Below are 57,671 nucleotides of genomic sequence, written 5' to 3'. Positions count from 1 at the left end.
TGCCGTACCCCACCGCTGCTTCGCTTTTATTGGAGGTATTCAGCAGGATGTAACCCAGCTTATTGGAAAAAGCCATCAGCAGTGTACCCCGGATGCGGGCCTGGATGTTTTCTTCCGTAATGTCGGGTGCCAAGCCGTCAAATGCGGATCCCAGGCTGTCTCCAAAGGCATCGGCCATGGATTGTATGGGAATGATCTCATGGCGGCAGCCCGTGTTGCGCACCAGATCCAGCGCGTCGGCGATGGAATGGTCGCTCGAATATACCGAAGGCATCAGCACCGCCATGACATTTTCTGGCCCCAGCGCTTCGCAGGCAAGTGCCGCGACCACAGCCGAGTCGATACCGCCCGATAATCCGACGACGGCTTTGGTGAAACCCGATTTATGGAAATAGTCGCGTATACCAAGTAGCAATGCCCGATGGATCAAAGGAGTGTCCAGGGGTTGGTGGGTGTTATCTGCTTGCTGCAACGGGGTAATAGGTCCGTCGTTGACTTCGTAGTAGCTGACCACTTCGTCAAAGGATGCCATCATGTCAACCAATTCACCCGTGGGTGAAAGGACGATTGACCGGCCATCAAAAATGATGTCGGTATGTGCCCCCACCTGGTTCAGGTATAGAAGCGGTATTCCATTGTTTTTAGCATGGGTGCGCAACACTTCCAACCGTGCGTTGAGGTGATTGTATGAAAAGGGAGAAGCAGCGATGTTGATGATGAGCTCCGGATGTTCATCCGCTAGTACGTCCATCGGGCTTCGGCGATACAATTGCGGCGACGCGATATTCCAGAGGTCTTCGCAAATGGTTAGGGCAATTTTTTTGCCTTGGTAGGTGATGCAACCAAATGCGTCGGCCGGTTGGAAATAGCGGTATTCATCAAACACATCGTAGTCGGGAAGCAATCCCTTATGTATCACTTGCCGCACGCCACCCGATTCGATGAAAAGCGCAGCGTTATGCAGCGGCTTGCCTTTCCCGGTCGTGTTGCGGATAGGCGCACCGACAATGCAGGCTATCCCGGTGCAATGGTTGGCAATTTCGGAGGCAGCAGCCTCACAGCGGTCCAGAAAAGCGGGTGACCGCAATAAATCTTTGGCGGGATACCCGCCGATGGCGAGTTCGGCGAATACAATAAGATCGGCGCCTTTGGCCTTCGCGGCAAGGATGGCATCAATGATGGCGGCCGTGTTGCGGTCGAAGTTGCCGATATGGTAGTTGAGCTGGGCTAACGCGATGATCATGGCGTGTTGCGGTTGTGGGTATTAGGTTAGAAGAAGATGCCGAAATTGAAAGCGACGTACGAATTGCGGGGCTCGCCGTCCTGGATGGAGCGGGTAAATCCGTTGTTGAAACTCAATCCGGTTACCATGACCATGTTATGGTCGAGTTGCCATTCCACCCCACCCCCGATGAGCAATGCCAACCGGAAGAAGTCGGCGTCGTCGCCCATCGACGTGCGCGTGGTGTTGCCCGCCCCTTTTTCTTTGGCATTGAGTTTCACACCGCCCGTAAAGCCGAATTGCCCGTAATAGCTGCGGAAATACCGCATGGTACTTTTCAGCTTAACCGCGAGGGGGATTTCGGCATATTGCAACCGGTAGTTTTTGGTCAGATCGGTTCCGGCTACGGCGTTGATGGTGGGGTCTGCATATTCCACGTCGCTATTCAGGGTATTGATAAGCAATCCCGTAGCGAAATAATAATTTTCCGTAAATGCAAAGTCGGCCAATAAGCCATATGCAAAGCCCAGTTTCGGTGTGTTTTGGTAGCCTCCCGCATCGCCATGCCGCATCCAAGCCATGTTCGGTGCGAAGGTGATGCCCAACGAAACCGGTTTATATTGGTAGGTAGAGCTATAATAGTCCTGTGCAATGGCGCGATGGCCGCTGACCGTGACGAATAGAAAAACCAATAGATAGTAGGGTGCCGTTTTGTTTCGCATATCCATAAGTCCGTGTAAATCTGCTTAACCCGTCTAATCCGGGTTCCATCAAAATCGTTAACTTCGCTGCCAGCTAATGAACAAAAATGATGCTCAAAACGCGTGCGCAGCAAATTTATTGCTTTTTTTTAATTATTGGCCTGTTTTCCTGTGATCGGACGGAACGGGTGGATGTGAGCCACGTGGATGTGGATATCACCATCGAGCGCTTCGACCGGGCGCTGGATAGTCTTACATCGGCCAACATCCTCGCCAAAAACCAATCCTGGCTTCAACACTATGGGTTTTTCTATGCCGATTACATGCAGCACATGCTGGAGGCGGGAAACCCACTGGATAGCACCCGCACGGCAGCGGTATTGGAAACGGTCATTGCCACTCCGGACTTCAAGGCGTTGAAAACAAGCGTTTATGAAACGTTTCCGGATATGGAGGTGCAGGAAGCGGGATTGACTGACGCATTCAGGTATTTGAAATATTATTTTCCAGCAATCGGCATTCCAAGGATGATCGCTTTTTTTTCCGGATTTGCCGTACAAACCCCCGTAGGCAAAGACTACCTGGGCATCGGGCTGGATATGTTCCTTGGTGCGGATTCGAAGTTTTACCCGGCGTTGCGTGGCAGTATCCCGCAGTACCTTTCCCGGCGTTTTACACCGGAGAATATCGTGCCCCGGGTGGTTGAGAGTTATGTTCGTGAAGAATTGTATCCACAGAACGCATTGGATGTCAGCCTGCTGCAGCACATGGTTTACCAAGGAAAGGTGATGTATGTCATGGAGCGGGCGATGCCCGATGTGGCGGATTCCCTCCTGATTGGCTATACAACCGCACAATGGGAGTGGGCCAACCGCTTTGAACGCGATATATGGGCTTGGTTTTTACAGGAAAACCTGCTTTATGAGGCCGACTACAACCGTATACAGAAGTACCTGGGCGAGGCCCCGTTCACCCCCGAATTGGGCGAACAGAACGAGTCCGCTCCCAAACTCGGTGTGTTCATTGGCTGGAAAATGGTACGGGCCTATATGGAGCGGAATCCCGCAGTAAGCCTTACGGAACTACTGGACATGAAAGATGCCCAGCAGCTATTGGATGGATCGCGGTATAGGGGCAAGTAAGGCTGTTGCTTTACTCGTCTTTGACCTCCACTTCAAAATCGAGCGAAAGAAACGGTGCAATGTTCGTATTCCCTGTCTTTCCATAGGCATAGTCGCTCGGAGTGAAAAAGCGGATTTTCCCGCCCTTATTGATCAAAGGTACAATCTTCGGCCATGCTGAAATGACGCCGCCAGCTAAATTGAATTCGCTGTCAGTGCCCGAGTCAAGTACATTGCCTTTGGGGTCTTTCAAGGTATAGTCTACCGTAACCGTCGAGTCGGCCGTGATGGCGGCGCCAGTACCCTGTTCGATGATTTGGTAGTATATGCGGTCTTCGCTTTTGGTAAAGTCATCGATATCCAGCGATGCGTTTGCGATCATGCGTTGAATCACCGCCTCTTCGTAGTCGGCGAAATTGTCGTGAATGGTGACCACATAGTCGAGTGATGCATTGGGAGGGATACCGAGACGGGGTAGACCTTTCCTACCATACATAATCCGCGATGGAACGATGATACGAAGTTTGCCGTTCGTTTTTTGCAGCACTTCGCGGATCACTTCTTTGAAATCACCGGTACGTTCCACGGTAGGGGTGCCGGCATAAGCGGATCCGAACGGGAAATAGCCAAAGTAATCGGCGTAGCGGTTGGCGCTGCTCAGGGTATCCACCGCGTTATAGACGCCGTCCAGGCTTTTTACCGTATAGACGATGGGGTACGTCTTGGTATAATCGATCGGATTGCCCGTTCCCTCTTCCAGTATTTGGTAAAATAAATCGGTCTCCTTGTATTGGTGTACCGTTAGGTTATTTCTCTGGATGTATTCGCGGATGTTGGCGTTGTCCAGTTCTTCAAACGATTGGTATGTTTTTTTCTCGCAACCCATCAATGACACGATAGCCATGATGCCGATAGCCGCAATACAAGGAGTCGATTTAACCATTTTAATCTTTCGTGATTCTAGTTGTTGGTTATGCTAGTTGGAGTAATCATAATCGTTGAGTTCCGAAACTGTAATCTCAAAATATAAGGGCGAGTTCGCAGGTATATCATTGCCCTGAGGTACATTTTGATATGCTAAATAAGACGGAGTCACTATACGAATTACTGAGCCTACTTGAAGTCCCTCCACTGTCAATCCGCCGAACTCGATTGGGTCGCTAAGTAATTCGCCGTCTTCATCGTAACGAAGTTGATTAGGCAGAAAAGCTAGTTGCCAAGCAGGGATTACATTATGGGGAACGATGAATTTCTGGTCATCCTTCGACTGAAAGACGGAATTGTCTCTCACCAGTCGGCCTTCATATGAAGCAATCACTTCGGCAGGAATAAGTGCAAGATTGCCTGCGCTTTCGGTAACCTTGTACTTGTAGGAGCTTGGGGTTCCCTGCTCTATGATTTCAAAATAAACGCGGTAGCCTTGAATATCTTTGTATTGCGGGTTTATCAGATGTTCTGACACATACTCTTCAATAATAGGTTTTTCCAATTGGTATTGTGCGTTGGGATCATATGTTTCGCCATCCTTGATACACGACGATAACCCCATGGCCACCAAAACACCCAACACCAGTACGTTTACTTTCTTCATCATTTTGTTGTTTCAACCTTGCAGTGCGCAAAGTTATTTAAATAATCCGATTAATTGACCTGTTAACACTATTTAACAAACATGAACAACAAGTATGCCGCGCATCGTGTTTTCCCTTCTGCATGGGATTGCTCATCCATACCTGTTTTTGTTGCTTGTTGACAACACAGACGTATCGGTTCGTCGTTCCGCTACAGAAGCGACTAAAAAAAGAGCCGGAAATGCCGGAGGGCGGTAGGCGAAAACTAGTGGCGGGTAGCCCCGAAAACCTGTACCCAATAGTTGCCGTCGTGTGCGATGGCCATTTCCCGATAAGAGTCGCGCATCAAATTAGCGCAATGGCTTGGGCTGTCCAACCATTTCCGCACGGCGGTTTTCAGATCGAAATCGCCGAAAGCGATGTTTTCGCCGTACGTAAGGATGGTCCGGCCGTCGTCGATGTAGCCCGATTGCACAAGCCGGTTGTAGACGTTCCCCCCTGAAGGGCTGGTGTGGCTGAAGTAGTTGTTAACACGCATGTCTTTGGCATGTGCCAGTGCAGCGGCATAGAGTTTGCCGTTCCAGGTTACCTTGCTGGCAGGGGGGAGCGACACATCGCCGCATTGGCAGCCTTTTTGACGCCATGCATTCACTTCAGACAACGCGAGGATGGCACCCGAATCCAAGTCGGCAATATCGTCTTGCGGTGACGCGTTGTCTTTGGCTGATGGAGCATTGGGTTCTTGGTGCGGTACGGGCTCCATCGACTCGCTGCCGTTCGGCTCGCATGCAGACAGCAAGGCGAATACGCAAAAAGCAAAAGCAGCCACGTACTTTAACATAGGTAGTCGTTAATTTTTTTGCAATAAACGTAAAAAAGTTTAGTTATTGCAATTTTTTTGTCAAGTTCCCCCTATTTTATTTGGGTGTCGAGTGCCGAGGTATCGTTTCCAATAGCTGGGACAATTCGCCTGCCTTTATTACGCCGGGGAATTTGAAGATGATTTCGAAATTTTCATTGAGCAATACCCACGTGGGGAAAGCTAAGCGATTGCCGGTTTCGCCCAATACATAAGCGAGTTCATGACTTCCGGTACCATGGCCTGTGGCCTTGAATGAATAGGTGGTTCCGTTAAAGGAAATGTCTTCGTTGTGCCCGGCATCCAATTCAGCGAAATAGAGGTAGGGTACTGCTTTCTTGAAATCGTCGTTTTTCCTGAGCTGTGCTTTCTGCATGCGGCAAAAAGTGCACCAATCGGTAGAAATCAGGATGAGCGCATGTTTAGGGTGGAGGCGCATGCTGTCCGTTAGTTCACCGATGGGCACCGAATGGGGTTGTGCTGTCGCCCCGTTCCATGCAAATACGGCAAAGATTATGGAAGATATTCCTACTAATCGATTCATCAGACTGAACATGCGCGCTCCTCCTAAACTACATACTACTGGCAATGATCTTAATAAAAACTGTATCGTATCCCCAAAAACCCTCGGGCGCCCTGGTTGGGCCCGTATACGTAGGACGGGTCGAACGTTAAGCCATATGGGTTTTCAGCGGTAATAAGTGCCTGTCCGCCCCCGTCAAATTCAACCAGCTTATCAAACGGGTCATGCGGCCGGGCGATGATGAACGGCGTACCGCGGTTAGGTGTCCAGTTCAGCAGATTTTTAACACCTCCATATACTTCGAGGCCATTCCTGAATGCTTTCGTGAGCTGGATATTCTGGATGCTCCACCACGGCGATTTCTCCGATCGGGGATCCGCGTCGCTGAGCAGCGGTAGCCGCATGGGGCCGTAGAGGTTGCCGGTATAGTCGATGGTGATTCCTAGTCGCTTTAGCGTGTACCCCGCATTCCATACCGCCGTAAACTTCTCAGTAAACAGTTGTTGGACCTTTTGGCCCTCTTCTTCGCTGTAGACATCCATTGCCGTAGCTCCTGCCATCAATTTCAATCCATTCATCAAGGCGAGGTCAATATTGAGCGAGATACCTTGGGAAACGGCATGGCCGTCCAGATTTCCGTATAGGATTTTTTGGGCGTCGGTGTCGTAGTCGGCAATGATTTTATTGTTGAAATACGTGTAGAACGCGGTGGCATCAAAGCCGACGATGCCCCCGCTGCCCAGCGGGATCTTTTTCACGAAGTTGACGTTCCCGTTCCATGAAGTCTCGGGGTCCAGTTCCGATTCAAAGACGACCTCTCGCGCGCCCGTAAGCGCCGAATGGTCTTCGGTGAACACGTTGGCCACGCGGTAACCGTTGCCGAAGCTCAATCGGAGCACGTTGTTTTTATCGAGAGAGTTCCACTTGTAGTTAATGCGGGGCGTGATGATGCTTCCATGGATGGAATTGTAGTCGTAGCGCGCCCCCAATAACAGCTTATTGCGTTCATCGAACGTGATCTCATCCTGCACAAACATGCCGGGTAACCGTGTATGCGTGGGCCTGTTGATGCCCAAGTTAGCTGCATCGGCAGTGGCTGGGGTGTTGTCATCGTAGTAGGTATATCGGTATGTTAATCCCGAGAGCAGGTCGTGGTTACCCAGCACCTTGTTCCACGTAAGCTGGCCGAAGCCGATGTACTGGTCGGCCATGAATGGCGTGTTGCCGTACACGCTGTTTTGGTCGTGCCCGTTGGCGCTAAACTGGAATAGGATGTTTTCTTTTGCCGGCAATTGATAGGTGCCGAAAAGCTCCCAACGGCTGGTGTAGATGCTTTCGCCGTATACTTCGTCGCCACCGCGGTATGGTGGCGCCCAGTTCATTTCACCCCCCCATCGATCTTCATATACATAACGCGCGGCAAAAGAAAATACCCGGTTTTCCGGCCGCTCCACATTCCACTTGTTGAAAAACGAAATGCGGTGCTGCAACGTAACATCAGTGAAATTGTCGTTGTTTTTGTCCAATGGGTTTTGATAGTTGAAGTAACTGACACCAACGAGGGATTGTACTTTTTGTCCTATCTTCAGTTTGGCAGCCACGTCCGCACTCAATTCGCCCCAGCTGGTTCCAAAAGCGTCCACAGCCAATAGCGGGGTCGTTTTTGGGTTTTTGGTAATTACATTGATCAGTCCGCCCACTGCTTCGCTGCCGTAGAGGGTAGATGCCGGGCCTTTCACCACTTCTACCCGTTCGATCAGTGATTGGGGGATGCCGCTCAGCCCGTACACGGTAGATAAGCCACTAACGATCGGCATGCCGTCGATCAAGACCATTGTATAGGGGCCTTCAAGGCCATTGATGTGGATGTCGCCCGTGTTGCAGATGTTGCAATTGAGTTGGGGGCGTACGCCATTGATGTTTTGCAGGGCATCGAAGACGGTGGGTGCCGGATTCGATTTGAAGAACTTGGCGGTATAGACCTCCACCGGCACCGGGCTATCCAGTTTAGATACTTCTTTCATGGTGCCCGATACCACCACCTCGTCCAAGGACGTGCCTGCGTCTAGTAGCACAATGTCTTTGTGGGCCGGTGTGGTACCATTGGTGCGGATACGCACGGTGTACGGCTGGTAGCCGACGTATTTTACTTCCAATTCCCAGTTTCCCGCTGGAACATCTGCCAGCAGGAAGCGACCGGCGCTATCGGCGGTGGTGCCTATTTTAATTGAAGGGATGGCTATCGTAGCCCAAGGAACGGCGTTGCCAGCCCTGTCGGTGATGGCACCGTTGATGGAAGAAGCGGATTGGGTATAGCCCTGTAGGGCATAAAGCATCAAAATGAAACTCGCTATAATATATTTTGTGTTCATAAAAACCAACTAGATGAAATGTGACATAGGCGACGCCCCGAACGGTGTCTGCAAGCCAATAACTACGTGAAAAAGAGGTAATCTAGTTGGAATATGGGGGAGCACGGGGGGAGCGGCGGTTGGCTGATGCCAGTTGTACGTCGCGAAGACGGTAAGGCAGGTAAGCTACAGTGAATGGCTCGGCAGCCGGTTGCTCATACGTGATGAAATCGGTTTGCAGGAAGCGGCCCTGGAAAAGCGCGTCAAGCAAATAGATTTCAGATTCGGATTCGTGGTGCGGATTGGCATCGGGGTCGGCTTTGAGGTTGTACGGGTGCGTGTGGATAATGATTCGCCCGTCACGCGTCTTGTGCTTGTGCATAAAGACCGTACCGCTGGCCACGATCAAGCAGAATAATACCGCTTGGAACAGTGCGAGCCGTTGACGTATGGACTTATTTCTTCCCACAGCCGACTTAACTAAAAGAACCTTTAAATGCCATGTAGCAAATGTAATGATAAAAGTTAGATTAATCTAACAAAACCATTAATAAAGCGTTAATTTTTTGTAAAACATACTGGTTATTAGTCGATTAACCGGTTGTTTTCGTTAGGAAATACCAGCAGTGGTTCATATTCCTTCGCTTTTTCCTGTTCCATCAAGGCGTAGGAAATGATGATTACGATGTCACCTACCTGTACCAGTCGTGCGGCCGCGCCGTTCAGGCAAACCACACCCGAGCCCCGTTCGCCTTTGATGACATACGTTTCGAAGCGCGCTCCGTTGTTGTTGTTTACGATTTGCACCTTTTCGTTGGCAATGATGTTTGCCGCGTCCATCAAGTCTTCGTCAATGGTAATGCTACCCACATAATTGAGTTCGGCTTGCGTCACACGTACCCGATGGATTTTGGATTTCAGTACCTCGATAACCATGGCGCAAAGATACGAAAAATAAAAACAAAGCTATAAAAGCAGGTTGTCGATAAGCCGCACGCCGTCGACCCAGATGGCCGCCAACGCCACCAATTGCTCGTTGCGGGCCGATTCGTCGGCCGCCGTGAAGGTGTCCGCACGGAAGATGGCGAAATACTCCACCTCTATACCCGGGCTTCCCTCCAGCGCCTTGATGGCGTCCGTACAGAGGCTATCAAGCGTTTTCCGGTGCAGGTCGGCCTTGGTCTGTTGCAGTGTTTTGTGCAGTTGCTGCGCCTGTTCGCGCCCGGTGGCCGAAAGCCGCACGTTGCGTGAGCTCATGGCCAATCCGCCCGATTCCCTGACGGTAGGGCAGAGCTCCAGGGTAAGCGGCAGCTCCAGTTGGTTAACCATATGCTCCACCACTTTATACTGTTGGAAATCCTTTTGGCCAAAACAGGCTATGTGGGGTTGCACGGCGTCGAAGAGCTTGTGTAGTATCTGCGTAACCCCTTGGAAGTGTCCCGGCCGGTGTAATCCCTCCAATACGCGTTCCAAATGGCCAAGATCCAGGTACCATTGCTCATTTGCCTCATACATTTCATCCACCGTGGGATGGAAAAGGATGTCGCAGTGTGCTTGTTGCAGTAGTTTGGTGTCGTGCTCGAGGGGCCGGGGATATTTTTCGAGGTCTTTCGGGTCATTGAACTGGGTCGGGTTGACGAAGATACTGCATACCACCACGTCTGCCAGTTGCCTGGCATGGTCAACAAGTGCCAGATGGCCATCGTGCAATGCCCCCATGGTGGGTACAAAGGCGATGTGCCGCCCACGGCGGCGATGCGGCTCCAGGAGCCGTTGTAACGAAACTTTGGTATAAGCTATTTCCAACAAGCGATCTCTTTTTTTGTTTGGCAAAAGTGGTGATTTTTTGCCAGATATCCGCGGGCGGCCAGTTAACTGATTGGTATATTGACAAAAAATGCTTATCTTTGCCAATCGATTTTACTTTGCTAATAAAATTAAAAACAAATAATTGGAGATGGCAAAAACGAAGATTCTGTTTGTTACCCACGAGATGTCGCCTTTCCTCGAATTAAGTAAAATTTCCGAAATCACCCGACAACTGCCTCAGGCGATGCAGGAGCGGGGCTATGAAATCCGTATCCTGATGCCGCGATTCGGCAACATCAATGAGCGCCGCAACCGGCTGCACGAAGTGATCAGGCTCTCCGGAATGAACATTGTTGTGGATAACAACGACAACCCGTTGATCATCAAGGTTGCCTCAATCCCGGCGGCCCGTATGCAGGTGTATTTCCTGGATAATGAGGAATACTTCCAGCGCAAGCAGGTATTCTGCGACGACTGCGGCAAATTTTTTGAAGATAATAACGAGCGGACCGTGTTTTTCTGCAAAGGCGCATTGGAAACCGTGAAGAAATTGGGTTGGGCGCCGGATGTGGTGCATTGCCACGGCTGGATGAGTGCGTTAATACCGGCCTATATCAAGACGGCTTATAAGGACGATCCTACCTTTAAGGATGCCAAAGTGGTTTACTCCCTCTACAATGAGGAGATTGATTTTTCGTTTGGCGAGGCCTTTTCGGAAATCGCCCGTACAGGCGACATGACCGCTGAGGACGTGGCGCCCTATGGCGATGGTGATTATGCGGGGCTGTATAAGGGGGCGCTCACCTATTCCGATGGGGTTGTTTTGACGGGGGACGAGGTGGACGAACAACTGTTAAATATTGTTAAAAAGAGCGAGATTCCAGTATTCGAACTGGAGAACCACCAGGAATTCGAAAATTATTGCAACCTTTACGAACAATTTTCAAGTGTAGAGCTTGAAACGGAAGTGGAGGCATAAAGATTGAATTTAATTCTTTGCGAATGAAACCTGTCATGTCAGCGCCTTCTGAGAAAAAAGGCGATGAAAATATAGGTTCCATTAGGCAGTTAAAAAACAAATTATTTCTGATGAATTATCATACCAAAGACTTATTGACCCTGTTGATAAGTCTTTTTGTTTTGGGAGGTTGCACCAATCCATCGGGTATCGGGTTGGATGTTGATCCGGGGGATGAGTTAGTGGGTGTTATGACGGATACCCTCACCTTGCAGGCGGTGACAGTGGCGGACGACAGCGCGCGTTCTTCGTCTTTTGCACAAACCACCTTTGGTTGGCTTAATGATCCGGTAATCGGGAAAACCGTAGCTGACCTGGCATTGGCCATAGGCAAACCTAGCAGCGTGCCACGTTTACGTGCCGATGCGACGGTCGATTCGGTGATCCTCGTATTGCCATACGGAACGGAGTATTTCGGCGATACGCTTCGCCCCGGCTTTTCCATCCAGGTAAGGCAACTGGATGAGGCGTATACCGATGGTGAATATGCAACCAAGCAGTGGAAAGTGAAGGACGAAGCCATCGCAACCAGAATCTTGGGCCGTTTCGCATATAAGCCTACAGACAGTGTCAGCATCCTCACCCATGTTGATGATAAGGATTCCTTGGTGAAAGACATTCCCCAGTTGCGTATCGCACTATCACCCGAATTTTTCAAGGAATTGCTTAGCGAGGAGGTCGATTCGGCATTATTATCCACCGAAGCCGGATTCAATAGCCACGTGAAAGGGCTGTACCTAAGCATCGTGGAAAGCGAGATGACGGGTGTGGGTGGTTTGGTGACCTTTCAGGGCATCCCAAACAAAACAGGCATAGAGCTCACCTACCGGCAGTCGAATGGCAAAGAAGGTGATGACGCAGGCATCGATACCGTGCGTGCATTTTTGCCGACCACCGTATCGGATAGCTACAGCGGGACATACCGCCGACTGACATCAAGCATCAGGCGCACGTATGCCGATGCGGTGCAAGCACAGTTGGATAATCCCAACGGCCATTACGATGTGTTGTACCTGCAAGCACCGGCGGGCCTCCGTACCCGCTTGTACATACCTTACATCGACGCATTGAAAGACCGTAAAATTGCAGTAAATAAAGCGGAATTGGTGCTATACACATCGGCCGATGGCACGGATGAATTTGGTATGCATGCCCCCCGGCTTACGTTGTACCGCGAAGACATCGCCGGGCAGCGCCAGCCGGTGCCAGACGGCGACTCACGCACCAGCAGTAGCAGCTACGGAGGGGATACCCGTAGTCTTTGGTATCGATACGGGAACTGGCGGGCTTTTGGTGGCAATATCGATGAAGGTGAAAAGCGTTACATCTTCCACGTGACGTCTTATATCCAAGACTTGCTCCAAGGAAAGATAAACAGTAGCGAGTTCTTTATCGCGCCCGTTGCGGCTTCTGACAGCTCCATTCCATATTATCCTGTGATGAATGCCGGTAGTCGTACGGTAATTACCAACGACCCGGAGTCGGGATTGAGGATGAAGCTCAATATCTATTATACGCAGTCGGCAGACTGACCTGATACGGATTAACTCCCCATTCTCATGGGCAAATAATAAAAGCGCCCGCTCTCATAGACAGAGCGGGCGCTTTTTTCATTATCGTCGGAAATATAGCGGATGTACCGTGTTTAAAAAATGCCTAGGATTTTTCGACCTCCCTGGGCCTTTGCCCGGTTGGCGGGGAAAGAAGGCTTCGATTGCGTATTGACCTCGGGCGAACCGACCAGCGTCATCGCGCAGCGGAAGCCCGTCATGGCATTCGATTCATTCTGTTGCATATAGCGGCGCGTAGCAGGGTTGAGCCAATAGGCGCGGTCGTTCCACGACCCCCCTTTGTATACCCGCGACTTATCATTCACCAGCGTAGTGACCCCGTAAAGTTCATGGTTGGTTTCATCGGCATACCCGCGCACGTCATAATCGAACGGGGCCTTCGCGGAATCGGCGGCAGCGGCCGATTGGAGTTCTTCCCAGGTTTGTTTCCGCGGCGCCTTGGCAGCGACCTTGATGGGGCGGCCGTATTTGTCCTTAGCGATGATGCCTTTTTCGGGGTCTTCGTACTGCTTATCCATGTACACATTGCCTCGGAATGGGTTGAAATCTTCAAAATCCTCAAACGACAACTGCCGGTAAACATCCCGCACCCATTCATTCACATTGCCCGCCATGTTGTAAAGCCCGTAATCATTGGGCAGGTAGCTGGTCACCGACACGGTGATGTCGCCACCGTCGTTGAGATAACCGGCTATGCCCATGTTATCGCCTCCGGTGGGCTTGAAATTGGCCATCATCAATCCTTGCGTACGGCGTTTCCCGGAGCGGACACCCAACCCATCCCATGGGTATATTTTGCTGCTCTCGATATTGCCGTATTCGGTATTGCCCACCAGGCCAAGGGCGGCATACTCCCACTCCGCTTCGGTGGGGAGGCGGTAGGGCTGTTTGAGCACGCCATCTTCCATCCGCACCGGCCTGCGCGCGCCTTCCTCCGTGCCGGGCGTATTGTCGTTTGGCATTTTCTCGCCATCAATCCCCTCGCCGCGATACTGCCCATTGAGGTAAATGTCCGTATTGAAGGGTTCTGCCGGCCGGGCCTGCGACTCTGCCAGGGTTCGGTAATCTACCAATGCGCCCTTCTGTCGGAGGATATGCTCGTTTACGCGGTCGGTACGCCAGATGCAATAATCGTTGGCCTGCTCCCACGTTATACCCACTACCGGGTAATCTTGGTAGGCCGGATGGCGCAGGTACAGATCTACATAGGGTTCGTTGTAGGAAAGCGGATGGCGCCAAACAAGCGTGTCTGGCAACGCATTGTAATAAAGTTCCTTATCCTCCGGGAAATTCTGGTTCAGCCAATGCAGGTATTCCAGCCAGTCGGCATTAGATACCTCCGTTTCGTCCATGTAAAAAGAGGCTACCGTTACGCGCCGCCGCAGATTGTCGTGTGCGTAGGTGATGTCTTCGTTCAGGCTGCCGCCCATTACGAACGTGCCGCCTTCGATAATAATCAGCCCTGGCCCCGGTCCCTCCTTGACCTTCCTGTTGATCTGTAGGCCACCATTATAAGGATCGTTATAGGCAACCCCGGTTTTTGGGGAAACACCGCTCTGGTTTTTGCAAGAGACGAATAAGCTGCCACAGAAAAACAATAAAAGACCGGGAATAAAATACGTACTCGTTGTTCTCATCTGGTATATCGGAAAGACACGTTTCTTTTCTAAAGAATCAAAATTAAGTAAATTATTGGAGTTACCTGCAACTAAAATAACTTTTCAGCCAGCGTGTAATCACCCGAATCGCACAAATTCCATACCATTTCCTCTACAAAAGTTGCCTGCTTTTTTATTTAATGCTGCCTATTATTGTATAAAAAGCAATCTTATCTAAGTTTGAGAATATCGGGGTATTTGCCTATGTTTGGTGGTTTGCGATTTGCACGTTGCGATTTGCACGTTGCTGGTCGCATTGACAAACGGTAGGCAAAAAAGCAAAAAGCAAAAAGCAAAAAGCACCCAGCAAAAGGCAAAAAGCATGAAAATAAAAGTCGGTTTCGGGTTTGATGTGCATCAGGTGAAGGAGGGCCATCCGTTCATCCTGGGGGGCGTACGCCTGGAGCACCATTCGGGCGCATTCGGACATTCGGATGCCGATGTGCTGGTACACGCCATATGCGATGCCATACTCGGCGCGGCCAACATGGAGGACATTGGCTACCATTTCCCCAACACCGATGAGCGTTGGCGGGGTGTAAGCAGCCTGTTGCTATTGGAGGAATGCGTGAAATTGTTGGCTGCGAAGGGGTGGGCGCTAGGCAATATCGATGCGATGCTATGTTTGGAAGCCCCTAAAATAAAGCCTTATATTCCTGCCATGAAGCAGCACATCGCAGCGTCAGCGGGCATTTCTGAAGAAGATGTGTCTATAAAGGCCACCACTAACGAGACGATGGGCTTCATTGGCCGGCAGGAGGGCGTAGTGGCCTACGCGGTGTGCCTTATTGAGCGGCCGTGAGGGCTTCAGTATTGCCGTTTTTTATTTCTTGGGAGGTAGGGGTGCACCGGAATGGATATTTTGATACTGTAGACTTTGCCTGTATTTGAGCGGTGTAGTGGCGAATAACTCCTTGAACTGTTTGTTAAAGTTCGACATGCTTTCATAGCCACAATGGTAACCAACTTGATGGATATTCAGATCGCTCTCCTGTAATAGTTTACAGGCATGCCCGATGCGTATTTCTTTCAGGAAGTCGAAATAGGTCTTCCCGGTACTCTTCCGGAAAAATCGGCAGAACGCCGTTTTGCTCATGTGTGCTAATCCGGCAACTGTTTCTAAGTCGACAGGTTTCTTGAAATTTTCCAGTGTATGCTCAAACACTTTGTTGATGCGCTCTGACTGGTTTTCAATGAACGAACTGTTAAAGCCCGGACTGGATATCTGAACCCATTCGTCTGATTTCGCCAGCAGATTCAGCAACCCCAACAGATTCATGACGCGGTCAAAGTCTGTGGTTTCAAATATCTGCATGATTTTCCAGATGGCAAGTTGTTCGATTTCCGGAAGGAAGCGCAAACCAAGCTGCGACTGTTCCAGCAATTGCTTAATGTGCCGACCTTCCGGGATGTTGAAAAATTCTTTGCCAAGGAAATCGGCCGAAAAGTGAATGACGTAGGCTTTGGCATTTGGATTTTTATTTCCCAGGTCTTCTTTCCAACAATGCGGCAAGTTGGGCCCGACAAGTACCAACTCAGTTTTGCCGAATTCCTGAATGCTATCGCCCATAAAACGTGTGCCGATACTACCCGTAATCCATATCAACTCGTATTCGGGATGATGATGCCAGGCCGTATCAAATTCTGGCGGACTTTCTAAAACCGTTGAAAAAGAGAATAACTGTGAATAGGTGATTTTTCGGTACACTGGTAACATGACATATAGGCTTTACTATCATCGAATGTAAACATCTTTATTTAGAACTCCCAATAGTGGGGAGATATAGGCTAATATAGTGTAAAACACGGCAAATTTATGGGTGAAATGAAGCGTGTTTACGGGACGGTAAACTAAATTACCATTGTAAATGAGGTCTAAACAATCAAATGTACGGATATCAGATGGAAAGGGTCTTGGAGTAAATATAGTGTCAAAAGCTGCAAACTTTGATTTTCTTTCCCTTCGATATCCTATCTAATATTGCATCATCCGATTATCGATTATTTACTTTATACGATTATGAAAAAGAAAATACCTAAAACAATGAGTTGTAACCCAATAAGCCAAACGGCATGGGTGGTAGCTATTTGGATGACGATTGCGATCATCCTCTCGATTCCCAACGTATTGAAGGGGCACGGTGCTAACCTACCTCTCCAGCAAGAGATTTCCGGAAGAGTTACCGATGAACGTGGAGAAAGCCTATCGGGTGTTAATATCCTAGTGAAGGGCACAACCACGGGTACGACCACGGGTGCGAACGGACTGTTTAAAGTCAATGTGCCCGACAGGCAGTCTATACTGGTTTTCTCCTATGTTGGCTATACGACTGAAGAAGTGGAAGTTGGCAATAGGTATGCCATCGATGTTGTCCTCAAGACGGCCTCCAGTTTGGATGAAGTGGTGGTTGTGGGGTTTGCTACACAACGGAAGGCCAACGTCACCGGATCGGTTTCGGTGATCAATAGCAGGGAATTGGAATCAAGGCCAGTCACGAACGTTGCTCAGGCGTTGCAGGGACTAGCTACCGGTTTAGAGATTGGACAGAGCAGCTATGGCGGCAGCCTTGAAAGTGCGCCTACTATCAATATACGAGGGCGTAATACAATCGGTCAGGGTTCCAACGGCGGTCCACTGATCCTGATTGATGGGGCAGAAGGGAATCCCAACCATCTTAGCCCCAATGATATCGAGAGTATTTCAATACTTAAGGACGCCGCTGCATCCTCCATCTATGGGTCAAGGGCTCCGTTCGGCGTAATCCTAATCACTACCAAACGGGGCACAAAAGGTCGGCCAGTTATAGCCTATAACAACAGCTTCCGTAATTCGACACCCATCAATTTTCCTGAGACAGCAGACTCTTACCGCTGGGCGATTTTCATTAATGATGCATCGAGGAATAGCGGGGCACCGGATTTCGTAGGCCCCGAACGTATGCAGCGGATCATTGACTACATGGCGGGCAAGCCGGGGTTAACCAATATTCCGCCCGACCCCGGTAATCCTGCACGTTGGGCCGGAGGATCTGTAGAGGGGAATGATAACCACGACTGGTGGACATCTGTGTTCCGCTCAAGCTCACCCGCCAACGAACATACGCTTAGCATGCGCGGTGGGGGCGATGCTATGAATTATTACCTATCGGGAAATGTGCTCAATCAAACAGGCATGCTCAGGTTGGGCGGCGATGGTTTGACGAGGTATAACGCTGTTGTAAACCTTGAATCAAAAATTGCAGACTGGATTACGTTGGGCTACAACGGTAAGTTTTCACGGGAAGATTATGACCGTCCATCGCACTTCGAAGATCGGTACATGCAGTATATGAGCCGAACCCAGCCAGCAAATCCCCTATATGATCCCAACGGTCATTTGTTTGATGTGACTACAGACAGATTATCCATCATCGCTGTTGGCGGCCGCTATAACCGTATCATCGATAACAGTGGCAACCAATTCCGTCTGGTGGCCGATCCGCTGCCCGGATTGACTTTACAGGGTCGCTTTTACTACAACTTGGGCGACCGCTTTGCGCGGACAGTAAAATTAACTACCTATGCACATGATGTCGAAGAGAATCCCTATGTAGCCGAACCAGAGAATTACGTTAGCGAATATATTGAACGCTATGATTACATCTCTCAGGATTACTACGCTCGCTATGATAAATCAATTCATAAGCATGGTTTCCAAGTGATGGCCGGATTCCAGTCCGAGTATAACAAATTCAGGAATGTCTCCGCTACCAGGAATGGAATGATTATCCGTGAGAATCCAACCATCAACGTGACAACAGGACAGGCTTTGGACGGTTCTACTATTCCGGCATCGGTTTCCGGTGGAGAAAATGATTGGGCAACCGTGGGCTATTTTGGTAGAATCAATTATGATTATGATGATCGGTATTTTGTGGAACTTAACTACCGGTATGATGGAACGTCACGCTTCCGGGCTGAAAAGCGTTGGGGTAGCTTTCCTTCTTTTTCTGCAGGGTGGAATATCGCTGGAGAGGAATTCTGGAAAAACCATGTCAAAGACATCAGCCAATTTAAGATACGGGGTTCCTATGGTGTGTTAGGTAACCAAAATACCAGTTCGATTTACCCTACCTATGTAACGATGCCGGTTAGCACAGCCAATGGCGGGTGGATTGTCAATAATGCGCGGCCGAATACTGCTTCAGCACCAGGATTGGTAAGTACTGCGCTCACATGGGAAAACATCAGGGCCTGGAATGCGGGGGTGGATATCGCTGCTTTGGACAATCGGCTGGCTTTTTCCTTTGAGTATTTTACGCGATATACGGACGACATGGTGGGACCTGCACCACAATTGCCAAAAGTACTGGGCACAGGGGTACCGACTACCAACAATACCGATATGAAATCCTATGGATTTGAAGCGGAAGTGAGCTGGAGTGACCGTCTTAGTAACGGATTAGGCTATCGGGCAAAATTTATGTTATCTGACGCACAAAGTGTTGTGTTGAGGTATCCGAATCCGACAAGCAATTTTTGGACGTATCTTGCCGGACAGAAACTCGGAAATATATGGGGTTTCACAACCATGGGCATTGCGAAAACGCAGGAAGAAATGGATGCACATTTGGCAACGCTGCCAAATGGCGGCCAGCAGTACCTTGGTAGTGATTGGAGTGCTGGTGATATCATGTTCAAAGACATAAACGGTGATGGAAGGGTTGATGGGGGCACAGGTACGATGGATAATCAGGGCGACTATTCGATCATCGGCAATTCCACACCAAGATTCCGTTTTGGGTTTGACTTGGGCGCGGATTGGAAGGGTATAGATTTGCGCTTATTCTTCCAGGGTGTCATGAAGCGCGATTACTTCAATGGAGGATATAACTTCTGGGGATCTGGTCCGAATGTTTGGTGGTCCACAGCGTATATACCGCATCTCGACTATTTCAGGGATGATCCTGATCACCCGCTGGGGCTGAACCTAGACTCCTACTATCCGAGACCTTACTTTAATGGGGACTATGAAAGCAGTGGTCGTAATAAGGCCGCCCAGACCCGTTATCTGCAAAATGCTGCTTATATCCGGCTAAAAAATGTCACCGTCGGCTATACGCTTCCGCAATCGCTTACCAAAAAAGTGAAAATTGAGCGGTTCCGGCTATTTGCTTCTGGCGAAAATCTATGGACGTATACCAAGATTTCGGAACTATTCGACCCAGAGCTGTTGGATCAAGGCTTTACTGGAGCGGTATATCCCTTTAGCAGGGTGGTTAGCCTTGGATTAAATGTGACTTTTTAAATTGAACAATATGAAAACGAATAATAGCTATATATTATTGCTGCTATTGGCCTGCTTTGCCATGGCGGCCTGCAAGAAATCATTCCTTGATCGGGCGCCGATATCAGCTGTGACTCCAGAGAACTACTTGACGGATGAAGCCCATCTGGCGGCTTATACCATAGCACGCTATGGCCCCACCAATGGTTGGAACATCGGTGATGCGAATACCGACAATCAAGCTGCCATCGGCTATTCCACGATGTTTGCTCCCGGAGAATGGCGGGTTTCCGCCTCTGGTGGGTGGGATTTCGGTACGCTTTACAATTGCAATTATTTTCTTCAGACCGTATTGCCGAGGTTTCACGCCGGCACGATAACCGGCAATGCCAATAACATCAAGCATCATATCGGTGAAATCTACTTTTTCAGGGCGCAATTTTATTTTGATAACCTCAAAACCTACGGGGATTTTCCCATCATTAAAGAAGTGCTCCCGGATAATCACCAAGTGCTGAACGAAGCAAGCAAGCGTGCCCCCCGGAGCGAAGTAGCGCGTTTCATCTTGTCGGATTTGGATTCGGCCATTATACTGATGCAAAACAATTCGCCCGACGGCCAGAAAAACCGACTGTCGCGATGGGTCGCGATGCAATATAAATCGAGGGTAGCTCTTCATGAAGCGACATTCCTGAAATATTTCAAAGGAACAGCCTTTGTGCCGAACGGTGAAGGTTGGCCCGGTAAACAGAAAGAGTATAATGCCCAGTTCAATTTTCCCTCAGGCAGCATAGACGGGGAGATTGAGTTTTTCCTGACCGAGGCCATGGCGGCAGCTAAAGAGGTGGCAGACAATATCCCGTTGGTCGAAAACACCAATCATTTTCCCCAAACGGCTTCTGATCCGTTAAATCCGTATAGCGAAATGTTCAGCAGCGTGGATATGTCGGGATTCTCGGAAGTACTCATGTGGCGGAAATTTGACCGCAACCTGAATGTAACTTCATATGCAGGCAAGAGTTATCAAGGGGGAAACATGGGCGTTGGTCTAACCAGAGGTATGGTCGAATCGTTCCTGATGGCTAATGGCTTACCCATTTATGCCGTCGGATCAGGCTATCACGGAGACGATTACATCGGAGATATCCCCAAGGACCGGGACAATCGGCTTCAGCTGTTCCTGAAAGTGCCCGGACAGGTGAAAATCTTGTATAATAATCCTGTGATTGTGGAAGAAGGAATACCGGATATCTTAGCCTCGCACGAGCATCAGAAATATACAACCGGCTACGCGCATCGAAAGGGACTTAACTTGGATGACAACCAAAATTTTGATGGATACAGCACCCAAGGTGAAATCTCGTTCCGAGCCGTGGAATCCTACCTTAATTACATAGAGGCTTGTTATGAGAAATTCGGCAGCCTCGATGGTACAGCTGCTGAATATTGGCGGGCAATCAGAAAAAGAGGTGGAGTGGATGAAGACTTCCAAAAGACTATTGATGCCACGGATCTGGCCAAGGAAGCCGTCGGCGACTGGAGTGTATATTCCGCCGGGTCGATGGTAGATAAAATGCTATTCAATATCCGGCGCGAACGGCGGGTTGAATTAATGGGTGAAGGATTAAGAGGAATGGATTTGCGCAGGTGGCGTGCGATGGATCAATTAATCAATACACCCTACCACGTTGAGGGGTTCAAGTTGTGGGGGCCGATGCAGGATTGGTATAATGCCGAGCAATTGACTTATAACGAGGGATCGGCCAGCACGGTTTCTGACCCTGCACGGAGCATTTATCTACGTCCTTATGAACGGACTACAGTATCATTGGTGTATGACGGTTATCTTTGGAACATGGCACATTATTTATCGCCCATTGCCATTGAACATTTTTTGATTACATCCGTAAATAATGACCTGAGTACTTCGCCTATTTACCAGAATCCGGGATGGCCGATGAACGCTGGCGTTGGACCCAATTAGTAGCTGCTTATGAGGTGCATATTTGTCTTATTAATATTGTTGGGCGGACTTTCCGCTGGATATACTCAGTCGGCCACCGACATTGTATACCTGTCGGGAACAGGTGCGGATGATCGTGTGGATTGGGAGTTTTACTGTTCAAAAGGAAGGAATAGCGGTAAATGGGCCACCATACCTGTGCCTTCCTGCTGGGAACAAGAGGGATTTGGGGGATACTATTACGGTTATGGCTCGGGCGACCGGTTTTACGAAACCGGTCACTACCGCCGTGGATTTGAAGTCCCTGCGGAATGGAAAGGAAAAGCCATCCACATCGTGTTCGAAGGGGTGATGACCGATGCCGAGGTGAAAATCAACGGAAAGTTGGCAGGACCCGTTCATCAAGGGGCATTTTATCGGTTCAAGTACAATGTTTCGTCATTGCTGAACTACGGGGGCATCAATACGCTGGAGGTTTTTGTAAAGAAGCATTCGGACAACAAGAGTGTGAATCAAGCGGAGCGGGATGCAGATTATTGGGTGTTCGGGGGTATTTTCCGTCCTGTATACCTCGAAGTAAAACCCGACACATATATCGAACGCGTTGCTGTCGACGCCAAGGCAGACGGTCAGTTCAATGCAGCTGTTTATATTTCCAATCCGGAACAGGTTGGTCACGTAGATGTGCATATAGCGGGCGCTGAGGGTACGGAAATAACTGTATTGAAGGCAGACACCATCCTCGGGGTCACAATGATACTCGGGGAAGTAGCCGGACCCAACGCATGGACGCCGGAGTATCCCAACCTTTATCGGGCTACTTTCCGTTTGCTGGACAAGGCTGGGCAGCTTATCCATCAATATGACGAAAAAATCGGCTTCCGAACGGTAGAAATAAGGGAAAATGATGGCATATACGTTAATGGGACCAAGGTAAAACTGAAAGGTGTGAACCGACATACCTTTCATCCTAAATTTGGCCGGACATCTTCCAAAGCACTGAGTATCGAGGCCGTCAATTTAATTAAGGACATGAACATGAACGCCGTGCGGATGTCGCATTATCCGCCGGATAAGCACTTCTTGGAGGTATGCGATTCCCTCGGTCTTTTTGTGTTGGACGAACTGGCCGGATGGCAACATCCCCCGTATGACGATAAGGTAGGTAGAAAACTTCTTGCCGAGATGATTGCGAGGGATGTCAATCATCCCAGCATCATCCTGTGGGACAACGGCAATGAAGGCGGCTGGAATACCAACTTAGATGATGTCTTTGCTGAATTGGATATTCAACAACGCCAGGTATTGCATCCTTGGCAGGATTTCGGTCCATTCAATACGTACCACTACATGGATTATCATTACCTGGCTAACGATGGCTACAGTAGGCGCAAGATCTTTATGCCTACCGAGTTCCTGCATGGCCTGTATGACGGTGGTCATGGAGCCGGGTTGGAAGACTACTGGCATCGGATGTGGTATGACCCGCTTTGCGCCGGTGGCTTCTTATGGGTATTTGCTGACGAGGCTGTGGAGCGAGCCGATAGGAATAACGAATTGGATACCTATGGCAATGAGGCCCCGGACGGAATCGTCGGGCCTTATCACGAAAAAGAAGGGAGTTTTTATACCATCAAAGAGGTGTGGTCTCCGGTTTATTTCGAAAAACGTTATATCACGCCGGCATTTGACGGGCGTTTACGCGTGGAAAATAGATTCCATTTCACAGACCTCAGTGCCTGTCGTTTCGTGGCTGAATGGGCGAAGGTTTCCTCTCCGGATGAACCGGTGGATGAAGCGGTTATGGAAACCGAGGTGTTGGCGGTATATGTACAACCGGGACATCGTGGCGTATTGCAACTGAATCTGCCGCTTGATTGGCGCGAAATGGACGCGCTACGCATCCGTGTGACCGACCCCCACGGCCGATTGATCAATACGTATAGTTGGCCGTTGAAGACGGCGTCCGAAAAAGCATCTGAACTTATTCGGGACACCCCAAGCGCTGGTCCTTTGGTACAAGAGACCAATGACGGCTGGCAGGTGCATACCGGGACACTTAGCTATACTTTTAGCAAAGGGCAAGGCAGATTGACCAGCGTATTGAAAGCTGGAAAGTATATTCCGCTGGCCAATGGTCCGGTATTGCTCGGGAGTAGTACAGAAATTGCACAGGTGCGGCAATTTGCCCAAGCCGATGGCGAGGTCGTCCATGTTACGCTGAGGAACGGGGACGAATACAGGTGGACAGTTAAAAGCAATGGACTGCTGGATTTAGAAGTTTTGTATAAACCGGAGCGTTTAAGTATGTTTACGGGTATCACCTTTACGTATCCCGAAGATCAGGTGGCCAGCGCAAAATGGTTAGGAAACGGTCCATATCGGGTGTATAAAAACCGGATGAAGGGAGCGCGTTTTGGTGTTTGGGAAAAAGACTATAACAATACCGTGACAGGTGAATCAGGCTATATTTATCCGGAATTCAAGGGTTATCATGCAAATACATACTGGGCGCGTATCGGCGGCCGGGACGTGCCCGACTTTACGGTTCATGTGCATAGCAACGATATTTTCCTTCGTTTATTCACGCCGGAGGAACCCGAAAAGCCGGAACATGTAAGAATGGTTTATCCTGAGGGCGATATTTCCTTCCTGCATACAATCAATGGTATGGGAGATAAATTTATGGAGGCAACCCGGTTGGGGCCTCAGGCCAATCCGGCATTATTCGATGCTCCACGTTATTCCGGTGGGCGGCTAATGATTCAATTGACATTTAATTTCAACTAGCGAGGTCATAATGGTTATATCATTTAAAGGCAAAACTGCCATCGTAACAGGGGGGACATCCGGCATCGGCAAAGCAGCGGCTTTACAATTGGTAACAGCAGGGGCCAAGGTAGCCGTCATTGGCAGGGATGCTACAAAACTGGAAAATGAATTGGCCAAATATCCGGAGGCCTTATCGTTTTTCCGCTGCGAACTGGCCGACCATGCAGCTATTAGAAATACGTTTGATCGAATCTCGACGCATCTTGGGCCGGTTGACATATTGGTGAATAATGCGGGGGTACAGACCTATGGCGACGTGGTGCATACAGGAGAGGATGTTTGGGACTTTACGATGAACATCAATTTAAAAAGTGTTTACCTCTGTGCCAAATATGCAATCCCATTGATGCAGCAGGCCACTCATCCCGTCATTGTCAACGTGGGCAGTGTTCAGGGATTTGTCTCGCAACGCAATGTTGCTGCCTATGCAGCCAGCAAGGAAGCCCTCCATGGCTTGACGCGTTCCATTGCGATTGATTTTGCCCCGAAAATACGGTGTGTGGCGGTGTGCCCCGGCGCTGTGTGGACACCTATGCTGGAAAAAGACATCGAAAGTTTTACGGACAAAGAAGCTATCCTTGAAGAAACACGCAATATCCATCTTCTGAAGCGGATCGCCACGCCGGATGAGGTGGCTAATTTCATCACTTTCTTGGCCAGCGACAAAGCGAGTTTTGCCACGGGGCAAACCTATCGGGTGGATGGTGGGATCGGACTCTGCATTGAGGGTACATAGCGCTTGATGAAACAATAAGCCATGGCAACATTAATACAACGATTTGCAGACCAAGCCCTGCTTTGCGGTGAAGGTCCGGTGTGGGACACTGTCAGCGGTAGGCTTTATTGGGCGGATTGTGGCGGCGAAGCCATTTATGCCAAAGGATTTGATGCTGAAGTTCCGGAACGGGTACTTGACAGTTATCACGCAGCCTCATTGGCCCTGCATGAATCGGGAGGAATCGTTTTCGGCGGACGAGACGGGTTCTTCCATTGGAACAAAGGTAGCGTACCCCGGTTGGTGTGCAATCATTGCGGTGAAGCATCCGTAGTAGATATAAACGACATCATTGCCGATCCCCGAGGGCGTGTGTTTGGCGGCCAGGAGGCTTTTCGAGAAGGAGAAGACTACGATACCGGATACCTGTTCCGAATCGACCTTGATGGCAGTTGTGTCATCATGGAAGAAGGGTTGCATTTAAGCAATGGGATGGGATTCAGTCCGTCGTGCGACCAATTTTATCTCGTGGATACGGTATTGCGCGTCATTTATGTATACGATTATGACATTGAATCCGGTAATATTAAGAACAAGCGGGTGCTCATCAAGCTAAAAAAGGACGAGGGGCTGCCGGATGGGATGACGGTAGACCGGGAAGGGTTTCTTTGGGTTGCGAAATGGTTCGGTGGCGGATTGTCGCGATATGATCCAACGGGGAAGCTTGAGCGTACCATCGATCTTCCCGTTGCACAAATCAGTTCGCTAACGTTCGGCGGCCCGTTTTGGAAGGACATTTTTGTCACCTCAGCTGCCCAATATTGGGAAACACCACTTGCTCCTATTGGTCATGATTTTTCATCCAGTAGGGGCGGTAGCGTTTATCGTATCGCCCAAGATATTGAGGGCAAGCCCGAGTACATTGCAAGAATTTGAAAACAAGCTATTAACTATTTTAGATGAAGATAACGAATATTGAATGCAAGATTTTGAAGATCCCTGGCTTGAAAGAAGATGCTACGTCTTCTTCGCAGGATGATCTGGTGGTGATCGTACATACGGATGAGGGTATATGTGGCGTCGGTGAGACCGATACAGGGCCTTGGCTGGCCAAGGCCGCCATTGAAGCTCCCGGCAGCCATTCCATGGCCATGGGGATGCGGGACCTGCTGATTGGTATGGATCCGTTCGATACCGCAGCCATTTGGGAGAAATTATATACATATACCTGCATGAGCGGCCGCAGGGGAGCGGTGATCTGTGCCATGGGCGCCATTGACATGGCTCTGTGGGACATCAAAGGGAAGGCGCTGGGCCTACCGGTGTACAAGCTGCTTGGCGGAGCGAGCAAAGAGACCATTATCCCGTATGCTTCGTTGCAACCTTACGGCGACTCCGTTACCGCCTATGGGGATTCGCTCATTGCTTGGATCAAGCGGGCAAAGGATTACGGATACACGGCAGCCAAAATCGAGTGTACACTCGCCGGCCCTTATAATCATACGGGGCTACAGGGCAGCGATGAAGATATGACTGATATCATCCGCTCATGCCGCCGCGCGGTAGGGCCGGATATGCGGATCATGGTGGATGTGCAGTACCTCTGGTATGATGCCCGCTCGGCACTGCGGACGATACAGAAGTGGGAGGATTTGGATATTTACTTTTTGGAGACACCGTTGCAGATTGATAATTTGGAAGGCTACGCTTTGTTGGCACAGGAGGCCCCGATGCGCATTGCTGCCGGCGAATGGCAGAATACACGGTTTGAATTTATCGATCTGCTGGACAAAGGCAGGGTGGATGTAGCGCAACCGGATGTGGGCAGGGTGGGTGGACTCACGGAGGCCATCCGCGTATGCCACATGGCGCAGGACCGTGGGCGTTTGATTGTGCCGCATTGTTGGAAATCCGGAATCGGAATAGCGGCTACCGCCCATTTGGCCTTTGCTACACCAAACTGCCCCATGATTGAATTTCTACCTGCGGAAATGTGCGATTCGGCCCTGCGTATTGAGCTGGTAAACGACCCGATCCGCATGGTGGATGGTGTGATTATGCTACCGGACAAGCCCGGTTTGGGGATTGCGCTAAACATGGAGGCTGTGGCTAAATATGAAGTAGATTGATGAAGCGATTGGTATATGTTTGGTTTCTTGCTAGTGTAGCAGCTTTAGGCGGCTTTTTATTCGGATTTGACACGGCGGTTATTTCCGGCGCGCTTAGTCCACTTATTCAGTATTTCGATTTGGCATCTCAGCCGGTTTTCCAGGGCTGGCTGGTTAGCTCGGTGGTATTGGGCAGTGTGGTAGGTGCATTGCTGTCGGGTTATTCTGCTGATCGATTTGGCCGGAAACCTACGTTAGTTTGGGTAGGTATCCTGTTCTTCATGTCGTCCATCGGGTCAGCGGTTTCGGATACTTTCGTTATGTTCATTTGTTTCCGGCTGGTGGCAGGGGTGGCTGTCGGCATGGCTGCGATGGTTTCTCCTTTGTATATTGCCGAAGTAGCTCCGGTAGCCATCCGCGGCCGCATGGTTGCACTTAACCAATTTGCCCTGACCATCGGAATCCTGGTGGCTTACTTCTCCAACAATTTTATCGGTAGCATGGTGTCAGACCAGGTCCATGCGCTAGCTTCGCTATTTGCACCGGTGGAGATATGGCGGATGATGTTGGGTGCGGCAGCGATTCCTTCCCTGGTATTCCTGTTGCTGTTGGTATTTATGCCGGAAAGCCCTCGTTTCCTGATGCTAATCCAACGGGATTCGGCGGCTTTCAACATTTTACGGAAACTCAATGGAAGTCAGATGGCTCAAAAAGAAATGCAACTGAGCCGGTCGACGATGGCAGGGACAACCATTTCCGTAGGTGGTTTGTTTAAACCCCCATTACGAATGACCACCTTCATCGCTCTGTATTTGGCCATTGTGTCACAGTTGAGCGGCATCGACCTGGTGCTACATTATGGGCCGCTTATTTTGGAAAGGGCAGGGTTTTCTTTCATGGATTCACTCGGCGGACAGCTGGTGTTCGGGGTAGTGCTGGTCGTGTTTACGTTATTGGCAATGTGGAAAGTGGATACCTTGGGTCGTAGGCCATTGTTATTCGCTGGCAATGCTGGTATTTGTATTACCTTGCTGTTGATTGGCTATCTATTTACAGATGATGCGTTTTCGGAAACGGGACTGCTGGTCGCTATCGCTTGCTTCGTTGCCTGTTTTGCGTTTTCCATGGGCCCTATCCCTTGGATCGTGATGGCGGAACTATTTCCCACTAAGGTAAGGGGACAGGCGATGGCGTTAGCTACATTTTCACTCTTTGGCGCCAATTGGATCATTGCCCAACTTTTCCCCGTCAGTATGGAGTACCTTGGCGAGTCAGCTACCTTTTGGCTACTGGCGGTAATTACGCTCCCGACGTTTATTTTTATCTGGAAATACCTTCCCGAGACAAAAGGGAAAACAATGGAGGAAGAAGTTCAATAATTAACCATACAAACTTTAAGGATACATGAAAGTCTTTTGTAACCGTTATTTAATATACATGCTGATGCTGTGTGTGGCATCGGTAGTTCTGGGCCAGCCCCATGCATATGCGCAAACTTACGATCCATTGGAATTATTTGCACTTGATGGCAAGCGGAACATCATGGCCGAAGAAAATTTCGGCATCATCAACGGGAAAATTACCACCCGTGTCCATCATAGTGACATCGGCACGATCAGCGGGCTTTTTGCGCCGCCTTATGCCAGTTCCGATTTTTTGTTGGAAACCCGCCTTTTTGGCGAAAAGGTCCCTGCTTCCAGTTACCGCTGGTATCCGTTCGAAGTGCAACGCGAGGGGGATATCAATGGTATTTCCGTGCAAACACTTACCGTATTGCCCTACGGAAATCGGGCTGCATTGATTGCCATGACATTCCGGAATCAGACGGAGGAAGATATCCTGATGCCCATTCAGTTTCATGTACAAGGTGGTTTGGACCACGTGGGGCGTTGGGAGTTTCACCGTCCAACGGCGGAAGGCAAAACGACAAATTTGTCAGAAGCAAGCAGGCTGGTTAAGTCAAATGCGTCCGGACGCATGGTTATCGCCACCGATATTCCCGGATTGGATTGGTTTGAACTCGGTTCCCGCTGGGACACCAAGATCACCGTCCCGACGGGAAGGGATATGACATTCCATATCGTGGTGGAAATTGGAGGCCCCGAGATTACTGGGGAAGCCGTATCGGCCATCTTAAAAAAACCTGCGCTGGCTATCCATCAAGCGAAAGTGGCACATATACAGCAGGTTGGAGACATGTTTGAGAAATTGCCTCGCTTTTCCGCGAGTGACAAGCGACTGGAAGACTATTACTACCGTTCTTTGGTGACGTTATTAACCAATAAATGGGACGTGCCAGAATTTATCTTGCAGCCCTATTATGGTAGTGGTGGGGTCATTGGTGGCTGTGTTGGCAATTACTTGTGGGAGTTCGGACTTCCGGCGCAGATTTTTCCGCTCTATGATTCGCAGGCTTCAGCGAGTCATATCAAGCAGTTCCTCAAAGTGGACATGACCAAACATTACCTCTTTGAGCCGATGACGGGCCAAGGAGGAGGGGTCTGGTACCAGGTGAATCAGGATAAGATCGTGGAGTTGATTTACTATTATATACTCCATACGGGCGATGTGGCATTCCTTGATGAGGTGGTAGAAGGCAGGACTGTTTATGATCACATGCTACAAAACGCGCTATTCGGTGACGAACTCAATAAAAAAATCACACTGGTGGACTATGGCCATGATGGCGAAAACCACTTGGAGCTGCGGCGTGGATATCCTTACCGTGGTGTGATGCCCGATGTGAATGCGTTGCGGTACTTAACGTATATCCGTGCGTATGAATTGACGAAGCTGATAGGAAAGCCCATGGAGCCACTGCTTACACGTGCCGAAGCGCTGAAAGATCTGTTGAAACGTGAATTGTGGAGCGAAAAGGACAAGTGGTTTTATTTTCGGTATGACGGTAAGAAGGATATCCGGTACACGAACTTCATGTACACGCTTATCGGCACGGGTGTGTTTGATGAAGAAGTAGAACAGGGGTTGTTGTCGCACCTGAATGAGCAAGAGTTCCTGGGTGATTACGGTATCCATAGTATTTCAAAACTTGATCCGGCTTATGACCAGGTTGATATAGACCACGGAGGGGGCGGGAGTTACGTGGCCTTTCCGCCATTAATCTGTCAGCGGCTGTATAACGCTGGATTCACTGAGGAGGCAGATGATTTGTTATCCCGCCATCTCTGGTGGGGCGAGCGGATGCCGTATTGGGGAGATTCTAAGGTAGCCAACTATATGGGCTATCGGGAAGATAGTCCGCTACAAAGTGACTTTGACGCATGTACTGGTGCACAGACGTTTATTTTCGGTTTGTTTGGCGTGAAGGTGGGGTGGGATGGCAGTATTACCGTAAATCCGACGGTACCTTCTTTTTCGCCAGAAATCCGGCTGGAGGGATTGAAGATCCGCGGGAAAGAGATTGCGATCGAGGCTAATATGCAGGGGTATACCGTGACCGTTGAAGGGAAAACATTTACCGCCGCATTGGGAAACCCGATTACATTTTAGTCTGCCGTTGTGATATTGAATATGTTCAAGAAATTAATAATAACCTTTATGGCGATAGCGGCTACGCTTTCCGGTCGTTTAGCTGCTTCGCCTATTATTTACAATATCGTCGACTTCGGTGCTGTGAACGATGGTTTTACCGTCAATACGGCGGCCATCAATGAAGCTATATCCACTTGTGCGGCCCAAGGCGGGGGACAGGTGGTTATCCCGCCCGGAACATTTCTGAGCGGGACGATTACGTTGCTTAGCAATGTTGAGCTGCATTTGGCCACGGGATCGGTCCTCCTTGCAAGCACCGATCGAGCGGATTTCCCCCGGCAACCTCAGCCGACGTATCGTTCCCTAAAAGACAAAGGGGGTTGGTTTGCACTGGTGTATGCCCTGGAAGCCCAAAATATCGCTATCACAGGCAAGGGTACGATTGATGGCAACGGTGCCAAGCAACAACCGGACCCCGCATTATTCGGTGGTGACCTTGATGGTCGGCCGCGGAATATCCTTTTCATCTCGTGCAAAGGTGTTCGTGTGGAAGGTGTCAGGATGCGCAATTCAGGGATGTGGAATCAGCATTACCTCGATTGCGAAGACCTGCTCATTGACCGGATTGAAGTGTACAACCATTCAAACCGCAACAATGACGGCATCGATATAGACGGTTGCCGAAGGGTAGTGGTATCCAATTCCATCATCGATTCAGATGACGATGGTATCACACTTAAGAGTACGGGGCCGGCACCAACCGAAGATGTCGTGATTACCAATTGTGTGGTGTCTAGCTTTTGCAATGCCATCAAGGCCGGTACGGAATCTACCGGAGGATTCCGCAACATCAGCATCAGCAATTGCGTGGTGAAACCTAGCAGGAGTAAAGCACGTCCGGTATTTGATACGCCACGCCATGGCATCACTGGCATATCGTTGGAAATCGTGGACGGAGGAACCATGGAAGGTGTCACCATAAACAACATTACCATTGAGGGTACGGAATGCCCGCTGTATATCCGGTTGGGCAACCGAGCAAGGAAGTATATGGAAGATGTACCTACACCGCCGGTTGGAAGTATGCGTAACATTTCCATCAGCAATTTAGTGGCTTATAATACAGGCAATTTTTCCAGTTCAATTACAGCCATTCCTGGCCATTATATCGAGAACGTCCAGTTGAGCAATGTGCAGTTTTTTAACCGAGGCGGACTTCGGCCGGACGATTATATCCAGAGCCACATCCATGTGATAGAAGACGAGCGTGGTTATCCGCAGCCTACTGTATGGGCGAATCTACCTTCTTCGCTGCTTTTCATCCGCCATGCGAAGAATATATCGCTCATTGGCTTTCAGTTTGGAAGTAAGTCGTCGGATTCCCGACCGCCTATTGTCGCTGTCGATGTAGATAGGTTGCTAATTGATAAAGGGTTGTATAGTGGGCCGGCTACGCGTAATGTTGAGTTCTTTGTTGCTGACAACGTGCACAACCCAGCGGTATCGGAGCCACTGGGTTGGAATAAATTATAGGAAGCTATACCTTATGTAAATCTGGTAGTACGGAATCGTGCCGTCTGAGATATTTGCCCATCGGCGTAGCTTGGTTTTCAGCGACGAAGGGCTGTAATACGTCAGTATAACAGTTGTTCATCAAAGTCGGCCAATTGTTCGAAAAACTGTTCTATTTTTTCATTGAACACCGTGTAATCATCTACTACGGCACCCATTTCGTCCAGGTAAAGGCCTTCCTGATTTTTCACGAAGCCTAAAGCATACCTGAAGTCTTCGAGATCAAGGTCGAAAAAGACCATGTCTACCGAGCAATCTTCGTGGTTTGAAATGATTTGACTGAACTGCGGAAAGGCGATGTCTTCCATCCACTGGTCCTGTTCCATACTGTATTTTTCATAATCCAGAAATACGCCGGTTTCGTCGATCAGCTCCGGTACCAGTTGGTTTAGTTCATCGTTTATGTTGGCAATCAATGATTTCAGCTGTCCGTATACAGTGTCGCGTACCGGATTGGTAGGAATCATGCGTTTCAGGTGATCAAACTTGTATTTGGCCAGGTCAAACAAGTGCTCCACACCTTCTATACGGAATTGGATGCCGGGAACGAGCTTGCGACCACGCCGGACACGTTGCAGCAAATCCCAGGCGCGGTCGTGGATTTCGTTGTAGCATTGGAGGATAGCCGTTTCGAATGCGGGAGCCTCTTTCGAGCGGTCGTAAAAATTGGTTTTGCCATTTGATTTCATTTTTTTGGCGTTCAACAATTTAGTTTATAACTCTCGTACATGCACACCACAAAGGTGCGGTATCGTAAGAGGGAAAAGGTGTAAAAATGGGCCGTATTTGGAGGGTGCCGAAAAAAGTGCTGGCCTATGAGATTGAGCTTAGCTATGGAGTCGGACGGAGGACAATATTGTAGTGACTATCGGCTAATTATTAACTGGTTAGCCTATTGTTTAGAGCCCTTGGAATTTACCCGGCACCCTCATGCGTTATTATTTATGGAGAAGTGGCAAATGAGGAAAAAGAAGGTTAGATTTGCGCGTGTCTAAGTTGCCGCCCCTCCTAATTTCCATCAAGGGCTTAAAAGTTGATTACAATGAAATCGTCACAGTTTACACCCAAGTTTTTTTCCCTGCTGAAATCGGGGATTACAAGGCAGCAGTTGATGAAAGACGCGGTTGCCGGGGTGATTGTAGGAATTGTTGCTTTGCCTTTGGCGATCGCTTTTGCGATCGCTTCGGGTGTATCGCCGGATAAGGGGTTGGTAACGGCAGTAGTAGCGGGGTTCATCATCTCGGTTTTGGGGGGAAGCCGTGTACAAATCGGCGGCCCTACCGGAGCATTCATCGTGATTGTGTACGGGGTGGTGCAGCAGCACGGTGTGAGTGGGTTGATCATTGCGACCATGATGGCGGGAGTACTTTTAATCGGGATGGGATTGGGTAGGCTGGGTAATTACCTCAAATTTGTACCTTATCCGCTTATTGTTGGATTCACCAGTGGCATTGCAGTGATCATTTTTTCTTCGCAGGTTAAGGACTTGCTTGGGTTGGCGATAGAAGATGTTCCTGCTGACTTTGTACACCAATGGCAAGTTTATGCCCATCACCTTAAGGAAGTGCATTGGCCGACCGCTGCAGTTGGTTTGGCTACCGTATTCATTGCTATGTCTTTTTCTCGGGTAAGCAAAAGGGTGCCGGGTTCCATCGTGGCCATACTGCTGTCCACGTCGCTCGTTTACTTCTTGGGTATACCCTTAGAGACTATCGAGAGCCGGTATGGTGAAATTCCGCGCACGATTCCGGCACCGGCTATTCCGGATATCGATTTTGCTACACTGAAAACGTTGATACAGCCCGCTATCGCCATCGCGTTGTTGGGTGCCATCGAGTCTTTGTTGTCGGCGGTCGTGGCCGATGGCATGACGGGGGGGAGGCACCGTTCGAATATGGAACTGGTAGCGCAGGGAACGGCTAATGTGTTTTCTGGTCTGTTCGGTGGTATACCGGCAACCGGCGCAATTGCGCGTACAGCTACAAATATCAAAAACGGAGGGCGCACGCCAGTGGCGGGAATGGTTCACGCAGTGATGCTTTTGTTGATTATGTTACTGTTTGCGCCAGTGGCGAAATTGATTCCGCTTGCGTGCTTGGCAGGCATATTGGTCGTGGTAGCATGGCATATGGGCGAATGGAATCAGTTTTTTAGGTTGATGCGAAGTAACCGTATGGATGTTCTCGTGATGCTTACCACTTTTACCTTAACCGTATTCTTTGATTTGATCATCGCCATTGAGGTGGGAATGATCCTATCAAGTTTCATTTTCATGAAGCGCATGAGCGAGGCCACGGCGATTAAGCTTGCTACCAACCTCGCAAATGACGGTAAGGGTGCGGCTATGACCGAATCGCTGTTTGAAGAAGAACTTCCGGATATTCCAACAGGCATAATGATGTACGAGATCAATGGCCCACTTTTTTTTGGTGCGTCGCGTAAGTTCCAGGATGTGGTGAGCAATATCAGTCCGCGGCCTAAAGTACTGATTCTTCGTCTGCGTAATGTTCCATTCATTGACGCGTCAGGGGTTAGCAGTCTCGCTGCGATTTGTCGCGATATGCAGTCTAAAGATGTTTTGGTGCTTCTTTCGGGTGCTAACCGGGATGTACGAAAGGAGTTGCTCCATGCAGGCATTTACCGGTTAGTCGGAAGACACAATATTCACAGCAATATCGAACAAGCAGTAAGCCGGGCGAAGGTATTGTTGGGTAGTGGCGTGGACGAATGATCGCTTAGCCGTTCCCTTCCGTGTTTTGCCACTCAACGACCAACTGTTCTTTGTAAGCGAATTTTTCTAGGTGACGTATGAGTACTCCCTTGATTTTTTCCATGTCTTCAGTGCTATCCGACAGGATATCAAATGTAAGGTGGGTAGGGGTGGCCGTCATACGGCAAAGACCGAAAGGGAAGGTCGCGAGTCCGGTGGTCGGTGTATATTCCGTCGTTATTTTATGCCGGAAATGGCGGCAAAGCTTGCCGATGTATTGACTGGCTGCAAAGGTGGCGATTTTCGTTGTTGATTGTTTCATGTTTGATGCGCTTTCTTTGTCAATTAACATTCCCCATCCACAATCAGGTTGGGCTTGCCCTGGCTGCAGCGCTCCACGCGGATGCGCACGCCATAAACCGATTCAATTACCGCTGGGGTTACCGCTTCCATGGGGTTGCCTTGGCTGGCAAGTGCGCCGCGATGCATCACCACTACCCGATCAGCCCAACGCAGGGCGAGGTTGAGGTCGTGCAGTACCATGATGACGATGCGTCCGTCTTCGGCAAAGGAACGGGCCAGCCGCATCACTTTCAACTGGTGCTTCAAGTCCAGGGCACTGGTCGGTTCATCGAGCAGCAGCACTTTTGGTTCGCGTACCACGCTGCGGGCTAGGCTGGCCAACTGCCGCTGGCCTCCGGAAAGCTGGCTGAGCGGTTCAAGGGCAAGGTGGGCTATCCCGATACGCTTCAGCACAAAAATGGCCCTCTCGTGCAGGGCGCTGTTATTGGCTGCAGCAGCGTCCATAGGTGATGCCTTCAGTGCGCTGATAACCGCTTCGATAACGGATAGGTTGATGTCTGTAGGGACCGTCTGCGGCATGAAACTGACGAATGCAGCCCGCCGCTGGGCAGATAACGAGGTCAGGTCGACCCCATCGTACATTACCGATCCCGAGATCTTCAGCAGGCCGGCGATGCCTCTTAAGAGGGTCGATTTACCTGCACCGTTCGGCCCTATAAGTACCGTAACCTCGCCACTTTGAAAGTGCGGGAGGGTTAGGCCATCGATCACTTTCTTTCCGGGATAGCCTACTTTGATAGCGTTGATCTGGAGGTTCGACATAGGCTAACGTCTGTTTTTTTTTAGAATCAAGGCCACGAACACCGGCACCCCAATAAGCGAGGTGACAATGCCGACAGGAACGATGGCTCCTGCTACAAGCAACTTGCTCAGGATGGAGGCTACCGACATGATCAGCGCTCCGGACAATACACTTGCCGGCAACGAAAAACGGTGGTCCTCTCCGACGAGCAGTTTGGCGATATGCGGTCCCACCAAGCCGATAAAACCGATGATGCCAGCAAAGGCTACCGCGCCTGCGGTAAGCAGGCTGATGCGCAGCAATGACAGGAACCGCAGACGCCGCACGTTCACGCCGAAACTGCGGGCACTGTCTTCTCCCAGTCGGAGCGCAGTGAGCTGCCATGCCGAGGCAAATGAAAACGGGGCGATGAGCACAACAAGACCAAAGAGCAACGGTATGTTTTCCCAATTGGCTTTGGATAGCGACCCCAGTGTCCAAAAGACAAATTGCTGCAAAGCCTCTGCACTGGCCATATACTGCATGACCCCGGTGAGCGCGTTGAACATGAAGACCAGGGCGATGCCGAAAAGCACGAGACCCTGCGGGCCGGCACTGCGGACGGTGGATAAGGTTTGCAGCAGCAGCGTGGCACCGAAAGCGAAAATAAATGCATTGACCACGATCATCCAATCGCCCGCTATGCCGGGTAAACTGATGCCAAGCACGATGGCCAAAGCGGCACCAAACGACGAGGCGGCAGAAATACCGAGTGTAAAGGGGCTGGCCATGGCGTTATTCATCACCGTCTGCATTTCGCATCCGGCCAGTGATAACGAAGCCCCCACCAACAGGGCCATGATGGCATAGGGCATACGCACTTCCCATACGATGACGCTTTCAGACAGCTCTACCGTTTCGGGCGAAAACACAGCCTGCAACACACGCCCAAAATCCAGCATGGAAGGCCCTACGGCCATATCAAGCAGAAAGGATACTACGGTAGCACAACCCAACGTACAGAGTAAGCCGATGCGTTTGGTGAACTGCCGCCGGTATCCTTGTTCAATTTCTTCCGTATTCAGAGTCAACTTGCCATCCCTATTTTTTCAACTCCGCAAAGTAAACACCTTTTAATGGTATCGCCAAAAACCGTTCGTTTATTTCCTTGAGCACTCCATGCGGCTGAAGCTTGCCGAATAGCTCGGGATGCGTCCATTTGGCGAGCGCCTCAACAGCGGCGATGTTGAGCGGCGAGTCGTAAAAAAGGTGCCACATGGCATATACTTTTTTTTCTTTGATGGCATTAAGTGGACTTACCACGGGGCGCGCTATCAAATTGGCCAGACTTTCTTGCGTCTGGTAGGTGGATATACCCTGACCGATGACCAACCCGTCTTCGCCGGGCTTGGCGATGCCGGTAGCGACATATATATCGGGTTGTTCGCTAATAACGTACTCCATGTTGAGCGTACCCACTTCGCCCGGAAGGATGGTGCCGATGTTGTTGCCACCGACGAACTCGATATACTCACCTAGGTTGCCCTTACCGGGCGAACCTGGAGGCGCAGTGCCACGGATCATCTCCATGTACACCTTAGGGCGTTTCAGGTTTTGCTGCCTGGCCAGGATGCCCTGGATATGGTTCATGCGGCGGTTGTAGAATGCTACGTACGCGTTGGCCTGGGCTTCGCGGCCCAGCACCTTGCCCAGCAGCTCCATGCTCGGCACGGTATTTTTGAAGGGGTGCAACCGGAAGTCTATGAATACGATGGGGATACCGGCAGCTTCGAGCTGGCGGATGATATCAGCCGATTTTGCATCGGGCCCGTGCGAGCCCGCGCCGAAGATGGCCAGGTCGGGTTTCAGCGAGATGATCTGTTCGGTAGAGACGGTTTCTTTCCCCGAGGTGCCGATGAGCGGGATGTTGTCCAGTGCAGGGAATTGCTTGCGATAGGTTTCGTACAGCAGTCCACCCGACTTAGAAAAGTCGCCCGTCCAGCCCGCGGTAATTGCCACCGGGTCGGGCACAAGCAGGCTTAGGGTGATTAGCTGGCGACCCTCACCGAGGATGACCCGCTTGGCCGGTTGTGGGATGGTCACTTCGCGGCCTACCACGTCGGTTACGGTGATGGGTTGGGCCTGAAGTTGCAAAAAGCAGGCAACCCCCAGAAGGAGGGCTGCCACTTTTCGGATTATTGGGTGTTTTACCATGATTTAAAGCTTAATCAAACTAATGGAGTCTGCGTTGGGCGCCGGTACGGGTTCAGGTGCATTTTCACCCCGCTCGCGTACCGCTTGTTTGTTAGTTACGTAAACATCACCTGTTTTATGGTTGATGGCTACGGTATTAGGCAAAGCGCCGATTTCAAATGTCTTGATCACTTCAAGCGATTTGTCGTCAATCACGTTTACCGTACGTCCATGACGGTTCGCGATGTAGATCTTTCCGCGCTTGGGATCATGGTTTACACCCAATGCACCCTTGCCGGTGGGGATGGCTTTTATGAGCTCGCCCGTTTCGGCATCCAGCACGGTGATGTTTTCGGTCGCTTGATTGGCTACGAATAGGCGATTCCCTTTCGCGTCGTGATGTACGTTGGTAGGCCGTTCGCCATGGGCAGCGAATTTTTTCAGCACCTTGCCCGTTGCACCATCTACCACGACGACTTCATTTTCGCCCATGGCAGTAGCGTAGATGATGTTGTTTTTCTCGTCGACATAGTGCCCGGTAATTGCACGTCCCAGGTCTCCGTAGAACTTCAGGAATTTATTGGTCTTGGCATCGATGACCCATAGACCGCCGCCGCGCACGCTGCTGGCATACACGAGATCGCGGCTTTCATCCACGCGGATTTCGCGGGGTGCACGGCCCTCTGCGTCGGCCTTGATGTGGGTCTGTTTCCCCGTGGCCAAGTCGATGGCTGTAACGATACCGGAGCGGCTGTTGGTGGCATACAGGGTCTGGGTATTCACGCTGATGCCCAATCCCATCGGTGCAGATTCCGGTACAGCGATGCTATCTACGGTCCGGAGAGTCTTAGCATCGATTTTGTAGACCTTGCCCGTGCTGCCTTGCTCTCCGGCACCCGATACGTATACGAAACCGTCTTTCGGATTGTAAACGGGCTGGTACACGTTGGAGTTAATGCCGATTTTTTCAGTTTTTACCAGTTGCTGCGCCGATGCAGTGTTGGCTGAGAGACCGGCGACGCCCATGGCGGCCAGCGCGAAAGCAGTGAATTTTCGGGATGTGTGTTTTGTGTTCATGGCTTTTTTAAGTTAAAAGTCAATATTAGAAAGTAATCAAGCTTACCGTATCGCCATTGGGCAGTGGGGTGGGGGGTGTCTGCCCTTCCCGCACGCGGGTGCCTACCTGCTTGTTGGTTACGTATGCGGCACCCGTCTTCGGATTGACCGCTACGGTATTCGATAGCCCGTTGGTGGGGATTTCTTTGACGATTTCATAGGTGCTCCCATCGATCACGGTGAGCGATTTACCCTGCCTGTTGGCGGTATAGATCCGATTGCGTTTTCCATCGAAGCTGACTCCAATGGGGTTTTCGCCCACCGTAATTTTTTGCAACAGTTCACCCGTCGATGCGTTCAATACAGTGAGTACGCTGTTTTTCGAATCCGTGATAAACAGGCGGTTACCCTTTTGGTCGAGGGCAATGTTGATGGGGCTTTTAGAGCCCGAAGGGAAGGAGGTTACTTTCTCCCGTGTTTTGGTGTTGTACACCAGCACTTCGTTGTCGCCCATGGCAGTAACGTACAGCAACCCTTTCTTGCTATCGATGGCCAAGCCGGTTGCCGTTTTGCCTGCATTTTCAAGGGAGTACAAGTATTGATGCGTTTTCCCGTCGATTACCCAGATGGCGCTGGGGTCACCCACATCGGATACGTAGGCCTTGTTGTTTTTCTCGTCCACAACGATTTCCCGGGTGTGGCTTTTTTCCGCGCCATTGCTGATGGTGGCAAGCAGCTTGCCGGTTTTAAGGTCGATCGCGTGGACCGAGTTGGACCGTGTATTGGAGGTGTATAGGGTACGGGTCTTTTGGTTGATACCCAAGCCGAAGCCGGGTATATCGCCTAGGGCGATACTGTCAACGGCGGCCAATGTCTCCGGATCAAGTTTGTAGATGTAGGGCCCGAGGACGTCCCGTTGGCCGGTAGATGCCACGTATACGGCGCCGTCGCTGTGGTCTACCACGATTTCGTAAAGTCCGCCGCCTACCTTGGCCGAAGTTGACAGGGTTTGGGCATGTGAAAGCCCGATACCAGCGGCAGCAGTTAGTGCCACTACGCTTGCTTTGGAAAGCAGTTGATTGAATTTGGAGTGATGCATATGGATGCTAATTTAAAATGAAACATAGTGTTAATGGACAGCCTGTCGGGTACCTGCTATGAACCACCGGTAAAAAGCGGGGAAAGCCTCGCGCCAATACAGCGCACCGTGCCTTCCTTCCTCGCGGACCGAAAGCTCGATTTCGGGATCGGCAGCGTTCCGAAGCAGGCCGATGGCCCGTTGCACGTCGTCATTCATGTGGACGAACGTACTGTCGAGCTTGAGACGGTTTTCGCTGGTACCGGCGTAGAAGTAGTACCGTTGTGTATGGATGTTTGCTATGTTTGTCAGTATAGTCAGTTCGTTTTCAATATTGCCATGATCCAGCCAGATGGAAGGGGAGAAGACGCCCAGTGTGCCGAAGACTTCGGGGTAAGCCAGCCCTCCATAGAAGGTGATAAGTCCACCCATGGAACTGCCGGCTAGTGCCGTATGGGCCTTATCGGGCAACGTCCGGTAGTGCGCATCGACGTAAGGTTTCAGGGTCTCCGCAATGAAGGCCAGGTATTGCGGACCCTCTACGGAGGGATAGTCTTCGTTGGGCCGGAAATAAAATTCCGGAACGCGGTCTTTGTAATCAGTTTGGTGGTTGATGGCCACGACGATGCATTTTGATGTCGCGGAGTCAACGACCTCATCAACGCCCCATTCGATGGGTCCGATGCGCCCTTGTGACGTTGCTTCATCGAAAAGGTGCTGGCCGTCCTGCATGTAGAGCACCGGGTACCGCTTACCGGACGTTTCGTAATCAGCTGGTAGGTAGATCCAGATCGTGCGGTGCCTGCCGAGCTGTGGTATGTAAAACGCCGAATCGAGCAGGTGCACGTTGGGTGACGCAGTAGATGCTGGAAAATCATCCCGCCAGCCTTCGATATGGCATACAACGGTGGTGTCTCGATCCAGCGTGGCTAGCCGGGGCCCCACCAGCCGGCCATCGGCCGTACATTCGGAGGTTGGCCAGGAGCCACGGGTGAATTTAAATTCGAGCCGGTCGCTCGGCACGTTTTCTAGCAACACGCTGATGCCGTAGGTGCCATCGGGCTGCTTTTGCAGGATCATGGTCTCTTCTGCGGGGTTCCAGCGGTTGAAGTTGCCGGTGATGTAGATGGGATCACCGGCATGAAATTCCGGTATGGCTGTCACCCGAACAGTAAGCGTATGCTGCGCGAGACCAATACAAGGTACGCATAGTGCCAGCATGATGTATCGTAGCGACCGAAAAGCCATTAATTCAGCTGTAGTTTGTAAAATCCGGATAAGGCACCACCTTCATTCACCTTAAACAATTCGGTCGCTGTGTTTGAGGAGGCGTTGTATTCGTAGTACCCATTGGCATCACCGTTATTCGAAGCACCTCGTAATAGAATTTTTCCATCGACCTCAGTCACAGCCATAGCTGCCCCAGGGTTGATACCTACTGGGATTCCAGTGATTTCGGTGAAATTTTTAGACGCCACATCAACGGCGTAAAATTTCCAGATATCAGCAGAATTGATATTCCCTGATGGACCACCAACTAGCGGTACCGTGTTAAGCGTTACAATCAGCTTGCTATCCTTGGCAAAAACACCAACGAATTTTCCGTCGTCGGTAGAACGGAAATCCGAAAAGTTCAGTGTCCAAGTGTTGTCAATATCTGTCTGGTTAGCTTTGATTCTTACAATTTTTGATTTTGTACCCAGCCCTTGGGGTTGTTTGCCCTGTGTAACGATATATAAGTCTCCATTGGTATCAAAGTCATACATCTGGTTATCGTTGATGTAAGTGATGCTGCCCGCATCTTCGATTTTGATGGTTTTTTCATAATTGCCGGTGGCCACGTCGATTACCGCTATATAAATGTCCGGGAAAAAGTCGTCAAAAAAGCCGGCTTGTGTCGTCGCTAGCTTTCCATAGGTAATGTTGGCAAAAAGTTTACCGCCTTTTACGGCTAAAAACTTTTGACCTATTGCCCTGAAGTTTATTTCTGCTTCGGCTTCCCCCCGCTCATTAACTACGCTTGCAAAATCCAAAGACCCTGTATTTTCCATGGTTGATGGATTGAATTTCTGAATCTTCAACGGTTCAGCGGCATCCCAATAGAAGCCAGCGGTTTCACTTGTGATCACAAAATTGCCGGTACCGAATCGTTTTGCCGCCTCGGTCGGATTTTTAGAGGATATGAACTTACCCGAAGTCACCGTTCCATCCTTCGCGATTTCGATTTTTTCTATCCCTTGGGTAGCATCCGAACTACGCGACATTTTGAATATCCAGTTTTCGTACGTTCTCCAACCTGCCATACCGCGATTGCCGGTAAGGCTTTTGCCACCGACTACATTTGAAATGGTTCCACTGGGCAATTCGTCAAACGCGCTGATATAACCACCGCCGTTTTGCTGGCTACGGTCGGCTACCGTCATCAGCACATATTTTGAGGTTCCCTCCCCGTCAGGGTTGGGGTCTTTGTCTTTCGTACAGGCGCCTAAAAAAACACTTGTTGCGAAAAGGACCAATAAGGTGTGTTTTTTATTTTTCATGTTTTAACCTTTTATGGATTTGATGTAATAATTTACTTTTATGTGGAAGCTTCTCCCCGGACGCTGTACTTTGTAGTAATCGTACAATTTAGCGTCAGCAAGGTTTTTGATTTCGGCACCAAAACTCACATTGTTGACCGGTAGGAGATAATTGACCCCAACACTGATGAGGCTTTGATCAGGGACCAAATCTTTAATTGGAACGGCCGATTTCCCGAAAATGCCAAGAAAACCCTGCGGTTCTTTATCACGGGGAATGTAATTTAGATAAAACTCTCGAATGAAGTTAAAGTTGACGTACGGTTTTAATAGGTCATGGTTAGTAAATACATTGGAATAATGACCTGTTAATCCTACGTTAGCAAAAAAGTAAGGGGTATTGCGCAAACGCGTTCCTTCGATCCATTTATATAAGGTCGATCCAACATCAACCATGCGGTTATCCTGCCATGTCGTATTCGCGTTGATGGTTAAAAATTTGGTTGGCCGGTAGGTCATATCGATGTCGAAGCCATAGCCCGCTATGCTATCAAGGTTTTGGTATTGGGAAAACGGCGACTGGATAGGGACAAGTAAGATCATTCCCTTTGTCTTTCGGTAGTATGTGCCAACCTCCACCATATAGCTTTCGGATGCGTAGCGATAACCTAAATTGACATTGAAACTGCGTTCAGGCTGTAGGTTAAAATTTGGTGCGCGAGTGTCATTGTTTCCAAAAAGTTCATCGCCATTAGGTAGCCTATTGGTTAATTCCGCGGATGCGCGTAAGATGCTATGTTCGTTAATCTCATACTTGATCGCATTGCCGACCCCCCAATTATGGTCTGTAGCGGTGGTAAATTTGCTGAGGTCGGTATCATTTGACAAAAAGGCGTTGATTCCCGTGGATGTAAAGTTAAAATGCTTAACCGATAACTGATTGGTCAATTTGTCAGCGAGCCATTTAGACTCCCAAGTTATACCGGCAATATTTTTTTTGTAAACAGCTCGCCTGCTAAGTATGTCAATGTCTGTTCCGGCAAACCGGAAACCATAAGGATCGCTTCCTATTCGCTGGTTATAATTAATGACTAGATTGGCTTCTATGGTGTTCGTGTTATCAACTTGATAAGCAATGTTAGTCCGTGAGACAACGTTGCTCAAATCAATGTCAGATAGCGAAGGATTCGGGCTTTCACCGATATCATCGGTGGTTCTTGGTGTAAATTCACCATACCAATCATATGTCCCCCGGACAGTATCGGTACGGTTTCTTGTGACCATGCTGTAGGATACGAACTGGTCAAACGAAAGTTTGTTTTCCAGTATGGCTTTTCGATAACGTACAGAAGGTACAATCCCGCGATTACGTAAGGTGATTGCGCCATAAGGATTAGTCATTAAGGCTGGATGCTGCGACGCTCTTAGCATCCCATAGCCAGCTATGGATACTTTGAGTTCATCGGCCCAAGTCCTGTTTTTTAACCCAAAATAGCCTTCACCAAAGTGATGTTTGTAACCGTTATGGAAGAGTCTGACCGTTTCAGGAATGAGATTTGCGTTTTCGTCAACGACCTCTACATCCGCTTTATAGTCGTTATCAGCATAGTTATAGAAGGCATCAATGCCTAAAAATATCCGGTTTTCCTTATCGGTATGGTAAAAAGAAAGGTTACCGATGTGCGTATTGAAGGAAGCGATTTCGTAGGAGGCATTGAACTGTGTGCCTGTGTGCTTCGGGGTTACCAGATTTACTGCGCCTCCCAGGGCATCTCCACCTAATGATACCGGAATAACCCCCTTGTAGATTTCTATCCGTTCGAGCAGATTCAATGGCACATTATTAATCCCATACCCACCGCCGAGGTACTCCAAAGGTATCCCATCCCTGAAGTACTGTACCGAATTTCCTTGGAACCCATTGACCGAAACATCCACCGCATTGCCCAACCCCCCGCTCTGCCTGATGCGGATCCCCGGAGCCCGGTTCATCAGCTCGGCCAGCGTGGTGGGCTGCTCGGCCACGGCGCGTGTGTCCACCACCACCGCCCGTATGGCTTGTTCACGGATCTGTTGAGTTTCGGTTTTGCCAATTACCGTAGCCCCTTCGAGTATGGTTGCTTGTGCGGATAGCCGGATGGTGAGCTCGGTTTTTCGACCATCAAATCGGATGGTTTCGATATACTCGGCATACCCCACATGGGTTACTCGCAACGTGTAGCTTCCGGAAGGAAGGTTCGCGAAGGCAAATCGCCCTGCGTGGTCGGTGATTTGCGGCGATACCGCGCCGCCAATGGTTACCGATGTGCCGACAAGCACATTTCCCTGTTCATCGGTTACCATACCGGTCAATGTGCCCGGCTGTCCGTGCACATATACGGCCATTAATATAGCCAATGCAGTGACCAAGACCTTTTTTCTTGAAATAACCAATCGAACCAATTGCCTCACAACGACCGCTTAAAAACGCCGCTAATTTAGATTTATTATAAACTATAAACAAGTCTATTGCGTCAAATGCGTGTAACATTGCTGTATAACGGCTTTTTAATTTCAGGATACCGCTCGGAGGCAATCACTTTTGGTTCGGAGGTGACGGTTTCCACGTCGCAAGTTCTCGCTTCCCTGCGGGAAGCAACGGTTTCCACATCGCAAACGATCGCTTCTGGTCTGGACGCGACGGTTTTTGAGTCGGAAGCAACGGGTTCCGTGTCGCAGGTGATTGCTTTCGGTCTGGACGCGACGGCTTTTGAGTCGGAAGCAACGGTTTCCACGTCGCAAGCGATCACTTCCGGTCGGGACGCGACGGCTTTAGAGTCGGAAGCAACGGCTTCCGTTCCGAAAGTGATTGCTTCCTGTCTGTAAGTAATGGCTTTTGATTCGGAAGCAACGGTTTCCATGTCGCAAAAGATTGCTTCCGGTCGGAAAGTAACGGCTTTTGGGTCGGAAGCAACGGTTTCCATGTCGCAAAAGATTGCTCCCTGTCGGGAAGTAACGGCTTCCGAGGTGCAAGTAAGCCTATTTCGGCCCAATTAAACCGGTTACGAAGCCTACTTTCTATCGCGGGTCACCGCCCGTATCACCGTATACATACTGATGCAAACGCCGGCCAATGCGAAAAGGGCCGTCCAAATCGGCGTTTCGGCTTCGCGGGATTTGTCGATGCGGTATCCGATGTAAGTGAATACGCCGATGATGCCGAGCATTTGGAAGCCCACTCCGCTGAAGTAAGCATATTTGCCCAAAGAATTATTCGCTAATCGCTTGCGGTTCTTCATACGAAATCAATTTCACCTCGGGCAGGTGTTCGGGCAATGCCAGACTCCGGCTGGTGGTACACCGGCCATTGATGGACGCTCCATCTTCAACGATGAACCGCATGGCTTCGATATCGCCCTGGATCAACGCGGATTGGTTGAGTTGGAGGATTTCCTTGGCAACCACATGGCCTTGCACCGTACCGGAAATCTCACCCGAATAGCAATGGACGTTGCCGGTGATGTCGCCACCGTTGCCGACGACCAATTTGGCCGTGCATGAGACATTGCCTGTGATGCGGCCGTCGATACGCAGGTCGCCCGTCGTGGTGATATCGCCGGTAATTTCTGTTCCACTGGCAATGAGGTTAAAGCTGCTGCTCCGTGCTTCTGGTAGTTTTTCGGTTTTTTTGTTTGTAAACATGTCAATGATGTTCAGGTAAATAGATGTTTTTCAAAAAGCGATGTAGTCAGTAGGGTTCACTGGATTGCCGTTGTACCATAACTCGAAATGAAGGTGCGGACCGGTTGTTAACGATCCTGTATTCCCCGCAAATGCAATGACCTCCCCACCACGTACAAAGCTACCAACTTTTTTGATAATCGAGGCACAATGTTTATACAGCGATAGCAAATTATTGCCATGCTGCACGATGGCCACATAACCTGTTTCGGGCGTATAGGATGCAAAGACCACGTGGCCGCTCAATGTACTGCGTACCGGCTCGTTTTGTTTCACCGCAATGTCTACGGCGTAATGCTGGTCGCGCGTACTGAAGTTAGAGCTGATGATCCCTTTTATCGGGCTATAGAACGTATAAGACGAGATGCCAGTGCGCGATGCGCCCGGGTTTTCCGGAAGGTCATAGGGTGCGCCTGACTCCACCAGTTCGCGCAAGGCCAGTTCGTCTTCGGAGAGGCCAACCGGAGGTGTCTCGGTCGTCGGGGCGACGGCTACGTCGGTTACCGCGTGTTCTTCACCGGTTGCGGCCGTGGTCTCTCCGGCCTCGCCGCTTATCACCTGTTTGATGTTGTTGAGGTATTGCTCTTGTGCACGGGTTACTTGCTCCATGGAGTCGATACGTGCGTAGGTCTCCAACAGGGCGCTACGCTCGTATCCGCTTAGTGTGTCGCCGATTACATATTCGCGCAATGGCGTAGACCGGATGAGGACGACCGTAAACACCACGAGCACCAAGATGGCAGAAATAGTGCCGGTAATCCAGTACCATAATTTGCCCCTGAAGGCTGCTTTTTCCTCAAATGTATCCTCGTGGAGCACCACCACCTTATAGCGTGCATTGAGTATTTTCGAAAGCTTGTTTTTTTGCTTAGCCACCGGAGCTCCTTTCTAAAAGGGTGTACGACAAAATGGAAGAAAGTATAAAAATAAATGATATTTTTGCATGTGCATTCCCAGCAAAGATATTCATTTTTACGGCACTTGTCGGCCATTTCATTCCGGCGCATTGCCGCAGTCATGTTGGTATGCGGTGTGGTGATCGGCTGTGCGGCTCATAGGGAGAAGGATGGCGAGGTCAAATACGACATGATGGAGAATCTGACAGCCCGGTTCAATATCGTCTACCATGGCCGCAAGATCATTTCGGATGTTACGCGTCAAAATTTTGAGGCGCACCGCGATAACTATCAGCAGTTGTTGCCTGTGTTGATCGAACCAACCGAAACCACTTCTTCATCAGCTGCCCAGCTGATGGACTCGGTCATTGGCAAGGCGCTGGATATCATCAATCGGAAAGAGAAGAGCAAGTACATCAACGAAGCTTATCTCCTTACCGGAAAAGCAAACTACTTAAAAGGGAACTATTATAATGCGGTAGAGTTCTTTACGTATGTTGCCAACACATTTGCCGATATGCCGGAATACCGGCAGGCGGCATTGGTATGGAAAGCACGGGCCCACATGCAGCTGGGCAACCTTACGGAAGCTGGATTGGTGTTGGATACCGTTTTCGCCGGCCTTGAATCCGAAAAGAAATCGGTGGGGGCCGCATTTGCCACGCAAGCCAAGTATTACCTGCTTGTTCACGACGAAGCATCGGCGGTTACGATGCTTGAGCAGGCCCTGGAGCATACCGGGCATAAACCCACCAAGCTGCGTTGGCATTTTCTTTTGGGCCAACTATTACAGCAGGAAGGAAAAGCGGAAGAAGCCTATGGCCATTATACAAAGGTGGTGCGTAGTAACGCACCCTACGAAATGTCATTCCATGCGGGGCTGAACCGTGTGTTTTTGGCCACGGCCGAAAACGCCACCGGCGAACAGCGTGTACGGATGTTGCGGCGGATGCTGCGCGATGGTAAAAACAAGGAGTTCAAGGACCAGGTCTATTTCCAGATAGCAAAGATTTTTTATGCCGACGGCTACCTGCCCGAGGCATTGGCAAACTACGAACTGGCCTTACGACAGGAAAGTACGAATCGGTACCAGACCACGTTGACCTACTTGGAATTGGCTAACCATTATTTCCATGCGGCCGACTACCCAACTGCCAAGCTATACTACGACAGTGTAGGGATGGTGTTGCCTGCCGATTTCCCCCAGGCGGGGGAGGTACAACGGAAAATTGCCAATTTGGATGAGTTGATCGTACAGTTGCGTGTTGTGGCGCACCAGGATAGCTTACAGTACCTTGCCGGGCTCGATGAATCCGGACGCCGGGCGGAGATCGATAGCCTTATTGTTCGCCGATGGGCACGCTACCAAGCTGAAAAACGGGAGACAACGGAAAAGAAGACCTCGAAGTCGGCACGGGTTTCTCCATTCGACGATATGTTGGCGGCGACCCCAACCTATACGGACAATCGGTTTTACTTCAATAACCCCGACGCGATGGGGATGGGGCAGGCAGAGTTCAGGCGGCGGTGGGGCAACCGCCAATTGCGGGACAACTGGCGGTTCAGTGATATGGCAGGGAGTGGGGGTACAGCGGAGGCTGTTACAACGGTCGGTGCCCAACCGGGGGATGCACCGATGGAAGAGGCTGTAGCGGTGGATAGCTCGGCATGGGCTACGGAACTGCAGCAAGCTTACTTGGACGAATTGCCCGATACGGAAGAGAAAATGGCGTCGTCGCATGCACTCATACGGGAGGCGTTGATGCGGATCGGGGATAGCTACCGCGACGAATTGCTCGATAAGCAGGCGGCCATACATACGTACGAAGAACTATTGACCCGCTATCCGGCTACCGCGGATGCTCCGTTGTTGTACTACAACCTTTACCGGCTATATACCGATATCGATGCTGCCGAAGCTGCCCGTTATCGCGAAAAACTGCTTACCGAGTTTGCCGATTCGCGCTATAGCCAAATTATCCGCGATCCGATGTATCTCGCTAAATTGGAACAGCAGCAGCGGGTATTAGACCGGGCGTACGAATCGGTCTATACGCATTACACCGAACAGCAATATCCGGAAGTGATAGCGGAGGTTACGCGCATCCTTGCGGACGGAGCGGGGCGCCAACAGACGCTGAGCCAGCTGGCGTACCTGCGGGCATTGGCGTGGGGCAGGACATCGTCACTCGATACGTTCGAGCGTGCGCTGAAGCTATTGGTGGCGGATTTTCCCGCCGATAGCCTGATTACGCCTTTGGCCACCCAGCACCTGGCGTTTATTGATGTGCACCGGGATACGCTGGCTACCCGGCAATATGCGTTGCAGGCGATACACGAAGAACGGGAACGGTTTGTTGACGAACCGACCATGACGTTGTGGCCGCAGCTGGTGATGACGCGCGGCCCCGAGCCGCCAAGACCACGGCGGGAGCTTACCGTTACCACGGCCGGACGTACTGGGCTGGCAGGGCAGCGGGGGTTGGGCAACGTGTCGGAAGTGGCACAGCAGCAACTGGCCCAAGTGGCGGAAATGGGTGAATTGGGCTCCAATGTATACCGCGATTTGGAGCTGCTGCCCGATTCGGCGACCTATTATTTCGTTATCAATGTGATGAATGCACGGGTCAACCTGGCCCCTTCGCGTTTCGGTATCGGACAGTTCAATCGTACACGCTATGCCGGGCAGGCCATCTCCCACCAATTGAAGGTGGTGAATAATGAAAACCAACTGGTTTTCATCGGTCCGTTCAACAGCTATGACGATGCCAAACGGTATGAAACACGGATTTTGCCGTTAATGCCCGATATCATGAAAATACCGGGCGATATTTATAATACCTTTGTGATCACAGCGACCAATTTTGGCACGTTATCTGATTTTGATAAGGCAGATGATTACCATGCCGTATATCAAGAACAATTGGATAGGTAGGCGCGCAGTGCGTGCGTTTTAAGTAGAAGAATGAATAGCAAAAAAAAGAATAGCAACAACCTAACAACCGACGAAATCGGTCGGTATACCCGTACGTTCTGGAAGATTCTTGTCGGTCTTATTTTATTGGGATTTTTATTTATTTTCTGTGTTGGCATCGGACTGTTCGGAAAATTACCGACCTTCCGCGACCTTGAAAATCCGAAGAGCAACCTGGCATCGGAGGTTATCTCGGAAGACGGTGAGGTACTGGGTACCTACTATGTGCAAAACCGTTCGAAAGTGAGCTATGACCAGCTATCGCCCAATTTGGTGCAGGCGCTCATCGCCACGGAAGATAAACGTTTCTACAAGCACTCGGGTATCGACTACCGGCGTACCTTTACGATTATCTTCTACAACCTGATCGGCAATCGCCAAGGGGCAAGTACCATCACGCAACAATTGGCCCTCAACCTGTTTTCCGAGGGCCGTGCCCGGAATACGGGCAAGCGGATCATCCAGAAATTCCAGGAATGGATAACCGCCGTGCGCCTCGAACGTAACTACACCAAGGAAGAGATCATCACGATGTATTTCAATACGGTTGATTTTGGGGCTTACAATACCTTCGGTATCAAATCGGCCGCGCGTACGTATTTCAATACAACACCCGATAAACTGGACATACCGCAGGCGGCTATCTTGGTGGGAATGCTCAAAGGGCCAAGCATGTATTCGCCGGTACGTTATCCGCAACGGTCCATCCAGCGCCGGAACCTGGTGATCGAGAGCATGCGGAAGGCGGGTTACATCACCCGGGAAGAATCGTTGGAGTTGCAGAAGAAGCCATTGGTGCTTGCATTGAACATATCGAATCATGCCGAGGGGTTGGCTCCTTATTTCCGGGCGGTGATGAAGCGCGAAATCCAGCGGGAGTTCAACGAATTGTCGATCACCAAGGCCGATGGCACGCCATGGGATTTGGACCGGGATGGGTTGAGGATCTACACGACCATCAACGCCAATATGCAGCGATATGCCGAAGAGGCCCAGAAGGAATGGATGAAGACGGTGCAGGCTTCGTTCGATAGGCAATGGAAAAGCCGCGACCCGTTCCGGGGTGAAAAGGCGCAACTGCTGGAAACCGGCATGAAGCGCTCGGACCGTTACCGGGTATTGAAACAGGCAGGTAAATCGGAAGCTGACATAAAAAAAGATTTCGATACACCGGTACCCATGACGATATTTACCTGGGCGGGCGACAGGGATACGGTGATGACCCCGATGGACTCCATCCGGTACAACAAGCTGATCCTACGGAACTCGTTTATGTCTATGGAACCCCATACGGGCTATGTGCGTGCATGGGTGGGCGGCATCAATTTCGAACACTATAAGTATGACCAGGTGAAAATGGGTACGAGGCAGGTGGGATCTACGGCCAAACCATTTACCTACGCTGTGGCTATCGATAACGGTTATTCGCCGTGTTTCAAAGTGCCCAACGAGCCGCTTACCGTGGGTACCGGCCCCAACGCGTGGTCACCCCGTGGCGACAACTCGGCCGGCAGCCCCATCACCCTGCGGACTGCGTTGGCCCATTCGCAGAACTACGCAACGGCCTACATGATCGACGAAGTGGGGGCGAAGCCCGTGGCGGCACTTACCAAACGGATGGGGATTACCACCGACGTGCCTGAATATCCATCGATTGCGTTGGGGGCCTACGAAGCATCGATATATGATATGGTGGGCGCTTATTCCGCATTCGTAAACCACGGTGTGTGGATAGAGCCAACCTACATCCTCCGCATAGAGGATAAAAACGGCATGCCCATCTATGAAAAGGCACCCCGTGTTACCAAAGTGCTCAATAGCGAGACCGCTTACATCATGGTAGACATGCTCAAAAACGTGGTGGCCAATGGGTCGGGTGGCCGCATACGTTGGCGTTATAACCTTACCAATCCCATCGGCGGAAAAACCGGTACCACCAATGACAATGCCGATGCGTGGTTCATCGGTGTAACGCCCGAATTGGTGAGCGGCGTTTGGACGGGAGCCGAAGACCGGGGTATCAGCTTTGCTTCCATGGCCGAAGGCCAAGGTGCCCAGGCGGCACTGCCCGTATTTGCACTGTATATGCAGAAAGTCTATGCGGATACCACGTTGAAGTATTCAAAGGGAGACTTCCCCTTGCCGGAAGGCGGTATCATCACGGAGTTGGATTGCAGCAAATACCAAGAGTTCGATCCGGTGGAAGAGCCGCGGTTGGACGATCGGCTTGGGTTTTAAACATGGCCGCATTTGATTACCGCAAAGCACTTGAACAGATACCGCATAGACCCGGGGTGTACCAGTACTGGGATGCAGACGGCGAGCTTATCTATATAGGCAAAGCCAAAGACCTGAAGAACCGCGTAGGCTCCTATTTTGTAAAGACCAGCCAGCTGAACGGTAAGACGCGGGTGTTGGTGCGGAAAATCAACCGCATTACTTTTACCATTGTTGATACGGAGATCGATGCGTGGCTGTTGGAAAATAGCTTGATAAAAAAGCATCAGCCGCGTTATAACGTGATGCTCAAGGACGATAAGACCTACCCATGGATCGTTATCAAGAATGAGCGTTTCCCGCGGGTCTTCCCTACCCGCAAGTATATCAAAGACGGTTCCAAGTATTTCGGACCGTACGCTTCGGTGGGGATGATGCATGCCATTATGGATACCATCCGGGAGTTGTATCCCCTCCGTACCTGTAACTTGGCGCTCACGCCGGAGAATATTACCAACGGAAAATTCCGGGTATGCCTGGAATACCAGATCGGCAATTGCAAAGGTCCCTGTGAAGGCTACCAAACGGAAGAAGACTACGAACATAGCTTGAAGGATATCCGCGATATCCTCAATGGTAAAATCGGCGTGGTTATCCGGCGGTTGAACGAACAGCTCGAAGTGGCGGTGGCCGAGTTGAATTTTGAGTATGCCCACCATTTGAAAACCAAGCTCGATCTACTAGCCCGTTACCAGAGTAAATCGACCGTGGTCAACTCTTCCATCACCAATGTTGATGTATTCAGTATTGCTTCCGACCAGAACCATGCGTTTGTCAACTACCTGAAGGTGATGAATGGTGTCATCATCCAAACACAGACCGTTGAGCTGAGAAAGCGGCTGGACGAAAACGAAGCCGAATTGTTGAGTTTGGCCATTTCCGAAATCCGTAGCCGATTTAATAGTACATCCAAAGAAATCATCGTTCCGTTTGGCATGGACGTCGAAACGGAAGATCTCCGGTTTACTGTGCCCAAACAGGGCGAGAAAAGGAAATTACTGGAACTTTCGCTCAAAAACGCGCTTTACTTCAAAAAGGAACGGCTCAACCAATACGAGAAGCTCAATCCCGAGCTGAAAACCGAGCGTATCCTTACCCAGATGCAAAAGGACCTGCGGATGAATGTGCTACCCCGCCATATCGAGTGCTTTGACAATTCCAACTTCCAGGGTAAGTACCCGGTATCGGCTATTGTGGTATTCAAAGATGCGAAGCCCTCGAAAAAGGATTATCGCCACTTCAATGTAAAAACCGTGGCGGGCCCGAATGACTTTGCCACGATGGAGGAGGCCGTGCACCGCCGGTACCGCCGGCTGTTGGATGAAGGGCAGACGCTGCCACAGCTCATCATCATCGATGGCGGCAAGGGCCAGCTTTCTTCCGCATTGAAAAGTCTCAAGCTGCTCGGCATCGACAAGCAGGTTACTGTGATCGGCATTGCCAAGCGACTGGAAGAACTGTATTATCCAGGCGACCAATACCCGATGTACCTCGACAAGAAGTCGGAAACCTTGAAGGTCATCCAGCACTTGCGCGATGAGGCACACCGGTTTGGCATCACGTTCCACCGCAAACAACGGAGCCGTAATACGTTCCGTACGGAACTCGAAAGTATACCCGGAATTGGGCGCACCACGGCGGAAAAGCTGCTCAAGGCATTCAAATCCGTAAAAAAGATACAGGAAGCTACGCCCGAGCAACTCCGGGAAATATTGAATGAGCGGCAATTTAATGCCATGAAGGACTATTTTGCGTCCACCTAGTCGGTTTCCTTATTTCAATACATACCAAGCTTGTCCATTGGCAGGAATGGATACAGGCAGGTGTAACAACGTACCGTCTAGGGGCATAGCGTTTCCATCGCCACCGTTTGCACTTACCGTTGCGTGGCCACGTAGCCCCGTATAGTAAAGGTCCACCGTGAGCGTCCGTTCGATGGGGGTATCCAGTGGATTGTAAACCATCAGTAACCCCTTTTCTTCGCCTGTTGGGTCCACGTGCAGGATTGCGTCGTAGTCTCGCCCGTCGGGGCGTCGCAAGTGGATGATGTCACTGTCGAGTATCCGGCGGTGACGTTTGTAGAAATCTACCCATTTTTTTACCAGTGCCTTGGTCTCCGGTGTGTCGTAAAGCTGTGGTCCACGGTAACATGCCTGCACCCCGGCACCAAAAAGATTAGCGAGGCGCTGTTCGTAATGGGGGAGGTGGTCTCGAAGCGGCTCTATTGTTGCGGCAGGGCCCCCTCCATGGTATTCGACCAGCGGGACGAACATCCAGCCCATGGATGGCGTTTTCTCCCAGGTACCATCGTATATGTTCTGCCGTTCGATGATTTCCTGGTATTCGCGTGGCAGCGACCAATTGGTTTCCCGGTATCCCATCGCAATCTTCGTGCTTCCTTCCAAGAAATACCAGTCGGGCACATTGAGGTATATCCCCTTCGATCGGCACCAACGGTAGAAATCGCGTATCCTAACAAATTGTTTCCACTGCGAATCTTCGAAACCACGGTGCCCGGGATGGTTATGGGATGTGCAACCATCGCCGGGATAAGACCCATCATGCTCTAGGATGTCCATGCCGGTCTTTTCATAGAAATCGTAAAGTGTTTGGAAATACCGGTCGCCCCATTCACTCAATAGGCAGGGAGAGTGGCCAAAAGTAGGTTTCATGCCCGGAGGCATTATCACGTCGTTATCGGCATCGATGGATCGGCTGGCCAATAGTGAATAGCCGCCCAGCGCAATGTCTTTACTGTGCGCATAGTCGCGCAACGCTTTCATTCGTTGGATGTTGGCCTGTGTGGTGTCTTCTACATTGAAACCGCTGCCGAACGTCATGATGACCATTTCGAAACCTACTTCGGCACTTTGGTCGATGGCTTTCTTGACAGACGGGTCGTCGGCGCTCCGCACGTGCATGATAATGGGGTTTTCCTGTGTCCAGGGAGCAATGGTGCGGTACATCCTTCGCTGTGCCAGTCCCCTTCGTTCGCGGTCGGAACTGTCATAGAGCAACTCCCATAAGCGCATACTTTCAAAAGGCTTCCCCGGGGATATTTGCTGCCCCACACCGTGTTTTGGCTCGCAGACCAATACGGTCGGTGTTTTGAGTAGGTAGTTGACTTGTGTAGTGTAGGTGGAATCTTCGCGCCATTCCACACCGGCATTTTCCGATGCATTTGGCGACATCGAGCCAAACGCAAAATCACTTTGGGCGAAAATCGGTGGGAGCTCCCAGCGTTGTTTGTGTTCGACGGCACTTTCGGCCTCCGCGACCGCAAGGTGTTCTGTACGGATATTGTTGACAATCACTTCGTCGCTCCCGTTATATTCGACGGTTATCCACTTACTCAACAAGGGGATGCCATTATACATTCCGTAATGCACGTGGACTAAGAGGTCACGGAGAAAATCCATACCATGAGTTGGAGAATTGGGGTCGCCAGTACGTAGTAAGATATGCCGCTGGATGGTAGCTTCGTCGGCTTTATACGAAAACCGTATCACCGTACCCGTTGCCTCTTCCCGTGGTTTCGATAGCCATTCGGTACGGGGCGCCCAGGCAAAGCGGTCTTCAAGAGGCTGGCTATCCCATGACACTAGCTTAAGGCTCAGCGGATCGGCTTCCAACTGCGGTATCCAAGCAGGGTCAAGGTAGTTTTGCACGGGTTGCCCTATCAGCCCTCCCACCTTGATCTCGTGACCATTGACCCACAAGATGGCTTCGGGCGATATCGAACGCAGCAATGCTTCTCCCGTAACCAGGTTGTCCAAACCAACGGTAGCCCCTCCGGGTGTCAAGGAAAATGTACGTGTAATCAAGCCGTTGCTTAGGGCGAGTTGGTTTTCTGCCTTGAACACCACCGCCTTTTGTGAAACGGGATGGACTAACCAGTCTTCGTGTACAAGGGGCTGATCAGCATAGTTGGGGAGATGTGTGGCACCACCGGGTTGGGCGAATGATAAATTAATAGTTAGTCCGGAAAAAGCCACTACCATAGTAGCCGTCAGTGAATTGGTCCATTGCTTCCCCATAATATCTTTTCATTGCTACGCATATCGGCGCGTTGTGCGCGAACGATTGGTTTATAGCGAATATACTTCAAAAAAGCCGCATTGTATTCATTTTTATTACCACAAAAATATATCATCTTAACGCAGACGCACAATCGATTGCTTACATACAGCTATTGATCCGGTTGCTTCAATTGGCTTTTTGGCCTATCCTGCCAAGGTGGGTATCTTGAAAACCCGAGGTATATTTGAGGCCGTAACCAAACACCCTATCCATGGCGCTGTGGCCAAGCAAAATGATACCGGCAAGCAATACATACGGTTGATCGGCGTACCAGCCAATACCGATCACAGCTACCGCCACCCCTTGGTGGTGGAATAGGTTGTAAAGCGCCGCGCCCCACTTGTTATTCACTGCATAGCCTACCATGCTGATATCCGGAAGCAGCAAAAGCGCGGGGAATAGCCACCACGGATGGCCGAGCTGGATACTAACGATATAGCACGCAATCAGCAGTGCTGCCTGTTCGAATTTGAGTATTCGGTTCATAATGATTTGATTTGCGGTTGGTGATTTTGTTACGCGGCAGCCAACCGACAGTCAGTGTGCTCCGAAATCAAAGCATCGGATGTATTACTTCAGACCACCGAGAGGCTACTTAACGTGTGTTTTCAAGCCCTTCATGCAAACCACATGGCACCAATTACCGTACCAAGTAGCCCGAAAACGATAGCGACGGCGTATATTCCTAATACAATAATCGTCAGGATACCCCAAAACTTATAAAAGGATTTC

The 57,671-nt window shown here is 50.2% G+C and carries 46 protein-coding genes (2 of these 46 running past the window's edge); 18 read left to right on the top strand and 28 right to left on the bottom strand.

Annotation, left to right across the window (positions count from 1 at the left end):
• Positions 1-1,243, bottom strand: the 5' portion of a protein-coding gene (locus tag ACEVG1_RS00895) for an NAD+ synthase (protein ID WP_374741645.1). It extends 401 nt beyond the left edge of the window; the window shows 1,243 of its 1,644 coding nt (coding positions 1-1,243); it begins with the start codon at positions 1,241-1,243; the stop codon falls past the left edge of the window.
• A 26-nt stretch (positions 1,244-1,269) separates the two neighbouring features.
• Positions 1,270-1,950 carry an outer membrane beta-barrel protein gene (locus ACEVG1_RS00890; protein WP_374741644.1) on the bottom strand — a complete coding sequence of 227 codons (681 nt, stop codon included), beginning with the start codon at positions 1,948-1,950 and terminating at the stop codon, positions 1,270-1,272.
• An 80-nt stretch (positions 1,951-2,030) separates the two neighbouring features.
• Between ACEVG1_RS00890 and ACEVG1_RS00885 the strand changes: the two genes are divergently transcribed.
• Positions 2,031-3,065, top strand: coding sequence for a gliding motility lipoprotein GldB (locus ACEVG1_RS00885; RefSeq protein WP_374741643.1), 1,035 nt, complete (start codon positions 2,031-2,033; stop codon positions 3,063-3,065).
• A 10-nt stretch (positions 3,066-3,075) separates the two neighbouring features.
• On the opposite strand, the gene ACEVG1_RS00880 is transcribed toward ACEVG1_RS00885, so the two are convergent.
• The 8 genes from ACEVG1_RS00880 to panC all read right to left on the bottom strand — a co-directional run bounded on the left by ACEVG1_RS00880 (position 3,076) and on the right by panC (position 10,154).
• Complete coding sequence (locus ACEVG1_RS00880; RefSeq protein ID WP_374741641.1) at positions 3,076-3,987, bottom strand: FKBP-type peptidyl-prolyl cis-trans isomerase; 912 nt, start codon at positions 3,985-3,987, stop codon at positions 3,076-3,078.
• 33 nt (positions 3,988-4,020) lie between these two features.
• Positions 4,021-4,638, bottom strand: coding sequence for an FKBP-type peptidyl-prolyl cis-trans isomerase (locus ACEVG1_RS00875; RefSeq protein WP_374741640.1), 618 nt, complete (start codon positions 4,636-4,638; stop codon positions 4,021-4,023).
• Between the two features lie 242 nt (positions 4,639-4,880).
• Positions 4,881-5,456 carry a CAP domain-containing protein gene (locus ACEVG1_RS00870; protein WP_374741639.1) on the bottom strand — a complete coding sequence of 192 codons (576 nt, stop codon included), beginning with the start codon at positions 5,454-5,456 and terminating at the stop codon, positions 4,881-4,883.
• A gap of 76 nt (positions 5,457-5,532) precedes the next feature.
• Positions 5,533-6,018: a thioredoxin family protein gene (locus ACEVG1_RS00865; protein WP_374741638.1), complete on the bottom strand. Its 486-nt coding sequence runs from the start codon at positions 6,016-6,018 to the stop codon at positions 5,533-5,535.
• A gap of 50 nt (positions 6,019-6,068) precedes the next feature.
• Complete coding sequence (locus ACEVG1_RS00860; protein ID WP_374741637.1) at positions 6,069-8,369, bottom strand: TonB-dependent receptor domain-containing protein; 2,301 nt, start codon at positions 8,367-8,369, stop codon at positions 6,069-6,071.
• Between the two features lie 82 nt (positions 8,370-8,451).
• Positions 8,452-8,817: a hypothetical protein gene (locus ACEVG1_RS00855; protein ID WP_374741636.1), complete on the bottom strand. Its 366-nt coding sequence runs from the start codon at positions 8,815-8,817 to the stop codon at positions 8,452-8,454.
• 116 nt (positions 8,818-8,933) lie between these two features.
• Positions 8,934-9,284, bottom strand: a complete 351-nt coding sequence (panD, locus tag ACEVG1_RS00850; protein ID WP_374741635.1) for an aspartate 1-decarboxylase — start codon at positions 9,282-9,284, stop codon at positions 8,934-8,936.
• Positions 9,285-9,314: 30 nt separating this feature from the next.
• Entirely contained in the window at positions 9,315-10,154 is an 840-nt protein-coding gene (gene panC, locus ACEVG1_RS00845; protein ID WP_374741634.1) for a pantoate--beta-alanine ligase, read from the bottom strand.
• A 151-nt stretch (positions 10,155-10,305) separates the two neighbouring features.
• Between panC and ACEVG1_RS00840 the strand changes: the two genes are divergently transcribed.
• Positions 10,306-11,136, top strand: a complete 831-nt coding sequence (locus tag ACEVG1_RS00840; RefSeq protein WP_374741633.1) for a glycogen/starch synthase — start codon at positions 10,306-10,308, stop codon at positions 11,134-11,136.
• Positions 11,137-11,246: 110 nt separating this feature from the next.
• Positions 11,247-12,707, top strand: a complete 1,461-nt coding sequence (locus ACEVG1_RS00835) for a DUF4270 family protein (protein WP_374741632.1) — start codon at positions 11,247-11,249, stop codon at positions 12,705-12,707.
• A 113-nt stretch (positions 12,708-12,820) separates the two neighbouring features.
• Here ACEVG1_RS00835 and ACEVG1_RS00830 read toward each other — a convergent pair whose 3' ends face one another.
• Positions 12,821-14,383, bottom strand: coding sequence for an SUMF1/EgtB/PvdO family nonheme iron enzyme (locus ACEVG1_RS00830; protein WP_374741631.1), 1,563 nt, complete (start codon positions 14,381-14,383; stop codon positions 12,821-12,823).
• A gap of 343 nt (positions 14,384-14,726) precedes the next feature.
• Between ACEVG1_RS00830 and ispF the strand changes: the two genes are divergently transcribed.
• Complete coding sequence (gene ispF, locus ACEVG1_RS00825; RefSeq protein WP_374741630.1) at positions 14,727-15,206, top strand: 2-C-methyl-D-erythritol 2,4-cyclodiphosphate synthase; 480 nt, start codon at positions 14,727-14,729, stop codon at positions 15,204-15,206.
• Between the two features lie 21 nt (positions 15,207-15,227).
• Here the strand turns inward: ispF and ACEVG1_RS00820 are convergent, their stop codons facing one another.
• A complete protein-coding gene (locus ACEVG1_RS00820) occupies positions 15,228-16,121 on the bottom strand; it encodes an AraC family transcriptional regulator (protein WP_374741629.1) in 894 nt (297 codons plus the stop codon).
• A 327-nt stretch (positions 16,122-16,448) separates the two neighbouring features.
• On the opposite strand from ACEVG1_RS00820, the gene ACEVG1_RS00815 reads away from it, so the two are divergent.
• The 9 genes from ACEVG1_RS00815 to ACEVG1_RS00775 all read left to right on the top strand — a co-directional run bounded on the left by ACEVG1_RS00815 (position 16,449) and on the right by ACEVG1_RS00775 (position 32,313).
• Positions 16,449-19,691: a SusC/RagA family TonB-linked outer membrane protein gene (locus tag ACEVG1_RS00815; protein ID WP_374741628.1), complete on the top strand. Its 3,243-nt coding sequence runs from the start codon at positions 16,449-16,451 to the stop codon at positions 19,689-19,691.
• A gap of 10 nt (positions 19,692-19,701) precedes the next feature.
• Positions 19,702-21,654: a RagB/SusD family nutrient uptake outer membrane protein gene (locus ACEVG1_RS00810; protein WP_374741626.1), complete on the top strand. Its 1,953-nt coding sequence runs from the start codon at positions 19,702-19,704 to the stop codon at positions 21,652-21,654.
• Positions 21,655-21,663: 9 nt separating this feature from the next.
• Entirely contained in the window at positions 21,664-24,423 is a 2,760-nt protein-coding gene (locus ACEVG1_RS00805; RefSeq protein WP_374741625.1) for a glycoside hydrolase family 2 TIM barrel-domain containing protein, read from the top strand.
• A gap of 10 nt (positions 24,424-24,433) precedes the next feature.
• Positions 24,434-25,201 carry an SDR family NAD(P)-dependent oxidoreductase gene (locus tag ACEVG1_RS00800; RefSeq protein ID WP_374741624.1) on the top strand — a complete coding sequence of 256 codons (768 nt, stop codon included), beginning with the start codon at positions 24,434-24,436 and terminating at the stop codon, positions 25,199-25,201.
• Between the two features lie 21 nt (positions 25,202-25,222).
• Positions 25,223-26,116, top strand: a complete 894-nt coding sequence (locus ACEVG1_RS00795; protein ID WP_374741623.1) for an SMP-30/gluconolactonase/LRE family protein — start codon at positions 25,223-25,225, stop codon at positions 26,114-26,116.
• A gap of 23 nt (positions 26,117-26,139) precedes the next feature.
• A complete protein-coding gene (locus ACEVG1_RS00790; RefSeq protein ID WP_374741622.1) occupies positions 26,140-27,309 on the top strand; it encodes a mandelate racemase/muconate lactonizing enzyme family protein in 1,170 nt (389 codons plus the stop codon).
• Positions 27,309-28,667, top strand: a complete 1,359-nt coding sequence (locus ACEVG1_RS00785) for a sugar porter family MFS transporter (protein ID WP_374741621.1) — start codon at positions 27,309-27,311, stop codon at positions 28,665-28,667. Before ACEVG1_RS00790 ends, ACEVG1_RS00785 begins: the two co-directional genes overlap by 1 nt.
• A 73-nt stretch (positions 28,668-28,740) precedes the next feature.
• Positions 28,741-30,798 carry a hypothetical protein gene (locus tag ACEVG1_RS00780; protein WP_374741620.1) on the top strand — a complete coding sequence of 686 codons (2,058 nt, stop codon included), beginning with the start codon at positions 28,741-28,743 and terminating at the stop codon, positions 30,796-30,798.
• 48 nt (positions 30,799-30,846) lie between these two features.
• The gene (locus ACEVG1_RS00775) at positions 30,847-32,313 is read left to right on the top strand and encodes a glycoside hydrolase family 28 protein (protein ID WP_374741619.1); all 1,467 of its coding nucleotides are present in this window, start codon (positions 30,847-30,849) and stop codon (positions 32,311-32,313) included.
• A gap of 101 nt (positions 32,314-32,414) precedes the next feature.
• On the opposite strand, the gene ACEVG1_RS00770 is transcribed toward ACEVG1_RS00775, so the two are convergent.
• Positions 32,415-33,041, bottom strand: coding sequence for a hypothetical protein (locus ACEVG1_RS00770; protein ID WP_374741618.1), 627 nt, complete (start codon positions 33,039-33,041; stop codon positions 32,415-32,417).
• A gap of 353 nt (positions 33,042-33,394) precedes the next feature.
• Between ACEVG1_RS00770 and ACEVG1_RS00765 the strand changes: the two genes are divergently transcribed.
• Complete coding sequence (locus ACEVG1_RS00765; RefSeq protein ID WP_374741617.1) at positions 33,395-35,083, top strand: SulP family inorganic anion transporter; 1,689 nt, start codon at positions 33,395-33,397, stop codon at positions 35,081-35,083.
• A 4-nt stretch (positions 35,084-35,087) separates the two neighbouring features.
• On the opposite strand, the gene ACEVG1_RS00760 is transcribed toward ACEVG1_RS00765, so the two are convergent.
• Genes ACEVG1_RS00760 through ACEVG1_RS00720 form a run of 9 tightly spaced genes read right to left on the bottom strand, consistent with a single transcriptional unit; the run spans position 35,088 to position 45,389 of the window.
• Entirely contained in the window at positions 35,088-35,384 is a 297-nt protein-coding gene (locus ACEVG1_RS00760) for a DUF2218 domain-containing protein (RefSeq protein WP_374741615.1), read from the bottom strand.
• Between the two features lie 23 nt (positions 35,385-35,407).
• Positions 35,408-36,187, bottom strand: coding sequence for an ABC transporter ATP-binding protein (locus ACEVG1_RS00755; protein WP_374741614.1), 780 nt, complete (start codon positions 36,185-36,187; stop codon positions 35,408-35,410).
• 3 nt (positions 36,188-36,190) lie between these two features.
• Positions 36,191-37,237, bottom strand: coding sequence for a FecCD family ABC transporter permease (locus tag ACEVG1_RS00750; RefSeq protein WP_374741613.1), 1,047 nt, complete (start codon positions 37,235-37,237; stop codon positions 36,191-36,193).
• A gap of 10 nt (positions 37,238-37,247) precedes the next feature.
• Complete coding sequence (locus ACEVG1_RS00745) at positions 37,248-38,333, bottom strand: ABC transporter substrate-binding protein (protein WP_374741612.1); 1,086 nt, start codon at positions 38,331-38,333, stop codon at positions 37,248-37,250.
• 30 nt (positions 38,334-38,363) lie between these two features.
• Positions 38,364-39,416: a PQQ-binding-like beta-propeller repeat protein gene (locus ACEVG1_RS00740; RefSeq protein ID WP_374741611.1), complete on the bottom strand. Its 1,053-nt coding sequence runs from the start codon at positions 39,414-39,416 to the stop codon at positions 38,364-38,366.
• A gap of 25 nt (positions 39,417-39,441) precedes the next feature.
• Positions 39,442-40,494, bottom strand: coding sequence for a YncE family protein (locus ACEVG1_RS00735; protein ID WP_374741610.1), 1,053 nt, complete (start codon positions 40,492-40,494; stop codon positions 39,442-39,444).
• 30 nt (positions 40,495-40,524) lie between these two features.
• On the bottom strand, positions 40,525-41,694 hold the full coding sequence (locus ACEVG1_RS00730; RefSeq protein ID WP_374741609.1) for an alpha/beta hydrolase: 1,170 nt from the start codon (positions 41,692-41,694) through the stop codon (positions 40,525-40,527).
• A 26-nt stretch (positions 41,695-41,720) separates the two neighbouring features.
• Positions 41,721-43,013: a hypothetical protein gene (locus ACEVG1_RS00725; RefSeq protein ID WP_374741608.1), complete on the bottom strand. Its 1,293-nt coding sequence runs from the start codon at positions 43,011-43,013 to the stop codon at positions 41,721-41,723.
• 3 nt (positions 43,014-43,016) lie between these two features.
• Positions 43,017-45,389 carry a TonB-dependent receptor domain-containing protein gene (locus ACEVG1_RS00720; RefSeq protein ID WP_374741607.1) on the bottom strand — a complete coding sequence of 791 codons (2,373 nt, stop codon included), beginning with the start codon at positions 45,387-45,389 and terminating at the stop codon, positions 43,017-43,019.
• A gap of 120 nt (positions 45,390-45,509) precedes the next feature.
• Between ACEVG1_RS00720 and ACEVG1_RS00715 the strand changes: the two genes are divergently transcribed.
• Positions 45,510-45,857 (top strand): hypothetical protein, encoded by a 348-nt coding sequence (locus ACEVG1_RS00715; RefSeq protein ID WP_374741606.1) that lies wholly within the window; start codon positions 45,510-45,512, stop codon positions 45,855-45,857.
• Between the two features lie 185 nt (positions 45,858-46,042).
• Here the strand turns inward: ACEVG1_RS00715 and ACEVG1_RS00710 are convergent, their stop codons facing one another.
• Genes ACEVG1_RS00710 through ACEVG1_RS00700 form a run of 3 tightly spaced genes read right to left on the bottom strand, consistent with a single transcriptional unit; the run spans position 46,043 to position 47,588 of the window.
• Complete coding sequence (locus ACEVG1_RS00710; RefSeq protein WP_374741605.1) at positions 46,043-46,270, bottom strand: AtpZ/AtpI family protein; 228 nt, start codon at positions 46,268-46,270, stop codon at positions 46,043-46,045.
• Entirely contained in the window at positions 46,242-46,673 is a 432-nt protein-coding gene (locus ACEVG1_RS00705; RefSeq protein ID WP_374741604.1) for a polymer-forming cytoskeletal protein, read from the bottom strand. Before ACEVG1_RS00705 ends, ACEVG1_RS00710 begins: the two co-directional genes overlap by 29 nt.
• Positions 46,674-46,703: 30 nt before the next feature.
• Positions 46,704-47,588, bottom strand: coding sequence for a M23 family metallopeptidase (locus ACEVG1_RS00700; protein WP_374741603.1), 885 nt, complete (start codon positions 47,586-47,588; stop codon positions 46,704-46,706).
• A gap of 54 nt (positions 47,589-47,642) precedes the next feature.
• Here ACEVG1_RS00700 and ACEVG1_RS00695 point away from each other — a divergent pair, with 54 nt between their 5' ends.
• The 3 genes from ACEVG1_RS00695 to uvrC are packed head-to-tail and all read left to right on the top strand — an operon-like array spanning position 47,643 to position 54,622.
• The gene (locus ACEVG1_RS00695) at positions 47,643-50,543 is read left to right on the top strand and encodes a tetratricopeptide repeat protein (RefSeq protein ID WP_374741602.1); all 2,901 of its coding nucleotides are present in this window, start codon (positions 47,643-47,645) and stop codon (positions 50,541-50,543) included.
• Between the two features lie 30 nt (positions 50,544-50,573).
• Entirely contained in the window at positions 50,574-52,820 is a 2,247-nt protein-coding gene (locus tag ACEVG1_RS00690) for a penicillin-binding protein 1A (protein WP_374741601.1), read from the top strand.
• A gap of 2 nt (positions 52,821-52,822) precedes the next feature.
• Entirely contained in the window at positions 52,823-54,622 is a 1,800-nt protein-coding gene (gene uvrC / locus ACEVG1_RS00685) for an excinuclease ABC subunit UvrC (RefSeq protein ID WP_374741600.1), read from the top strand.
• 9 nt (positions 54,623-54,631) lie between these two features.
• Here the strand turns inward: uvrC and ACEVG1_RS00680 are convergent, their stop codons facing one another.
• From ACEVG1_RS00680 to ACEVG1_RS00670, 3 genes are all read right to left on the bottom strand, one after another.
• On the bottom strand, positions 54,632-56,896 hold the full coding sequence (locus ACEVG1_RS00680; RefSeq protein WP_374741599.1) for an alpha-galactosidase: 2,265 nt from the start codon (positions 56,894-56,896) through the stop codon (positions 54,632-54,634).
• Positions 56,897-57,065: 169 nt separating this feature from the next.
• A complete protein-coding gene (locus tag ACEVG1_RS00675; protein WP_374741598.1) occupies positions 57,066-57,425 on the bottom strand; it encodes a DUF4260 domain-containing protein in 360 nt (119 codons plus the stop codon).
• Between the two features lie 131 nt (positions 57,426-57,556).
• Positions 57,557-57,671: the 3' end of a hypothetical protein gene (locus ACEVG1_RS00670; RefSeq protein WP_374741597.1), read on the bottom strand. Its footprint extends 365 nt past the window's final position; the window shows 115 of its 480 coding nt (coding positions 366-480); the start codon falls outside the window, past its right edge; its stop codon occupies positions 57,557-57,559.

Source organism: Parapedobacter sp. 2B3, from assembly GCF_041925275.1.
Classification (GTDB): Bacteria; Bacteroidota; Bacteroidia; order Sphingobacteriales; family Sphingobacteriaceae; genus Parapedobacter; species Parapedobacter pyrenivorans_A.
Note: the sequence above shows the minus strand (reverse complement) of the source record. Positions and strands in the feature narration are given on the sequence as shown.

Excerpts from the sequence above, each read along its gene's own strand:
- ACEVG1_RS00890 (WP_374741644.1), bottom strand. The coding sequence starts at position 1,950 with ATGGATATGCGAAACAAAACGGCACCCTACTATCTATTGGTTTTTCTA.
- ACEVG1_RS00885 (WP_374741643.1), top strand. The coding sequence starts at position 2,031 with ATGATGCTCAAAACGCGTGCGCAGCAAATTTATTGCTTTTTTTTAATT.
- ACEVG1_RS00880 (WP_374741641.1), bottom strand. The coding sequence starts at position 3,987 with ATGGTTAAATCGACTCCTTGTATTGCGGCTATCGGCATCATGGCTATC.
- ACEVG1_RS00875 (WP_374741640.1), bottom strand. The coding sequence starts at position 4,638 with ATGATGAAGAAAGTAAACGTACTGGTGTTGGGTGTTTTGGTGGCCATG.
- ACEVG1_RS00870 (WP_374741639.1), bottom strand. The coding sequence starts at position 5,456 with ATGTTAAAGTACGTGGCTGCTTTTGCTTTTTGCGTATTCGCCTTGCTG.
- ACEVG1_RS00865 (WP_374741638.1), bottom strand. The coding sequence starts at position 6,018 with ATGAATCGATTAGTAGGAATATCTTCCATAATCTTTGCCGTATTTGCA.
- ACEVG1_RS00860 (WP_374741637.1), bottom strand. The coding sequence starts at position 8,369 with ATGAACACAAAATATATTATAGCGAGTTTCATTTTGATGCTTTATGCC.
- panD (WP_374741635.1), bottom strand. The coding sequence starts at position 9,284 with ATGGTTATCGAGGTACTGAAATCCAAAATCCATCGGGTACGTGTGACG.
- ACEVG1_RS00840 (WP_374741633.1), top strand. The coding sequence starts at position 10,306 with ATGGCAAAAACGAAGATTCTGTTTGTTACCCACGAGATGTCGCCTTTC.
- ACEVG1_RS00835 (WP_374741632.1), top strand. The coding sequence starts at position 11,247 with ATGAATTATCATACCAAAGACTTATTGACCCTGTTGATAAGTCTTTTT.
- ACEVG1_RS00830 (WP_374741631.1), bottom strand. The coding sequence starts at position 14,383 with ATGAGAACAACGAGTACGTATTTTATTCCCGGTCTTTTATTGTTTTTC.
- ispF (WP_374741630.1), top strand. The coding sequence starts at position 14,727 with ATGAAAATAAAAGTCGGTTTCGGGTTTGATGTGCATCAGGTGAAGGAG.
- ACEVG1_RS00820 (WP_374741629.1), bottom strand. The coding sequence starts at position 16,121 with ATGTTACCAGTGTACCGAAAAATCACCTATTCACAGTTATTCTCTTTT.
- ACEVG1_RS00815 (WP_374741628.1), top strand. The coding sequence starts at position 16,449 with ATGAGTTGTAACCCAATAAGCCAAACGGCATGGGTGGTAGCTATTTGG.
- ACEVG1_RS00810 (WP_374741626.1), top strand. The coding sequence starts at position 19,702 with ATGAAAACGAATAATAGCTATATATTATTGCTGCTATTGGCCTGCTTT.
- ACEVG1_RS00805 (WP_374741625.1), top strand. The coding sequence starts at position 21,664 with ATGAGGTGCATATTTGTCTTATTAATATTGTTGGGCGGACTTTCCGCT.
- ACEVG1_RS00800 (WP_374741624.1), top strand. The coding sequence starts at position 24,434 with ATGGTTATATCATTTAAAGGCAAAACTGCCATCGTAACAGGGGGGACA.
- ACEVG1_RS00795 (WP_374741623.1), top strand. The coding sequence starts at position 25,223 with ATGGCAACATTAATACAACGATTTGCAGACCAAGCCCTGCTTTGCGGT.
- ACEVG1_RS00790 (WP_374741622.1), top strand. The coding sequence starts at position 26,140 with ATGAAGATAACGAATATTGAATGCAAGATTTTGAAGATCCCTGGCTTG.
- ACEVG1_RS00785 (WP_374741621.1), top strand. The coding sequence starts at position 27,309 with ATGAAGCGATTGGTATATGTTTGGTTTCTTGCTAGTGTAGCAGCTTTA.
- ACEVG1_RS00775 (WP_374741619.1), top strand. The coding sequence starts at position 30,847 with ATGGCGATAGCGGCTACGCTTTCCGGTCGTTTAGCTGCTTCGCCTATT.
- ACEVG1_RS00770 (WP_374741618.1), bottom strand. The coding sequence starts at position 33,041 with ATGAAATCAAATGGCAAAACCAATTTTTACGACCGCTCGAAAGAGGCT.
- ACEVG1_RS00765 (WP_374741617.1), top strand. The coding sequence starts at position 33,395 with ATGAAATCGTCACAGTTTACACCCAAGTTTTTTTCCCTGCTGAAATCG.
- ACEVG1_RS00760 (WP_374741615.1), bottom strand. The coding sequence starts at position 35,384 with ATGAAACAATCAACAACGAAAATCGCCACCTTTGCAGCCAGTCAATAC.
- ACEVG1_RS00755 (WP_374741614.1), bottom strand. The coding sequence starts at position 36,187 with ATGTCGAACCTCCAGATCAACGCTATCAAAGTAGGCTATCCCGGAAAG.
- ACEVG1_RS00740 (WP_374741611.1), bottom strand. The coding sequence starts at position 39,416 with ATGAACACAAAACACACATCCCGAAAATTCACTGCTTTCGCGCTGGCC.
- ACEVG1_RS00735 (WP_374741610.1), bottom strand. The coding sequence starts at position 40,494 with ATGCATCACTCCAAATTCAATCAACTGCTTTCCAAAGCAAGCGTAGTG.
- ACEVG1_RS00730 (WP_374741609.1), bottom strand. The coding sequence starts at position 41,694 with ATGCTGGCACTATGCGTACCTTGTATTGGTCTCGCGCAGCATACGCTT.
- ACEVG1_RS00725 (WP_374741608.1), bottom strand. The coding sequence starts at position 43,013 with ATGAAAAATAAAAAACACACCTTATTGGTCCTTTTCGCAACAAGTGTT.
- ACEVG1_RS00715 (WP_374741606.1), top strand. The coding sequence starts at position 45,510 with ATGCGTGTAACATTGCTGTATAACGGCTTTTTAATTTCAGGATACCGC.
- ACEVG1_RS00710 (WP_374741605.1), bottom strand. The coding sequence starts at position 46,270 with ATGAAGAACCGCAAGCGATTAGCGAATAATTCTTTGGGCAAATATGCT.
- ACEVG1_RS00705 (WP_374741604.1), bottom strand. The coding sequence starts at position 46,673 with ATGTTTACAAACAAAAAAACCGAAAAACTACCAGAAGCACGGAGCAGC.
- ACEVG1_RS00695 (WP_374741602.1), top strand. The coding sequence starts at position 47,643 with ATGATATTTTTGCATGTGCATTCCCAGCAAAGATATTCATTTTTACGG.
- ACEVG1_RS00690 (WP_374741601.1), top strand. The coding sequence starts at position 50,574 with ATGAATAGCAAAAAAAAGAATAGCAACAACCTAACAACCGACGAAATC.
- uvrC (WP_374741600.1), top strand. The coding sequence starts at position 52,823 with ATGGCCGCATTTGATTACCGCAAAGCACTTGAACAGATACCGCATAGA.
- ACEVG1_RS00680 (WP_374741599.1), bottom strand. The coding sequence starts at position 56,896 with ATGGGGAAGCAATGGACCAATTCACTGACGGCTACTATGGTAGTGGCT.
- ACEVG1_RS00675 (WP_374741598.1), bottom strand. The coding sequence starts at position 57,425 with ATGAACCGAATACTCAAATTCGAACAGGCAGCACTGCTGATTGCGTGC.